The 54,775-nt window shown below is 68.7% G+C and carries 56 protein-coding genes and 1 pseudogene; 27 read left to right on the top strand and 30 right to left on the bottom strand.

What is annotated here, in order from left to right; translation table 11 throughout:
- Positions 1-90: 90 nt before the first annotated feature.
- The gene (locus tag HSX43_RS11745; protein WP_179380333.1) at positions 91-1,254 is read right to left on the bottom strand and encodes a M20 aminoacylase family protein; all 1,164 of its coding nucleotides are present in this window, start codon (positions 1,252-1,254) and stop codon (positions 91-93) included.
- Between the two features lie 111 nt (positions 1,255-1,365).
- Between HSX43_RS11745 and HSX43_RS11740 the strand changes: the two genes are divergently transcribed.
- Positions 1,366-1,956, top strand: a complete 591-nt coding sequence (locus tag HSX43_RS11740) for a TetR/AcrR family transcriptional regulator (protein WP_179380332.1) — start codon at positions 1,366-1,368, stop codon at positions 1,954-1,956.
- A 30-nt stretch (positions 1,957-1,986) separates the two neighbouring features.
- Entirely contained in the window at positions 1,987-2,913 is a 927-nt protein-coding gene (locus tag HSX43_RS11735) for a hypothetical protein (protein ID WP_179380331.1), read from the top strand.
- Positions 2,914-2,929: 16 nt separating this feature from the next.
- Here HSX43_RS11735 and HSX43_RS11730 read toward each other — a convergent pair whose 3' ends face one another.
- Positions 2,930-3,802 carry a mechanosensitive ion channel family protein gene (locus HSX43_RS11730; RefSeq protein WP_179380330.1) on the bottom strand — a complete coding sequence of 291 codons (873 nt, stop codon included), beginning with the start codon at positions 3,800-3,802 and terminating at the stop codon, positions 2,930-2,932.
- A 129-nt stretch (positions 3,803-3,931) separates the two neighbouring features.
- On the opposite strand from HSX43_RS11730, the gene HSX43_RS11725 reads away from it, so the two are divergent.
- Positions 3,932-5,200, top strand: a complete 1,269-nt coding sequence (locus HSX43_RS11725) for an NAD(P)/FAD-dependent oxidoreductase (protein WP_208454584.1) — start codon at positions 3,932-3,934, stop codon at positions 5,198-5,200.
- Between the two features lie 18 nt (positions 5,201-5,218).
- Here the strand turns inward: HSX43_RS11725 and argE are convergent, their stop codons facing one another.
- Complete coding sequence (gene argE / locus HSX43_RS11720; protein ID WP_179380329.1) at positions 5,219-6,385, bottom strand: acetylornithine deacetylase; 1,167 nt, start codon at positions 6,383-6,385, stop codon at positions 5,219-5,221.
- Between the two features lie 204 nt (positions 6,386-6,589).
- Between argE and HSX43_RS11715 the strand changes: the two genes are divergently transcribed.
- From HSX43_RS11715 to HSX43_RS11695, 5 genes are all read left to right on the top strand, one after another.
- The gene (locus HSX43_RS11715; protein WP_179380328.1) at positions 6,590-7,600 is read left to right on the top strand and encodes an ABC transporter ATP-binding protein; all 1,011 of its coding nucleotides are present in this window, start codon (positions 6,590-6,592) and stop codon (positions 7,598-7,600) included.
- A complete protein-coding gene (locus HSX43_RS11710) occupies positions 7,597-8,580 on the top strand; it encodes an ABC transporter ATP-binding protein (protein ID WP_179380327.1) in 984 nt (327 codons plus the stop codon). The genes HSX43_RS11715 and HSX43_RS11710 overlap by 4 nt, the downstream gene beginning before the upstream one ends.
- 56 nt (positions 8,581-8,636) lie before the next feature.
- Positions 8,637-10,352, top strand: a complete 1,716-nt coding sequence (locus HSX43_RS11705; RefSeq protein ID WP_179380326.1) for a peptide ABC transporter substrate-binding protein — start codon at positions 8,637-8,639, stop codon at positions 10,350-10,352.
- Positions 10,353-10,498: 146 nt separating this feature from the next.
- Entirely contained in the window at positions 10,499-11,506 is a 1,008-nt protein-coding gene (locus HSX43_RS11700; RefSeq protein WP_179380325.1) for an ABC transporter permease, read from the top strand.
- Entirely contained in the window at positions 11,499-12,479 is a 981-nt protein-coding gene (locus HSX43_RS11695; protein ID WP_179380324.1) for an ABC transporter permease, read from the top strand. Before HSX43_RS11700 ends, HSX43_RS11695 begins: the two co-directional genes overlap by 8 nt.
- Positions 12,480-12,531: 52 nt before the next feature.
- Here HSX43_RS11695 and HSX43_RS11690 read toward each other — a convergent pair whose 3' ends face one another.
- Genes HSX43_RS11690 through HSX43_RS11670 form a run of 5 tightly spaced genes read right to left on the bottom strand, consistent with a single transcriptional unit; the run spans position 12,532 to position 14,614 of the window.
- Positions 12,532-12,942: a VOC family protein gene (locus HSX43_RS11690; RefSeq protein WP_179380323.1), complete on the bottom strand. Its 411-nt coding sequence runs from the start codon at positions 12,940-12,942 to the stop codon at positions 12,532-12,534.
- Entirely contained in the window at positions 12,939-13,580 is a 642-nt protein-coding gene (nthA, locus tag HSX43_RS11685; RefSeq protein WP_179380322.1) for a nitrile hydratase subunit alpha, read from the bottom strand. Before nthA ends, HSX43_RS11690 begins: the two co-directional genes overlap by 4 nt.
- Positions 13,580-13,813 carry an SH3-like domain-containing protein gene (locus HSX43_RS19825; protein WP_268884065.1) on the bottom strand — a complete coding sequence of 78 codons (234 nt, stop codon included), beginning with the start codon at positions 13,811-13,813 and terminating at the stop codon, positions 13,580-13,582. Before HSX43_RS19825 ends, nthA begins: the two co-directional genes overlap by 1 nt.
- A gap of 28 nt (positions 13,814-13,841) precedes the next feature.
- The gene (locus HSX43_RS19820; protein ID WP_268884064.1) at positions 13,842-14,189 is read right to left on the bottom strand and encodes an SH3-like domain-containing protein; all 348 of its coding nucleotides are present in this window, start codon (positions 14,187-14,189) and stop codon (positions 13,842-13,844) included.
- Entirely contained in the window at positions 14,186-14,614 is a 429-nt protein-coding gene (locus HSX43_RS11670; RefSeq protein ID WP_179380320.1) for a TIGR01244 family sulfur transferase, read from the bottom strand. The genes HSX43_RS19820 and HSX43_RS11670 overlap by 4 nt, the downstream gene beginning before the upstream one ends.
- 149 nt (positions 14,615-14,763) lie before the next feature.
- On the opposite strand from HSX43_RS11670, the gene HSX43_RS11665 reads away from it, so the two are divergent.
- The 4 genes and pseudogenes from HSX43_RS11665 (at position 14,764) to HSX43_RS11650 (ending at position 19,240) form a co-directional block, all read left to right on the top strand.
- Complete coding sequence (locus HSX43_RS11665; protein ID WP_179380319.1) at positions 14,764-14,967, top strand: ParD-like family protein; 204 nt, start codon at positions 14,764-14,766, stop codon at positions 14,965-14,967.
- Position 14,968: 1 nt separating this feature from the next.
- Positions 14,969-15,777, top strand: a pseudogene (gene map / locus HSX43_RS20020) (type I methionyl aminopeptidase).
- 98 nt (positions 15,778-15,875) lie between these two features.
- Positions 15,876-17,762: an AMP-binding protein gene (locus HSX43_RS11655; RefSeq protein WP_179380318.1), complete on the top strand. Its 1,887-nt coding sequence runs from the start codon at positions 15,876-15,878 to the stop codon at positions 17,760-17,762.
- Positions 17,759-19,240, top strand: a complete 1,482-nt coding sequence (locus HSX43_RS11650) for a response regulator (protein WP_179380317.1) — start codon at positions 17,759-17,761, stop codon at positions 19,238-19,240. The genes HSX43_RS11655 and HSX43_RS11650 overlap by 4 nt, the downstream gene beginning before the upstream one ends.
- 9 nt (positions 19,241-19,249) lie before the next feature.
- Here HSX43_RS11650 and HSX43_RS11645 read toward each other — a convergent pair whose 3' ends face one another.
- Together HSX43_RS11645 and gltX are read right to left on the bottom strand one after the other, a co-directional pair.
- Positions 19,250-20,509, bottom strand: a complete 1,260-nt coding sequence (locus HSX43_RS11645) for a bifunctional alpha/beta hydrolase/OsmC family protein (protein WP_179380316.1) — start codon at positions 20,507-20,509, stop codon at positions 19,250-19,252.
- A 198-nt stretch (positions 20,510-20,707) separates the two neighbouring features.
- Complete coding sequence (gltX, locus tag HSX43_RS11640; protein WP_179380315.1) at positions 20,708-22,039, bottom strand: glutamate--tRNA ligase; 1,332 nt, start codon at positions 22,037-22,039, stop codon at positions 20,708-20,710.
- Positions 22,040-22,205: 166 nt separating this feature from the next.
- Here gltX and HSX43_RS11635 point away from each other — a divergent pair, with 166 nt between their 5' ends.
- Positions 22,206-23,120, top strand: coding sequence for an MBL fold metallo-hydrolase (locus tag HSX43_RS11635; protein ID WP_179380314.1), 915 nt, complete (start codon positions 22,206-22,208; stop codon positions 23,118-23,120).
- Positions 23,121-23,187: 67 nt separating this feature from the next.
- On the opposite strand, the gene HSX43_RS11630 is transcribed toward HSX43_RS11635, so the two are convergent.
- Positions 23,188-23,661: a YHS domain-containing (seleno)protein gene (locus HSX43_RS11630; protein ID WP_179380313.1), complete on the bottom strand. Its 474-nt coding sequence runs from the start codon at positions 23,659-23,661 to the stop codon at positions 23,188-23,190.
- A gap of 172 nt (positions 23,662-23,833) precedes the next feature.
- Here HSX43_RS11630 and HSX43_RS11625 point away from each other — a divergent pair, with 172 nt between their 5' ends.
- The 6 genes from HSX43_RS11625 to HSX43_RS11600 all read left to right on the top strand — a co-directional run bounded on the left by HSX43_RS11625 (position 23,834) and on the right by HSX43_RS11600 (position 29,553).
- Positions 23,834-24,223: a cytidine deaminase gene (locus HSX43_RS11625; protein WP_179380312.1), complete on the top strand. Its 390-nt coding sequence runs from the start codon at positions 23,834-23,836 to the stop codon at positions 24,221-24,223.
- Positions 24,220-25,536 carry a thymidine phosphorylase gene (locus HSX43_RS11620; RefSeq protein WP_179380311.1) on the top strand — a complete coding sequence of 439 codons (1,317 nt, stop codon included), beginning with the start codon at positions 24,220-24,222 and terminating at the stop codon, positions 25,534-25,536. Before HSX43_RS11625 ends, HSX43_RS11620 begins: the two co-directional genes overlap by 4 nt.
- The gene (locus tag HSX43_RS11615; RefSeq protein WP_179380310.1) at positions 25,533-26,708 is read left to right on the top strand and encodes a phosphopentomutase; all 1,176 of its coding nucleotides are present in this window, start codon (positions 25,533-25,535) and stop codon (positions 26,706-26,708) included. Before HSX43_RS11620 ends, HSX43_RS11615 begins: the two co-directional genes overlap by 4 nt.
- Complete coding sequence (locus tag HSX43_RS11610) at positions 26,705-27,673, top strand: adenosine deaminase (protein WP_179380309.1); 969 nt, start codon at positions 26,705-26,707, stop codon at positions 27,671-27,673. Before HSX43_RS11615 ends, HSX43_RS11610 begins: the two co-directional genes overlap by 4 nt.
- 1 nt (position 27,674) lies before the next feature.
- Positions 27,675-28,304 carry a uracil phosphoribosyltransferase gene (gene upp / locus HSX43_RS11605; protein WP_179380308.1) on the top strand — a complete coding sequence of 210 codons (630 nt, stop codon included), beginning with the start codon at positions 27,675-27,677 and terminating at the stop codon, positions 28,302-28,304.
- 79 nt (positions 28,305-28,383) lie between these two features.
- A complete protein-coding gene (locus HSX43_RS11600; RefSeq protein ID WP_179380307.1) occupies positions 28,384-29,553 on the top strand; it encodes a hypothetical protein in 1,170 nt (389 codons plus the stop codon).
- 65 nt (positions 29,554-29,618) lie between these two features.
- On the opposite strand, the gene HSX43_RS11595 is transcribed toward HSX43_RS11600, so the two are convergent.
- The 3 genes from HSX43_RS11595 to HSX43_RS11585 form a co-directional block, all read right to left on the bottom strand.
- Positions 29,619-29,954: a TfoX/Sxy family protein gene (locus tag HSX43_RS11595; protein WP_179380306.1), complete on the bottom strand. Its 336-nt coding sequence runs from the start codon at positions 29,952-29,954 to the stop codon at positions 29,619-29,621.
- A 526-nt stretch (positions 29,955-30,480) separates the two neighbouring features.
- Complete coding sequence (locus tag HSX43_RS11590) at positions 30,481-34,227, bottom strand: efflux RND transporter permease subunit (RefSeq protein WP_179380305.1); 3,747 nt, start codon at positions 34,225-34,227, stop codon at positions 30,481-30,483.
- Positions 34,224-35,549, bottom strand: a complete 1,326-nt coding sequence (locus HSX43_RS11585) for an efflux RND transporter periplasmic adaptor subunit (RefSeq protein ID WP_179380304.1) — start codon at positions 35,547-35,549, stop codon at positions 34,224-34,226. Before HSX43_RS11585 ends, HSX43_RS11590 begins: the two co-directional genes overlap by 4 nt.
- Positions 35,550-35,770: 221 nt before the next feature.
- On the opposite strand from HSX43_RS11585, the gene HSX43_RS11580 reads away from it, so the two are divergent.
- The 3 genes from HSX43_RS11580 (at position 35,771) to der (ending at position 39,310) form a co-directional block, all read left to right on the top strand.
- Positions 35,771-36,430, top strand: coding sequence for a tetratricopeptide repeat protein (locus HSX43_RS11580; RefSeq protein WP_179380303.1), 660 nt, complete (start codon positions 35,771-35,773; stop codon positions 36,428-36,430).
- Between the two features lie 39 nt (positions 36,431-36,469).
- A complete protein-coding gene (locus HSX43_RS11575) occupies positions 36,470-37,783 on the top strand; it encodes an outer membrane protein assembly factor BamB family protein (protein ID WP_179380302.1) in 1,314 nt (437 codons plus the stop codon).
- 72 nt (positions 37,784-37,855) lie between these two features.
- Positions 37,856-39,310, top strand: coding sequence for a ribosome biogenesis GTPase Der (gene der, locus HSX43_RS11570; protein WP_179380301.1), 1,455 nt, complete (start codon positions 37,856-37,858; stop codon positions 39,308-39,310).
- Between the two features lie 58 nt (positions 39,311-39,368).
- On the opposite strand, the gene grxD is transcribed toward der, so the two are convergent.
- The 12 genes from grxD to HSX43_RS11510 all read right to left on the bottom strand — a co-directional run bounded on the left by grxD (position 39,369) and on the right by HSX43_RS11510 (position 46,801).
- Positions 39,369-39,731 carry a Grx4 family monothiol glutaredoxin gene (gene grxD / locus HSX43_RS11565; RefSeq protein ID WP_179380300.1) on the bottom strand — a complete coding sequence of 121 codons (363 nt, stop codon included), beginning with the start codon at positions 39,729-39,731 and terminating at the stop codon, positions 39,369-39,371.
- A gap of 4 nt (positions 39,732-39,735) precedes the next feature.
- Positions 39,736-39,999 carry a hypothetical protein gene (locus tag HSX43_RS11560; protein WP_179380299.1) on the bottom strand — a complete coding sequence of 88 codons (264 nt, stop codon included), beginning with the start codon at positions 39,997-39,999 and terminating at the stop codon, positions 39,736-39,738.
- A 4-nt stretch (positions 40,000-40,003) separates the two neighbouring features.
- Complete coding sequence (locus HSX43_RS11555; protein WP_179380298.1) at positions 40,004-40,246, bottom strand: BolA family protein; 243 nt, start codon at positions 40,244-40,246, stop codon at positions 40,004-40,006.
- A gap of 30 nt (positions 40,247-40,276) precedes the next feature.
- Positions 40,277-40,690 (bottom strand): hypothetical protein, encoded by a 414-nt coding sequence (locus tag HSX43_RS11550; RefSeq protein WP_179380297.1) that lies wholly within the window; start codon positions 40,688-40,690, stop codon positions 40,277-40,279.
- Entirely contained in the window at positions 40,687-41,124 is a 438-nt protein-coding gene (locus HSX43_RS11545; RefSeq protein ID WP_179380296.1) for a hypothetical protein, read from the bottom strand. Before HSX43_RS11545 ends, HSX43_RS11550 begins: the two co-directional genes overlap by 4 nt.
- 76 nt (positions 41,125-41,200) lie before the next feature.
- Complete coding sequence (locus HSX43_RS11540) at positions 41,201-41,653, bottom strand: hypothetical protein (protein WP_179380295.1); 453 nt, start codon at positions 41,651-41,653, stop codon at positions 41,201-41,203.
- A gap of 5 nt (positions 41,654-41,658) precedes the next feature.
- Positions 41,659-43,818 (bottom strand): phosphoribosylformylglycinamidine synthase subunit PurL, encoded by a 2,160-nt coding sequence (gene purL, locus HSX43_RS11535; protein ID WP_179380294.1) that lies wholly within the window; start codon positions 43,816-43,818, stop codon positions 41,659-41,661.
- A 310-nt stretch (positions 43,819-44,128) separates the two neighbouring features.
- A complete protein-coding gene (locus HSX43_RS11530) occupies positions 44,129-44,752 on the bottom strand; it encodes a DUF1638 domain-containing protein (protein ID WP_179380293.1) in 624 nt (207 codons plus the stop codon).
- Positions 44,749-45,063: a YbjQ family protein gene (locus HSX43_RS11525; protein WP_179380292.1), complete on the bottom strand. Its 315-nt coding sequence runs from the start codon at positions 45,061-45,063 to the stop codon at positions 44,749-44,751. The genes HSX43_RS11530 and HSX43_RS11525 overlap by 4 nt, the downstream gene beginning before the upstream one ends.
- Positions 45,064-45,079: 16 nt before the next feature.
- A complete protein-coding gene (locus HSX43_RS11520; protein ID WP_179380291.1) occupies positions 45,080-45,292 on the bottom strand; it encodes a hypothetical protein in 213 nt (70 codons plus the stop codon).
- A 59-nt stretch (positions 45,293-45,351) separates the two neighbouring features.
- Positions 45,352-45,969, bottom strand: a complete 618-nt coding sequence (locus HSX43_RS11515) for a glutathione S-transferase family protein (protein ID WP_179380290.1) — start codon at positions 45,967-45,969, stop codon at positions 45,352-45,354.
- Positions 45,970-46,102: 133 nt separating this feature from the next.
- A complete protein-coding gene (locus HSX43_RS11510; protein WP_179380289.1) occupies positions 46,103-46,801 on the bottom strand; it encodes a corrinoid protein in 699 nt (232 codons plus the stop codon).
- Positions 46,802-46,955: 154 nt separating this feature from the next.
- Here HSX43_RS11510 and HSX43_RS11505 point away from each other — a divergent pair, with 154 nt between their 5' ends.
- On the top strand, positions 46,956-47,999 hold the full coding sequence (locus tag HSX43_RS11505; protein ID WP_235962637.1) for a PA0069 family radical SAM protein: 1,044 nt from the start codon (positions 46,956-46,958) through the stop codon (positions 47,997-47,999).
- A gap of 44 nt (positions 48,000-48,043) precedes the next feature.
- Here the strand turns inward: HSX43_RS11505 and HSX43_RS11500 are convergent, their stop codons facing one another.
- The 3 genes from HSX43_RS11500 to HSX43_RS11490 all read right to left on the bottom strand — a co-directional run bounded on the left by HSX43_RS11500 (position 48,044) and on the right by HSX43_RS11490 (position 50,382).
- The gene (locus tag HSX43_RS11500; protein ID WP_179380287.1) at positions 48,044-48,910 is read right to left on the bottom strand and encodes an endonuclease/exonuclease/phosphatase family protein; all 867 of its coding nucleotides are present in this window, start codon (positions 48,908-48,910) and stop codon (positions 48,044-48,046) included.
- A gap of 10 nt (positions 48,911-48,920) precedes the next feature.
- Positions 48,921-49,937, bottom strand: coding sequence for a betaine--homocysteine S-methyltransferase (gene bmt / locus HSX43_RS11495; RefSeq protein WP_179380286.1), 1,017 nt, complete (start codon positions 49,935-49,937; stop codon positions 48,921-48,923).
- Positions 49,938-50,061: 124 nt separating this feature from the next.
- A complete protein-coding gene (locus HSX43_RS11490) occupies positions 50,062-50,382 on the bottom strand; it encodes a DUF1476 domain-containing protein (protein ID WP_179380285.1) in 321 nt (106 codons plus the stop codon).
- 124 nt (positions 50,383-50,506) lie between these two features.
- Here HSX43_RS11490 and purC point away from each other — a divergent pair, with 124 nt between their 5' ends.
- Both purC and purS read left to right on the top strand, forming a co-directional pair.
- A complete protein-coding gene (gene purC / locus HSX43_RS11485) occupies positions 50,507-51,268 on the top strand; it encodes a phosphoribosylaminoimidazolesuccinocarboxamide synthase (RefSeq protein ID WP_179380284.1) in 762 nt (253 codons plus the stop codon).
- Positions 51,269-51,290: 22 nt separating this feature from the next.
- Positions 51,291-51,518: a phosphoribosylformylglycinamidine synthase subunit PurS gene (gene purS, locus HSX43_RS11480; protein WP_179380283.1), complete on the top strand. Its 228-nt coding sequence runs from the start codon at positions 51,291-51,293 to the stop codon at positions 51,516-51,518.
- Between the two features lie 15 nt (positions 51,519-51,533).
- Here purS and HSX43_RS11475 read toward each other — a convergent pair whose 3' ends face one another.
- Complete coding sequence (locus HSX43_RS11475; RefSeq protein WP_179380282.1) at positions 51,534-52,769, bottom strand: pentapeptide repeat-containing protein; 1,236 nt, start codon at positions 52,767-52,769, stop codon at positions 51,534-51,536.
- 114 nt (positions 52,770-52,883) lie between these two features.
- On the opposite strand from HSX43_RS11475, the gene HSX43_RS11470 reads away from it, so the two are divergent.
- Together HSX43_RS11470 and HSX43_RS11465 are read left to right on the top strand one after the other, a co-directional pair.
- Positions 52,884-53,081 (top strand): CsbD family protein, encoded by a 198-nt coding sequence (locus HSX43_RS11470; RefSeq protein ID WP_179380281.1) that lies wholly within the window; start codon positions 52,884-52,886, stop codon positions 53,079-53,081.
- A 131-nt stretch (positions 53,082-53,212) separates the two neighbouring features.
- Positions 53,213-54,583, top strand: coding sequence for a DUF3179 domain-containing protein (locus HSX43_RS11465; RefSeq protein ID WP_179380280.1), 1,371 nt, complete (start codon positions 53,213-53,215; stop codon positions 54,581-54,583).
- Positions 54,584-54,775: the final 192 nt, after the last annotated feature.

Below are 54,775 nucleotides of genomic sequence, written 5' to 3'. Positions count from 1 at the left end.
CCTTGCAGGTGGTCGGTCTTTCCATTCTGAACGGCCAATGCGCGGCATTCAAACCGAATATCCCGAAGGCTGCCCTCGTGGCCCGCGGCGTCAGGCCGCCGGCATCCGCCGCTCCACCACTTCCGCCCACCACGAACAGCCGGCCGGGATGGTCTCGTCGGTGAAGTCGTACTCGGGGTGGTGGACCGGGGCGCTCTCGCCGTTGCCGACGAGGATGTAGGCCCCCGGCCGTTCCTCGAGCATGAAGGCGAAATCCTCGCCGCCCATGACGAGCGGGGCCTCCTCGCACTCGCCCGAGACGGCGCGGGCGACCTCGGCGGCGAAGTCGGTCTGCTCGGCGTGGTTGCGCATGACGGGATAGCTGCGGTGATAGGTGATGTCGGCGGTGCCGCCGAAGGTCGTGCAGATGCCGGCGACGATCTCGCGGATGCGCGTTTCGGCCAGGTCGCGCGTCGCGTCGGTCATCGTGCGCACCGTGCCCTTCACCTGCACCCGCTGGGGAATGACGTTGAACGCCTTTGACGAGCTTTCCATCGACGTGACCGAGACGACGATATTCTGGATTGGGTCGGCATTGCGCGACACGATCGTCTGGAGCGCGGTGATCGCGTGGGCCGTCATGACCCCGGTGTCGATGACCTCGTGTGGCTTCGCGGCGTGGCCGCCCTTGCCCTCGAAGGTGATGTCGAACTGATCGGTCGCGGCAAAGAAGGCCCCGGGCCGGATCGCGAAGCTGCCGACGGGTTTGCCGGGCCAGTTGTGCATCCCGTAGACCTCCTCGATGTTCCAACGGTCCATCATCCCGTCGTCGCACATCTCCTTTCCGCCACCGCCGCCTTCCTCGGCGGGCTGGAAGATGAGGATGACCGTGCCGTCGAAATTGCGCGTCTCCGAGAGGTATTTCGCCGCGCCGAGCAGCATCGCCGTATGTCCGTCGTGGCCGCAGGCATGCATCGCGCCGTCGGTCTTGGAGGCATGTGGCACGCCCGTCTGCTCGTGGATCGGAAGGGCGTCCATGTCGGCGCGCAGGCCGATCACCTTGCCGGAGCCGGTCGCGCGTCCCTTGATGACGCCGACGACGCCGGTGCGCCCGATGCCCTCGACCACCTCGTCGCAGCCGAAGCCGCGCAGTTTCTCGGCCACGACCGCGCTCGTGCGATGCGTCTCGAAGAGGATTTCGGGGTTTTCATGGAGGTCACGGCGCCATTCCGTGATTTCGGGCAGCAGTTCGGCGAAGCGGTTCTTGACGGGCATGGGAGGTCTCCTTTCGGTTGAGCGAAGCCTGTCGCGCCCGAGCTGGAGTTGCAACCTGCGCCCGTGCGAAGGCGGTCGCGCATTCCCGCGCGGCTCGCCAGGTCCGCCGCCATGGCAAGACGCAGAAGCGGGGACAAGCCTGGTGCGATCCGCCGGGCGACGGTCGCGGAGGTCGTGGCGCGCGGCTCCGCGGCCGCTTCGGTGAATGCGATCGCGACGCGCGCGGGTCTCGCCGTCGGCACGCTCTATCGCTACCATGCGACGAAGGCCGACCTGCTGCGGGCGGTGCACCTCGAAATCAAGACGGAGTTGCATGACCGGGTGATGGCAGCCGCCCAGGAGGCCACCGACTCGCCGGCGCGGATCCGGGCGATGTGGTTCACCCTGATGGCCTTCGCGCGCGACGAGCCGGAGGCGTTTCTCTACACGGAGACGATCATGGGAGCCGCGCTCCTGACGCCGTCGGAGCTTGCGCGGCTCGACGGGATGCGGCGTGAGGGCACCGCCCTGATCGAGGCTGCGGTGGCCGATGGCACGCTGCGGCCGACTGATCCGCGCGCGATCGTCACGGTGCTGAGCGCCCCCGCGCTTCAGCTTGGTCGTTCGCTCGCCAGGGGCGGGACCGCGCTGGATCCCGCGCGTGTCGATGCAACCTTCGAATTGTGCTGGCGCGCGGTGGCGGCCCGGGACATAAATGAGTAAATGCTCATTTATGTCTCTCGGAGATGGCCCATGCGCACAAACCCCATCTGTCTGTCCGTCGCGCTCATCGCCTTCGCCGCCACGCAGGCAGACGCGCGGATGACCGACGCGGAGATCCGGCAGGGGTTCGAGGAACACGCCGCGCTGGCGCAGTACCACCGTTGGTATCAGGTCTACGAGCGGCCCGAGGGTCGTCTCGCGAACGCGCTCGACATCCTGACCGGCGACGTCGTCGTGACCTCTGGCCTCGGCAACGCGACGGGGCGCGACGAATATGCCGCGCGAGTCAAGCAGCTGCCCGAGACATGGCGCAATGCCCATCACGTCCGCTCGACCGAGATCACGCATCATGCCGACGGGACGATGACCCTCGCGGCCGAGATCCTTTACCAGAACGAGGGGATGCTGCCCGACGGCACGGTAAGGCAGGCCGAGCTGAGCTACGACGTATCGCTCGTGCCGGGCCAGAGCGTGCTGCCGCTTCTGTCGGAGGTGCGCATCGAGCAGGCGGGCGAACCCGAGGAGGGCGGCACCTTCGAGGACGCCTATGCCGAGAACCGGATGCGCAGTCTCGTGCACTACTGGCTCGCGCTGATCGAGGATCCGGCGCGTGACCCCGATCCGGTGCGCGAGATCCTGGCCGAGGACGTGCGTCTCGACTTCTCGAGCGGGGCGATCACCGATTTCGAGGGCTTCGCCGACTGGCTCGCCGGTCCCGGATCGCAGGTCGCGGCCAGTACACACGAGATCGGCAATTTCTCGGTCGAGGAGGCCGGCGAGGGTGTCTACCGCGTCGGCATGGATTTCGACTGGAACGGCCTCCTGCCCGACGGGACGCGGATGGTCGCGAAGACGCGCCACGACTGGACGGTGGAGAACGATGTGAGCGAGCGTTTCGCCCGCATCCGCACGATCGACGTGGAGGTGCTGGAGCCCCTCCGGCCGGTGGCCGACTGACGCGGATCTGCGTTTGTCAGCCCGTCTCCTTCGTTTCGTCGTGAAAGAGGACCGTCTGGGTCGGGAAGGGGATGTCGATGCCGTTCCGGGCAAAGGCGTCTTCGACGGCGAGCATCACCTCCGATCCGGTCCGGACCACGTCCAATTGTTCGGGGCGCGTCCACCACCAGAGCTTCACGACCTTGGCGAAATCCCCCAGATCGGTCGAGAAGGCCTGTGGCGCGGGATCGGACAGAACCCCCTCCACGCTTTCCGCGGCCTCGATGGCGACGGCGATGGCACGGGCCGTGTCGCTGCCGTAGGTGATGCCGAAGCCGTACTCCGAGCGCCGCTTCTCGAAGGCCGTGTTGACCGTAATCGCGTTGGTGTAGACGTCGGAGTTCGGGATGACGACGCGCTTGCCGTCGTAGGTGCGGATGAGGGTGGCCCGGGTCTCGATGTGCTCGACCGTGCCCTCGTAGTCGCCCGCGACGATCTGGTCGCCGACCTCGAAGGGCTGCCGGATCAGGATCAGGATGCCCGCCAGCAGGTTTTGCAGGATGTCCTTGAAGGCGAACCCTATGGCGACCGAGCCGATGCCGAGCCCGGCGATCAGATCGCCCGGCCGGATCGAGGGCATGACGATGGTCAGGGCGAAGAGCCCGCCCGCGATCCAGACGATCCACTTGAACACGCTGCCGATCACCGCGCCGAGGTCCGCGCGTCCGCGTGACCGGGTCATCCGCCGGACCGCCCAGGCGCAGAGAAGCCCGAGGCCCACGAAGAGAAGGAGCACGACGATCGCCACGGCGATGTTGGGGATCAGCCGGAAAAAGCCGTCGACCCAGCTGTCGACCTTGTCGAGGATGAGTTCGGGGTCGGCCTCGACCGCGCCGTCTTCGGGGTTCATGGCGTCTCCTGCGGTTGCAGGACAACGGCGGGGGGCGAGGCGTGGTTCCCGCGGCGCGGGCACGCGCTTGCGGCCGGGGCAGGAGGCGTATGTCTCGGCCCCGGACGGTATCCGGAACGGAGCGATACGATGGCCGAAACCGAGATCCGGGACAGACATCGCCTCGTCGTCGTGGGCGGGGGGTTCGGCGGGCTGCAATGCGTGAAGTCGCTGCGTGGCGCGGGGCTCGACATCACGCTGATCGACCGGCGCAACCATCACCTGTTCCAGCCGCTGCTCTATCAGGCCGCGACGACGATCCTCTCGCCGGCGGAGATCGCCTGGCCCCTGCGTCAGATGCTGCGCGGGCGCGAGGACGTCACGACGCTGATGGCCGAGGTCTCGGACGTCGATGTCACCGTGCGGGAGATCGTTCTGACGGACGGCGCGCGCCTCGGCTACGACAGCCTCGTCCTCGCGACGGGCGCGCGTCATTCCTACTTCGGAAACGATACCTGGGCCGATCATGCGCCGGGGCTGAAGACGCTGGAGGACGCGACGCGCATCCGGCGCATGATCCTGACCGCCTTCGAGCGGGCCGAGCGTCTGCCCGAGGGGGAGGCGCGGCGCGCCGCGCTGACCTTCGCGGTGATCGGTGCGGGGCCCACGGGCGCGGAACTCGTCGGGATCATCGCCGAACTCGCACACCGGATCCTGCCGCGCGATTTCCGCCGGATCGACACGCGCGACGCCCGCGTGATGCTGATCGAGGCGGGCGACCGCGTCCTCTCGGCCTTTCCCGACACGCTGTCGGACTACGCGGCCGGGGCATTGGCCGCGCAGGGCGTCGAGCTGCGGACGGGGATGGCGGTGACGGCGATCGACGAAACCGGTATCACGATCGGGGCCGAGCGCATCGCCTGCGACACCGTGCTCTGGGCCGCGGGGGTGCAGGCCTCGCGGGCGGGGGGGTGGCTCGGGGCGGAGGTCGATCGCGCGGGCCGGGTCCACGTCGCGCCGGATCTGAGCGTGCCGGGGCATCCGGAGGTCTTCGTCATCGGCGATACCGCGGCCGTCTCGGACGCCGCGGGCACGCCCGTGCCGGGGATCGCGCCGGCGGCCAAGCAGATGGGTGCCCATGTGGCGAAGATCCTGCAGGCGCGGCTGCGGGGCAATGACGCGCCCGATCCCTTCCGGTACGCCCACGCCGGCAGCCTCGCCACCCTCGGTCGCAGCGCCGCGATCGCGGATTTCGGCCGGCTGCATCTCAGGGGGGCGCTCGCCTGGTGGGTCTGGGGCATCGCCCACATCTTCTTCCTGATCGGCAACCGCAGCCGCATCTCCGTCGCGCTGAGCTGGCTCTGGTCCTACGCGATCCGCAAGAATGCCGCGCGCCTCATCACGCGGCCCGACCGGTAGGGGTAGGGGCGGCGGCTCTCAGACCAGCGTGTCGACCACCCGGCGCAGCAGGGCCTCTCCCGCGTGGAATTGGTCCTTGGCGATCCACTCGTCGGGCTGGTGCGCCTGGGCGATGTCTCCCGGCCCGCAGACCACGGCCGAGTAGCCCCGCTCCTGAAACTGGCCGGCCTCGGTGCCATAGGTGACGACATGGGGCGCGTTGTCGCCGGTGAGCTGCCGGATGAGGGTCTCGGCCACGCCGTCGGTCTCGGGCCGGAGCGCGGGGACGCCGAGGTTCTGCTCCCAGGTCACGCCCGCCTCAGGATGCTTGCCCCTCAGGTCCGCGTCGAGTTCCTTCAGGAAGGCAAAGAGCGCCGTCTCGTGGCGCGCCACGTCGTCGCCGGCCGGACAGCGGAAGCCCAGTTTGAAGGTGCAATCCTTTGCCGTGATGTTGTGCGCGGTCCCGCCCTGGATCATGCCGACATGCGCGGTCGTATGCGGCGGGTCGAAGGCGGCGGAAATCGGGTCCGGCGTCTCGGCCATGAGTTTAGCGTTCCAGTCGTTCACCCAGTTGAGGATGCGGCCCGCCTCGTGGATGGCGCTCACCCCCTGGGGCAGCTTGGAGGAATGGACCTCGAAGCCATGGACGGTTACGTCGATGATCGTCGAGGCGTTGTGTCCGGTCACCGGGCGCAGCATCGACGGCTCGCCGATGATGGCGGCGGCGGCGCGGGGCAGGTGGGTGACCATGTCGTCGATCATCGGCGGCGCGCCGATGCAACCGACCTCCTCGTCGTAGGAGAGCGCGATCTGGAGCGGGCGGGACACCCCGCGTTCAAGCGCATAGGGCACCATGGCGAGGGCCAGCGCGTCGAACCCCTTCATGTCGCAGGTGCCGCGCCCGTAGTACCGTCCGTCCTTCTCGGTCACGGCGAAGGGCTCGACCGTCCAGTCCTGGCCGTCGACGGGCACGACGTCGGTATGCCCCGACAGGACGACGCCGCCCTCGACCTCCGGCCCGACGTTGGCATAAAGCGCCGCCTTCTTGCCGGTCGCGTCGTACACCCGCCGCGCGGAGACACCATGGGAGGCGAGATACGCCTCGACCCAGTCGACGAGGGCGAGGTTCGAGTCGCGACTCACCGTCGGGAAACCGACCAGCGTTTCCATGATTTCGAGGGCACTCGGCATCATTGGCTTGGCCATGGGGCACCTTTCGCTCGGTTCGGAAATTGCGCCATGGGTGCGGCGCGCTTGCGCATCCGTCAAGTCGAATGCCCGAAATTCGGGCGAATGCGACGACATGCCCGCGAAACGGGCAAATGCCTTGCGGGGGTCGGGGCATCTGCTACCGTTGCGCGAAATGACGGGCGTCAGACCCGGGGAACGACAACAGACGGGGAGTGGTGGATGCCGGACGGCGACACCCGAAACGTGTTGGAGGTGAAGAACCTCCAGACAGTCTTTGGAACACGCAGCGGCGAGGTGCACGCCGTCAACTCGGTCAGCTTCGAGGTGAAGCCGGGCGAGCTTCTGGGCGTCGTCGGCGAGAGCGGATCGGGCAAGTCTGTCACGATGATGTCTCTCATCGGCCTCCTGCCCAGCCCGCCGGCCGAGGTGCGGCAGGGCGAGGTGCTGCTCGAGGGGGAGGATCTGCTGAAGGTCACGCCGGCCAGGCTGCGCGACGTGCGCGGCGGCGAAGTGGGCTTCATCTTCCAGGATCCGATGACGTCGCTCAACCCGGTGTTTACCGTGGGCTACCAGATCATGGAGCCGCTGCGCCGGCACATGGGGCTGGGCAAGAAGCAGGCGCGGGCGCGGGCTGTCGAGCTGCTGGAGCTCGTCGGCATTCCCGGTGCGGCGGGGCGGCTCGGCGACTTCCCGCACCAGTTTTCCGGGGGCATGCGCCAGCGGGTGATGATCGCCATCGCGCTCGCCTGCGATCCGAAGGTGCTGATCGCGGACGAGCCGACGACGGCGCTCGACGTCACGATCCAGGCCCAGATCCTCGAGATCGTGGAGCGCCTGCGGCGGGAGCTCGGCATGGCGATAATCTGGATCACGCACGATCTCGGCGTGATCGCCGGCATCGCCGACCGCGTCCTCGTGATGTACGGCGGCCAGGTCGTGGAGCAGGCCCCTGTGCATCCGCTCTTCAACGACCCGCGTCATCCCTATACGCGCGCGCTTCTCAAGACGATCCCGTCGGTCTCGGGCGAGCGGGCCGCGAAGCTGCAGGTGATCGAGGGGCAGCCGCCGATCCTGGGCGCGGCCCCGACAGCCTGCCCGTTCCGTTCGCGCTGTCCGCTGGCCTTCGAACGCTGCCACGCCGAGAACCCGAAACGGGAGGACGTGGGGCCGGGCCACGACGTCGCCTGCTTCCATCCCCTGGCGCAGACCGCAGCGGAGGAGACCGCATGACCCCGCCGCTGGTGGAGGTCCGCGACCTCAAGATGCACTTTCCGATCTACGCCGGGATCCTGCGCAAGCAGGTGGGGGCGGTGAAGGCGGTCGACGGCGTTTCCTTCGACATTCTGGAAGGCGAGACGCTGGGCCTCGTGGGCGAATCCGGTTGCGGCAAGTCGACCTGCGGCCGTGCGGTGCTGCGTCTCTACGACATCACCGACGGTGAGATCGTCGTCGACGGCCGCGCCATCGGCGGAGAGGATCAGCGGAGCCTGCGTCGGATGCGGCCCACGATGCAGATGGTCTTCCAGGATCCGCAGGCCTGTCTCAACCCCCGCATGACCGTGGGTGCCATCATCGGCGAGCCGCTGGTGGAGCACTCGGGCATGTCCCGGGCCGAACGCACCGCGCGGGTCGAGGAGCTGATGGACAAGGTCGGGCTCAACCGCGCCTTCATCAACCGCTATCCCCACGAGTTCTCGGGCGGCCAGCGCCAGCGGATCGGCATCGCCCGCGCGCTGGCGCTCAATCCGAAGTTCATCGTCTGCGACGAACCCATCGCCGCGCTCGACGTCTCGATCCAGGCGCAGGTCGTGAACCTGCTGGAAGAGCTGCAGGACAGTCTGGGGCTGACCTATCTCTTCATCTCCCACGACCTTTCCATGGTGCGCCACATCGCCGACCGGGTCGCCGTGATGTACCTCGGCAAGGTGGTGGAGCTCGCGCCCCGCGACGCGCTCTACGATGCGCCGCTCCATCCCTACACCGAGGCGCTCCTCTCGGCGGTGCCCGAGCCCGATCCGGCAAAGGCGGGGCAGAGAAAGGATCGCATCGTCCTTCAGGGCGACGTGCCGAGCCCGGCCAATCCGCCCGAGGGCTGCAACTTCTGCACGCGCTGCCCGAAGGTCATGGACGTCTGCCGCGAGATCGACCCCGAATTCCGCGAGGTGCAGCCGGGCCACTGGGCCGCCTGCCACCTGCACGACACCGAATAACCAGACGGGGCAACCCGCGCCCGAGGCATCGAGCCCACAACAAGGAGAGTGAAAACATGACAACGAAAGCAGCCCTGCTGAGTGCAGCCGCGAGCTTCGTCCTGGCCCCGTTGGCCCATGCCGACGGCCATGAAGGCGAGCGCGGGCGTGACGGCCAGGTCAACATCATCTACTGGCAGGCTCCGTCCACGATGAACCCCTTCCTCTCGGGGGGCACGAAGGACGTCGAGGCCGGTTCGCTGGTCGTTGAGCCTCTCGCGCGTTTCGACGAGACCGGCACCATCCAGCCCTGGCTCGTCGACGAGATCCCGACGGTCGAGAACGGCGGCGTGAGCGAGGATCTGACCCAGATCACCTGGAAGATCTCGGAGGGCATCACCTGGTCGGACGGCACGCCCTTCACCTCCGCCGACGTCCAGTTCACCTATGAATACTGCACGCACCCCGAGGGCGGCTGCGCGCAGGCGACGAAATTCGAGGGCATCGAGAGCGTCGAGACACCGGACGATCTGACCGTCGTGGTCACCTTCGCCGATCCGAAGCCCTACCCCTACACCGCTTTCGTCGGCGGCGAGAGCCCGATCCTCCAGAAGGCCCAGTTCGAGAGCTGCGTCGGTGCGGCGGCGTCCTCCTGCACCGAACAGAACTTCAACCCGATCGGCACCGGTCCCTTCGTGGTCGACGAGTTCAGAACGAACGACGTGATCTCGCTCTCGGCCAACCCCAACTTCCGCTTCGAGGGCAAGCCCGCCTTCGCCACGGTCAACTTCAAGGGCGGCGGCGACGCCGAGGCCGCGGGCCGCGCGGTCATGCAGACGGGCGAATTCGACTACGCCTGGAACCTGCAGCTCGCCCCCGAGGTGATCGCGCAGATGGAGGCCGGCGGCCTCGGCACGCCGGTCGCGGGCTTCGGTCCGCTGGTCGAGCGTCTGATGCTCAACAACACCAACCCCGACCCGGCGCTCGGCCCGGACGAGCGGTCGGTCGTGCGCCCGCACCCCTTCCTGAGCGACCCGGCTGTCTACGAGGCGATGTCGATGGCGATCGACCGCCCGCTTCTGGTCGAGATCGGCTACGGCCAGGCCGGCAAGGTCACCTGCAACTGGGTGCCCGCGCCCGAGGTCTATTCCTCGACCTCGATGACCTGCGACGTGCAGGACCTGGAGGGTGCCAAGGCCAAGCTCGAAGAGGCCGGCTGGGTCGACGAGAACGGCGACGGCGTGCGCGAGAAGGACGGGGTCGAGCTGCGGATGCTCTACCAGACCTCGACCAACGCCGTGCGTCAGGACTTCCAGCAGCTCATCAAGGAATGGTGGGAGGAGATCGGCTTCGCCGTCGAGCTCCGCAACGTGTCCGGTTCGGTCTTCTTCGGCGGTGACGCGGGTTCGCCCGACACCTTCCAGAAGTTCTATGCCGACGTGGAGATGTACGCCAACACCTTCAACGGCACCGACCCGCAGGCCTATCTCGGCAACGGCCTCTGCGACAAGGCTCCGCGCCCCGAGACGCAGTGGCAGGGCGAGAACATCTCGCGCTTCTGCGACGAGGAATACGACGCGCTCTGGGCCGAATTGGCCAAGACCTCCGGCACGGACGCCCGCGCCGAGATCGCAAAGCAGCTCAACGACATGATCGTGCAGCGCGGCGGTATGATCCCGCTCGTCCATCGCGGTCGTCTGTCGGCCCATGCCAACACGCTCGGTGGCGTGGAGCTCAATGTCTGGGACAGCGAGCTGTGGAACATCGCCGATTGGTACCGCATCGCCGAATGATGTGATCCGCGGGGCGGCCTCCGGGTCGCCCCGCGCCCCACCGCGACCCGCGCGGTGGGTTTTCGCCCGCCCTATGCCCGTGGCGCTCGACGCACCGCAGGGCATGCGAAAGCCCACCATTCCCGCCCCCGCTTGCAGGACGGACCATGTTGACCTTCACCATCCGACGATTGCTCTTCGCGATCCCGACGCTTCTCTTCATCTCGCTGGCGATCTTCCTCCTGCTGGAACTCGCCCCCGGTGACCCGATGGCCAATGTGCCCCTCACGGTGCCGGCGGAGGTGAAGGAGCAGATGCGTCAGGCCCTCGGCCTCGGCGAGCCGGTGCCGGTGCGCTTCTGGAAGTGGCTCGTGCAGTTCTTCTGGGTCGAGCCGCTCAACATCTTCGACCACATGTTCGGCACGAATTTCGCCGAAGGAAAGCTGCGCATCATTTCCTGGCAGAACCGCGCGCCCGTCTTCATCACCATCGCCGAGCGCATCCCCCAGACGCTCTGGGTCGTCGGCACCTCCTATGTCGTCGCCATCCTCATCGCGATCCCCGTCGGCATCTATTCCGCCTACAAGCAGTATTCGGTCTTCGACCAGGCGGGCACCTTCGTGACGATGATCGGCTTCTCGGTGCCGCCCTTCTTCTCGGGCGTCCTCGTCATCATCATCTTCGCGGTCCAGCTGAAGTGGTTCCCCTCGATCTACGACACGCGCCATGTCGTCAGCGATTGGGACAGCTTCCTCGTGCAGGTGCGGCAGATGTTCCTGCCGGTCATGGTGCTCGCGCTGCAGATCACCTCGCAACTGAGCCGCTTCATGCGCGCCTCGATGCTCGACAATCTCAACCAGGACTATGTGCGCACCGCCCGCGCCAAGGGCCTGCGCGAGAAGTCGGTCGTCCTGATCCACGTATTGCGCAACTCGATGATCCCGGTCGTGACCGTCATCGCGCTCGGCGTGCCGGCGATCTTCGGCGGGGCGATCATCACCGAGCAGGTCTTCAAGGTGAACGGGATCGGGCAACTCCTGATCACCGCGATCCAGGCAAACGACCTGCCCATGGTCCAGACGCTCACCTTCATCTTCGCGGTGCTCATCGTGCTCTTCAACCTGATTGCGGATGTCCTCTACGGCATCCTGGACCCGAGGATCCGCTATGACTGACGCCCGCGATGCAGACACGCCCGTCGGGGCCGAGATCGAAACCGTCGCCGGCAGCGCCGCCGTCATGGGGGGCGAGCCGGTGCTCGCGACCCGCGCGCGCAGCCAGTGGTGGGACGTGTGGGACCAGTTCCGCACCCATAAGGGCGCGATGGTCGGCGCGGGCATCTTCCTCGCCATCCTCGCGCTCGTCGTGCTCGGCCCGCTCTTCGTGGAGATGGAGAACGGCATCAAGTCGAACATGCGCGCGCGCAACCAGCCGATGAGCCTCGAATACCCGCTCGGCACCGACCGCCTCGGGCGCGACCTCTTCGCGCGGATGATCGCGGGCGGGCGCGTGAGCCTTGCCGTGGGGCTCGCCGCGATGGCGCTCTCGCTCCTCCTCGGCACGCTCATCGGCGTGCTCGCCGGCTACTTCAAGCGCCTCGACGGGCCACTGATGCGCCTGACGGATCTCTTCCTCGCGCTGCCGCTCCTGCCGCTTCTGCTCGTCATGGTCCTCCTTTTCCGGGAGCCGCTGACGGCCGCCTTCGGGATCGAGGTCGGCATCTTCATCCTGATCGTCTCGGCCATCGGGATCACGTCCTGGATGCAGACCGCCCGGATCGTGCGGGGAGATGTGCTCGCCCTGAAGGAGCGGGAGTTCGTCCTTGCCGCGCGCTCCATCGGCACGCCGGCGCGGCGCATCGTGACGCGGCATGTCCTGCCGAACGTGCTGTCGCCGATCATGGTTTCGGCCACGCTGGGCATCGCGACGGCGATCATCACCGAAAGCGCGCTCTCGTTCCTCGGCCTCGGCTTCCCGCCCGACTTCCCGACCTGGGGCCGTTTGCTGAACGACGGGGTGCCCTTCCTCGAACTCTACCCGGGCCGCGCCTTCTGGCCCGGACTGGCGATCTCGCTGGTCGTCCTGTCGATCAACTACGTCGGCGACGGCCTGCGCGACGCGCTCGATCCCCGCATCCGGGGCCGGTGACAAGAGTTTTCGGCGAAAACTCTGTCGAAACTCTTCGTCGAAGAGTTTTGGCCTAGCGGAAGGCCTGCAGCGCGTCGCGGTGGACCGCGTGAAGCTTGTTGCCGTCAGGATCGCGGAAATAGGCCCCGTAGTAGTCGGGCTCGTAGTGCGGGCGCGGACCGGGCGGGCCTTCGCAGCTTCCGCCGTGGGCGAGGGCGGCGGCGTGGGCCGCGTCAACCGCGGCGCGGGAGGGCGCGATGAGGGCCACCATCGTGCCATTGCCCGCGGTGGCGGCCCCTTCGTCGAAGGGCGTCGAGATGTAGAGGCGCGGAACATGCCGGCCCGCGACAAGGAAGCAGAGCATCTCCGGTCCGCCATCGGGCTCCGGCTTGCGCTCGTGGAGCTCGAGCGCGGCGGCGACGGCGCGATAGAAGGGCGCCGCCCGGGTAAGGTCGCGCACGCCGAGGGTCGCGTGGGAGATCACGGAGCCTTCGCCACGCCGACGCCGATCATGCTGTCGCGCGTCACGAGGGCGGCGAGCGCGGCCTCGTCCATCCCCTCGGTGCCCGCGGGCCGCGCGGGGACGACGATGTAGCGCATGTCCGCCGTGCTGTCGTGGACGCGGACCGTCGTGGCCTCGGGCAATTCCAGGCCGAACTCGCGCAGCACTTTACGCGGCTCGCGCACCGTGCGGGAGCGGTAGGCGCGGGACTTGTACCAATCGGGCGGCAGGCCGAGCAGGTTGCGCGGGTAGCAGGAACAGAGCGTGCAGACGACGACGTTGTGAACGTCCTCGGTGTTCTCGACCGCGATCAGCCGCATCGGACCCACGTCGAAACCCATCTCCGCGCTGGCCGCCGAGCCGTCGGCGAGCAGCCGGTCGCGGAAGGCGGGGTCGACCCAGGCACGCGCGACCACCGCGGCACCCTGCGCGGGGCTTCGCGCGTCCATGGCGTCGATCTGCGCGGCGACCTCGGCTTCGGTGACGATGCCCTTCTCGACCATCAGCTCCCGCACGGCGATCTCCATCGCCTGCCAGTAGCTGAGGCCCGTGTCCTGATCGGCGCGGTAGGGGTGGCCCGAGGGGGACAGGCCGTCGTGGTCGTGGTGATCGTGGGGCATCAGAGCGGCTCCAGCCAATGGGCGTAGATCTCGGCGTCGAGCGTATCCTCGGGCGTCTCGGCATCGGGCCAGACGTCGCCCAGGCGGAAGCGCACGCGGTAGAGGGGCAGGGGGTCGGCGGCGTGGCCGTAGGCCAGCTGCTCGGGGTTGCTGAAGGGGCCCAGCACGCGTTCCACCGCGCCCGACTTGCCGCGCAGGTAGGCGGGCGTGCGCACGTGGCCCGGCGGCCTCATGCATTTCACGCGCACCGGGGTACCGGGTTCAAGCACCTGCATCGGTCGCCTCGCCGTAGGTGGTGCCGCGTGCCTGCACGGCCTCGATCCGCGCACCGAGTTCGGCCACGGTATAGACGCCCTGTTCGAGCATGTTCTGGTTGAGCGAGGCGACCCAGCGTTCGTAGTAGGTCATGGTCTCGAAGGCGTCCTCGCCCATGTCCTCCAGCACCCGGCGCAGTCCGTCGACGGTAAAGACGCCCTTGAGACCCGAGAGGATGACCAGCGCGTCGACCCGCTTTTCCCAGAGCGCGAAATCGTGGTCGTCGCCCGGCACCGGTCCGGCGAGGTCACCGCCCATGTCGTGCCAGCGCTTGCCGGTCGGATCGGGGATCATCGGCGGTCCTCCAGTTGGGCGATCTGCGGGCGCAGCGCGTCGAGCGGATAGCCCGCCGCGGCGGTTGCGGCGAGGATGTCGTCGGCGCTCTGCCGTCCGGCCTGCGCCAGTGCCCAGAGGATGGCCGACCGCGTGCCCGAGGCGCAATAGGCGACGACCCGGCCCTCGGCTCCGTCGATGGCGTCGGCCTGTTCCTCGATCGCGTCGAGGGTCAGCGCCATGCCGGCGACCGGATTGTAGACGTATGTGAGCCCCGCCGCCTCTGCCGCCGCCTGCATCGCCGCCGCCTGATGCGTGGGCGGTACCTCGGTGTCGGGTCGGTTGCAGATCACGGTGGTGACCCCGCCTTCGGCCAGGGCAGCCATGTCTTCCGGCTCGATCATCGGCGCGGCGGCGGTGGTCTCGTCGAGGGGGCGCAGGTCCATCGGGTCGCTTTCCTGGAGGTATGACGGGGAAACCATGCCCGCCGTCCGGGCGGAGGTAAAGGTTGCGGTTGCCGCGTCGATCGGTGGCTCGACCTTACCTGGCATGATATACGAATCATATATGTTTCGAATATCAACGGGAGGACGGGATGGGCATCGTGAAGATCGCGGACGACCTGCATGCCGACGTGCGCCGGGCGAGTTCCGTCATGTGCCGCTCGATCAACGCGCAGGCGGAGTTCTGGATGAAGATCGGGATGCTGGCCGAGGCCAACCCGACCCTCTCGTTCAGCGAAATCGTCAAGATGCAGCTCGAGGCGGTACAGGTGCCCCCGGTCGCGCCGGTCTCCTGAGATGGTCAAGACGCCCGCTGAACTGGCGGCGATGCGTCGCTCGGGCGGGCTGCTGGCGCAGGTCTTCGAGCGGCTCGACGGGATGGACCTGCGGGGTCTCTCGACGCTCGAGGTCAATGACCGGGTCGAGCGCCACATCATCGAAGACCTCAAGGCGCGGCCGGCGAGCAAGGGGCAATACGGCTTCGACTTCGTACTTAACGCGTCCGTCAACGAGGAGGTCTGCCACGGCATCCCGGACGCGCGCAGAGTGCTCTGCGACGGCGACATCGTGAACCTTGATATCACGCTCGAAAAGACGGCTTCATCGCGGATGCAAGCAAGACCTATACCGTCGGCAGCGCGGGCCCCGCCGCCCGCCGGATCGTGCGTATCGCCGAGGAGACGCTCTGGCAGGGGATCCGTCAGGTGCGGCCGGGTGCCCATCTGGGCGACGTCGGCCACGCGATCGAGCGGCACGCGAAGCGCCGGGGTTGCAGCGTCGTGCGGGAGTATTGCGGCCACGGCATTGGGCGGCGGATGCACGAGCCGCCCAACGTGCTCAACTTCGGCAAACCGGGCACGGGGGAGCGGCTGCGGCCCGGGATGACCTTCACGATCGAGCCGATGGTCAACCTCGGCACGCGGCGGGTGCGGACCCTGCCCGACGGCTGGACGGTCGTGACCGGGGACGGGCGGCTGTCGGCCCAGTTCGAGCATACCGTGGCCGTGACCGAACGTGGCGTCGAGGTGCTGACCCTCGGTGGACGCCAGGCGGGCCAGGGCCCTCGCACGAGCCGAGATCCTGCGCCGACGAAAGAATGCCCCTAGGTTAACGCTAAACCTTTGGTTTCGGGCCGGGGGCATCTTGCACGCCGTCCCGCCACGCCCCTAGAAATCCTCCGAGGAACCAAAGGAGGGGGAACGGCATGGGCTGGAAAGAGGAATGGGAGCGGTCGGTTGCGGACCCCGACGGCTTCTGGATGGAGCAGGCGACCACGATCGACTGGGCTACTAAGCCCTCCAAGGCGCTGCACGACAAGGGCGGGCCGGTTCCCGAATGGTTCAGCGACGGCATGGTCAACACCTGCTGGAACGCGATCGACCGGCATGTCGCGGCCGGCCACGGCGCGCGCACGGCGATCATCTACGACAGCCCCGTCACCGACACGGTCGAGCATATCTCCTACGCCGAGCTGCAGGACCGGGTGGCGCGCCTTGCCGGCGGACTCGCGGAGCGGGGCGTGGGCAAGGGCGACCGCGTCATCATCTACATGCCGATGGTGCCTCAGGCGCTCGAGGCGATGCTGGCCTGCGCGCGCATCGGCGCGATCCACTCGGTCGTCTTCGGAGGGTTCGCCGCCGCCGAACTGGCGGTGCGGATCGACGACGCGAAGCCGAAGGCCGTACTCGCCGGCTCCTGCGGGATCGAACCGGGCCGGGTCGTCCCCTACAAGCCGCTCCTCGACGAGGCGATCGGGATCGCGACCCATACCCCCGATTTCTGCGTCGTCCTGCAGCGACCCGAGGGTCTCGCCGACATGACCGCGCGTGACGTCGACTGGGAGGATTTCACCGAAGCCGAGCCGGTCGACTGCATTCCCGTCGAGGGAACCCACCCGGCCTACATCCTCTATACCTCCGGCACGACCGGGGCTCCGAAGGGGGTCGTCCGCGCGACGGGCGGCCATCTCGTCGCACTCGACTGGACGATGACCAACATCTACGGCGTGAAGCCGGGAGAGGTCTATTGGGCGGCGTCGGACGTGGGCTGGGTCGTCGGGCACAGCTACATCTGCTACGCGCCGCTCGTCCACGGCTGCACCACCGTCGTCTTCGAAGGCAAACCGGTCGGCACGCCCGACCCCTCGACCTTCTGGCGCGTCATCTCCGACCACAAGGTCGCGGCCTTCTTTACCGCGCCCACCGCCTTCCGCGCCGTCCGGCGGGAGGATCCGGAGGCGAAATTCATGGAGGGCCACGACATCTCGAGCCTGCGCGCCGTCTTCCTCGCGGGGGAACGCGCCGATCCCGATACCGTCGAGTGGATCGGCAAGGTCACGGGTCGTCCGGTCGTCGACCATTGGTGGCAGACGGAGACCGGCTGGACCATCGCCGGCAACCCGCTCGGCCTGGAGGCGCTGCCGATCAAGACCGGTTCGCCCTCGGTGCCGATGCCGGGCTACGACGTGCGCGTCCTCGACGAGGAGGGGCATCCGGTCGAGGCGAACACCCTCGGCGCGATCGCGATCAAGCTGCCGATGCCGCCCGGTACCCTGCCGACGCTCTGGAACGCGGAGGCGCGCTTCCGCACGTCCTATCTCGAGACCTTCCCCGGCTACTACGAGACCGGCGACGCGGGTATGATCGACGAAGACGGCTACCTCTGGATCATGGCGCGCACTGATGACGTCATCAACGTCGCGGGTCACCGTCTCTCGACGGGAGCGATGGAGGAGGTGCTGGCCGGGCACCCGGATGTCGCGGAATGTGCCGTGATCGGCGTGGCCGATGCGCTCAAGGGCCAGATGCCCGTCGGGCTCCTCTGTCTGACCTCCGGTGTCGACCGTCCGGAGGCGGAGGTCGTCGGTGAATGTGTGGCGCGGATGCGTGAGGTGATCGGGCCCGTCGCCGCCTTCAAGCAGGCGGTGGTGGTCGATCGGCTGCCCAAGACGCGATCGGGAAAGATCCTGCGGGCGAGCATGGTCAAGGTCGCCGAAGGCCGGCTCGACAAGGTGCCGGCCACGATCGACGACCCGGCGATCCTCGACGAGATCGGAGCCGCGCTCGGACGGATCGGATACCCGGCCGCATGAGCGGTCCGGACGACGATCCGGATCCCCCGCCCGCCGCGGCGCAGCTTCTGGCGCACGACATCCGCTCCGCCGTGTCCGACGTGATCGGCGGCGTGCGCCTGATGGACCGCGACGCGCTCGAGCCCGACCTTCGTCGGCAGCTCGACCGCGTCCAGACGGCGGCCGAACTGCTCGCGCGGCTGGTCGAGGAACTGCTCCACGGCACGCCGCGCGACACGGTCGGGCCGATCGGCAACCTCAACCTCCACCGCTTCTGCGCGGACGAGCTGCGCCGCTGGCACGGGGCTGCCGAGGGCACCGGCATCGTCGTGAACCTCGACCGGACGGCCGATGTGCCGAAGATCGTCCAACTGCCCCTCCTGCCGCTGCGGCGGGTGGTGGCGAACATGATGTCGAACGCGCTGCGCCACTCGGGGGGCACCCGGGTCACGCTGGGCAGTGCCCTGCAGCCCGACGGGACGCTTCGGATCAGCGTCCAAGACGACGGTCGCGGCCTGCCCGGACGGATCCTGCGCGACGGGCCGCCCGGTCCGGCCGAGGACGAGACCAGCCCGGCTCCGCGCAATGGCATGGGTCTTCAGATCGTTGCGGCCCATGCGCGCGGCATGGGCGCGCGGTGCGAGTTCGGGACGAGCCCGATGGGTGGCGCCGAGGTTGTGCTCGCGATCCCGCGCGCCGTCTGGTCCCGGCTGGAGGAGCCGGAGGCGGATGCGGCGCTGCCGGATTTGAGCGGCCACCGCATCCTCGTGGCCGACGACAGTGCGACCAACCGGCTCTTGGTGCAGGGGATGCTGACGCAGATGGGCGCGGAATGCGAACTGGCCGCCGACGGGATCGAGGCGCTCAACTGGCTTGCGCGGGAGCGGTTCGACCTCGCCCTCGTCGACATCGAGATGCCCGCGCTCGGCGGGCTCGACGTGCTGCGCTCGGAGCGCCTGCGGCAGGCCCGCGGCGTCGCGCCGCCGACGTCAATGGTTGCGATGACGGCCTATGTTCTGCGGGACAACCGTGACGCCATCGTCGAGGCGGGGGCCGACGGGATCCTGGCCAAGCCGCTCGGCCGGATCGAGGCCTTCGGCGCGGCGATCCGCCACTTCCTCGCCGATGCGCCCGATGCCTCCAGCTGGGTGCCCGAGGCCGCGCCGCCGCTTTCTGCGGCCACGCTCGTCGAGTTGATGCAGGCGGCGGGATCGGAATACGAGGCCGATCTTCTGGCCCGGCTGTCCGAGGATCTAGCGGACGTCGAGGCGGCCATGACCGCTGCGCTGGCCGTCGACGACCGCGACACCCTGCGTGCGCAAACCCATGTCCTTCTGTCTTTGAGCAGTGCCGTCGGTGCCCTGCCGACGCAGCAGGCCGCACGTCATCTCAATCAGTTGGCGGCGGAGGGGGCGGCGGACCTGACGGAGGCGGCGGAACTCTGTCTCGCGCGGCTGGCCGAGATGCGTGTGGAACTTGCGAAGGTCGAACTGCCCTGACCGGGGACGTCAGGCCGCCGTTTCGCCGGCGTCGCGAGGCTCTTCCTCCACCGTTTCCTCCAGCACCGTCTCCACCGTGGCTCCGGTCTCGAGCGTGCGGTGAACGGGGCAGCGGTCGGCGATCTCCAGGAGGCGCGCGCGTTGTTCGGCGTCGAGCGGACCGCAGAGGCGGATGATCCGTCGGAACCGGTCGATCCGCTCGCCCGAGGCCGAGGGCGCGTCCTGCGCGTGCATCCGGTCGTGGGTCACATCGACGGTCACGCCCTCGAGCGGCCATTTCTTGCGCCGGGCATACATCCGCAGCGTCATCGAGGTACAGGCCCCGAGGCTCGCGGCCATCAGCTGATAGGGCGAGAGGCCCCGGTCCGTGCCGCCATAGGCGACGGGCTCGTCGGCCTTGATGTGATGCTTGCCGCCCGAGGCGACGATGTCCTGGGCGAAGCCGTCGGGGGCGATCTCGCTCACTCGGGTCACGCCCTCGGGCGCGCCGATGGGCGGTGCCGGGCGGCGCAGGTCGAGGTATTTCGTCGCCCAGGCGGCGATCACGTCGGCGGCGTATTCGGCATCGGCCGGATTGGTGACGAGGTGGTCGGCTTCGTCGAGCGTCACGAAGCTCTTGGGGTGCTTCGCGGCAAGGAAGATGCGCGTCGCGCTGTCGATGCCGACGGTCTCGTCGCGGGGCGCGTGTAGGACGAGGAGCGCGGGCTTCAGTGCGCCGATCGCGCTCTCGAGGTTCTGGCCCGAGATATCCTCCACGAAACCCTTCCCGATCCGCAGCTTGCGCCCGCCGAGCCGCACCTCGCCCACGCCGTCGCGTGCGATGGTCTCGAGCGCGCCCTCGAAGTGATGGGTCACATGGCCCAGGTCGTAGGGCGCGCCGATCGTCGCGACGGCACGGGTCGAGGGGATCTCGGCCGCCGCGCGCAGGACGGCGGCCCCGCCGAGCGAATGGCCGATCAGGAGGTCGACATCCATGCCGCGCGCGTCGAGCGCGTTTGCCGCCGCCACCAGATCGGAGACATTGGTCGAGAAGGAGGTGTTCTCGAACTCCCCCTTCGAATGCCCGAGGCCGGTGAAGTCGAACCGTAGCACCGCGATCCCGAGCCCGGCGAGCCGCGCGGCGATCCGGCGGGCGGCCGGGATGTCCTTGCCGCAGGTGAAACAATGCGCCATCAGCGCAGTGGCGACGGGGGCCTCGTCGGGCAGATCGAGGCGCGCGCTCAGGTCGCTGCCGTCGTGTCCCTCGAATGTGAATCGTTCGGTGCGCATGGGCGGAATCCTTCGGTGTTGACCCGAAGATGGGGCCCGAACGCCCTCTCTGGCAACCGAAGCGACCCTGTGGTCACGCGCCTGTTACCCTTTGATACAAGGCTATCGCGTCCCCGTGAGGGGCACGCAACGTCATTGAAACAATCGGGGCCGGGGCCGCCGGCACAGCGGCCGATTGTTACGGGCCGGCCATTCGCCTCAAACGCGGGGCCCCTTTTGCAACAGCGGCATCAGATCGCCCATGCCGGGGCCCGTCGTGCGCCCCGTGAGCGCGAGGCGCAGCGGCTTGAAGAGGGCGGCCCCCTTCCGGCCCGTGGCCGCCTTGACGGCCGCCGTCCACTCGCCCCAGGTTTCTTCCGTCCAGGGCTGCGGCGGCAGGAGCGCGAGCGCCTCGGCCACGAACGCACGGTCGTCCTCGGGGATTTCGGGGCTCGCGCCGTTCTGCATCAGCTCCCACCAGCCGGCGATGTCGGCCCGGGTGGCGATGTTCTCGCGCACGACCGTCCAGAAGGCATCGCGGCTCTCTTCCGGGACGCCGAGCGCGGCGATCTCCGCCTCGGCCCCGGCGCGGGGCAGGGCGGCAAGATAGCTCGCGGTGAGCGGTTTCAGGTCGTCGACGTTGAACTTGGTCGGGGCCACGCCGAAGGCGTCGAGGTCGAAATGCGCCACGATCTCCTCCATGGAGCCGCGCAGCTCGATCGGCTGCGACGAGCCGAGCCGCGCCATCATCGACACGAGCGCCATCGGCTCGATCCCCGCGACGCGCAGGTCGCGGATGGACAGCGTGCCGAGCCGTTTCGAGAGCGCCTCGCCCTGCGGCCCGGTCAGGAGGGAATGGTGCGCGAAGGCGGGCGCGGTGCCGCCGAGCGCGTCGATGATCTGGATCTGCGTCGCGGTGTTCGTGACGTGATCCGAGCCGCGCACCACATGGGTCACGCCCATCTCGGTGTCGTCCACGACGCTCGCGATCGTGTAGAGAACCTGCCCGTCGCCCCGGATCAGCACCGGGTCCGAGACCGAGGCCGCGTCGATCGAGAGCGGCCCGAGGATGCCGTCGGTCCATTCGATGCGCGCGTGGTCGAGCTTGAAGCGCCAGTGGCCGCCCCGCTCTGCCCGCAAGCGGTCCTTCTCCTGCTCCGACAGCGCGAGCGCCGCGCGGTCGTAGACCGGCGGCTTGCCCATGTTCAGCTGTTTCTTGCGCTTCAGGTCCAGTTCCGTCGGCGTCTCGAACGCCTCGTAGAGCCGCTCGCTCGCCCGCATGGCATCCGCGGCGGCGGCATAGCGGTCGAGCCGGGTCGACTGCCGCTCTTCCCGGTCCCAGGTGAGGCCCAGCCATTCGAGGTCTTCGCGGATGGCATCGGCGTATTCGTCCTTCGACCGCTCGGGGTCGGTATCGTCGAGCCGCAGGATGAAGGTGCCGCCGGCCTTGCGCGCGATGGCCCAGTTCAGGACGGCCGTGCGCAGGTTGCCGACGTGGATGTGGCCGGTGGGCGAGGGGGCGAAACGGGTGACGGTCTTCGTGTCGGGCATGGGCGGCTCCTTTGAGCGCGCATGTGCCACCGACGCGGGGGCGCTGTCCAGTGGCGCACAGGCGCGGGCCCCGACGCGCATCGTGGTGACGCAGCCGTGATGTGGCACCTCACCCGGCCCGGGCTACCTTGCGGCATATCATCGCGATCAACTGGGAGATCCCGCCATGACCAAGCTGACCCGTCGCGCCGCCCTCGGGGCAGGTGCCGCGCTGCCCTTCGCCGCCGCGCTGCCCGCCGCCGCCGCCGCGCCGAAGCAGGAGCCGATGCAGCAGAACGTGCGCCGCTTCAACTTGGGCGACCTTGAGGTGACGACGCTCCTCGCGAACACGGTTACGAACCCGAACGATCCCCAGACGATCTTCGGCATGAACGTCGATGCCGAGACCTTCAAGGAGGTGTCGGATGCCGCCTTCATCCCCACCGACGTCAACCAGTTCTTCTTCACGCCGACGCTCGTGAACACGGGCGAAAGCCTCGTCCTCTTCGATACGGGCCAGTCGCCCGAGGACATCACCGCCGCGGTCGAGGCCGCGGGCTATGCCGCCGGCGACGTCGACACGGTGATCCTGACGCATATGCACGGCGACCACATCGGCGGTCTCATGTCGGGCGGCGCGCCGACCTTCGCCAATGCCGCCTACGTGACCGCGCAGGCCGAGTTCGACGCCTGGGCCGCGCAGGAAAACGAGGGGTTCGAAGCCAACGTGCGCCCGCTCGCCGAGAAGATGACCTTCCTCGCCGATGGCGCGGACGCGGCCCCGGGCATCACCGCCGTCGCGGCCTTCGGGCATACGCCGGGGCACATGACCTACCGCCTCTCGTCCGGGGAGAAGTCGCTCCTCGTGGCGGCCGATCTGGCCAATCACTACGTCTGGTCGCTCGCGCACCCCGACTGGGAGGTCCGCTTCGACATGGACAAGGCGGCGGCGGCGGCCTCGCGCCGCAACATCCTCGGGATGCTCGCCGCCGAGCGGATGCCGATGATCGGCTATCACATGCCGTTCCCCGCCGTCGGCTACGTCGAGACCCGGGGCGACGGCTTCCACTGGGTGCCCGAGAGCTACCAGATGATGCTCTGACGCGGAGCGGGCGGGGGCGCTGCCCCCGCACCCCCGGCGTATTTGAGGCCAAGGGAAGGGCCGCGGATCAGGCTTCGGCGAGGATGCGCGGCCATTTCATGTCGGCCGTGCGGATGAAGCCGGCGCGATCCGCGTCCCACATGGCCTGAACGTCGTCGTTGAAGTTCAGGTAGAGCTTGCCGTCCACGATCGCCCAGTTCTCGGGCTGCGTGCTGTAGAGTTCGCCCTTCTCGGCTACCGCCCAGGCACAGAAGCCGCCGTATTGCGGGGCGAAGGCCTCGGGATCCTCGACGAAGGCCGCGCGGCTCTCCTCGCTGATGAAACGCCAGGTCGCATCGGCCCACTCGTGCGTCAGTGCCGGGTCGCCGCCCATGGGCCGCGCGTGGGTGAAATAGGCGACCGGGTCGGTGCCGCCGAGCGCGAGCCCGTCGCGCGTGAAGGTGAGCGCGGGCGCGAGCTGCCGAGGCAGGAGCAGGCTTGCCGCGGCGGCCGTGGTGGTCAGGGCGGCCGCGCCGCCGATGAGCAGGGTTCTGCGGTTCATGTCGGATCCTCCGAATGTCGGTGTTGGACCGCATATGGCGGCGCGGCCGGACACATGCCAATCAAGCCCGCTCACGGCTGCGCTAGGCGTGGTGCCCGCGCATCCGGTCTTGCATCCCCCCGGCGCGGGGGCCAATCAGGGGAACCGTCTTCTGCCACCGGGAGGTCTGCCCATGTCCGAGCTGCGCGACGCCGCCCTTGCCGTGCGCGAGAACGCCCATGCGCCCTATTCCGGCTTCAAGGTGGGGGCCGCGGTGCGCGGGGCGTCGGGGCGCGTCTACGCCGGCTGCAACGTCGAGAACGTGGCCTACCCCGAGGGCACCTGCGCCGAGGCCGGGGCCATCGCGGCCATGGTCGCCGCCGGCGAGACGGCGCTGACGGATGTCTATGTCGTGGCCGATGCGCCCGCTCCGGTGCCCTGCTGCGGCGGGTGCCGACAGAAGCTCGCGGAGTTCGGCGGCGGCGAGGTGCCGGTGACGCTCGCCACGGTCGCGGGGGCGGAGCAGGCGACGACGATCGCCGCCCTTTTGCCCGGCAAATTCGACGCGGGATTCATGGCGTGAGCCATCCGCGCGACACCCTCGCCGCGCTCCGGCGGGGCGAACGGCCGAAGCCGGCCGCGCTCGTGGCCTTCGCCGAGGGGCTGGCTTCGGGCGAGGTGTCGGACGCGCAGGCGGGGGCCTTCGCCATGGGGGTCTGCCATACGCCTCTGGGCGCGCAGGGTCGCGCCGCGCTCACCCGGGCCATGCGCGACGGGGGAGATGTGCTGCAATGGGACCTGCCGGGTCCCGTGCTCGACAAGCATTCCACCGGGGGCGTCGGCGATTGCGTGTCGCTCGTCCTCGCGCCCGCGCTCGCCGCCTGCGGGGCCTATGTCCCGATGATCTCGGGCCGGGGGCTCGGCCACACCGGCGGCACGCTCGACAAGCTCTCGGCGATCCCCGGGCTGCGTGTCGAGATGCAGGCCGACGAGTTGCAGAGCATCGTCTCCCGCGTCGGCTGCGCCATCGTCGGTGCCACGGGCGACATCGCTCCGGCCGACCGCCGCCTCTATGCCGTGCGCGACGTGACCGGCACCGTCGAGAGCCTCGATCTCATCGTCGCCTCGATCCTGTCGAAGAAGCTGGCCGAAGCGCCCGAGGCCCTCGTCCTCGACGTCAAGACCGGCTCCGGGGCCTTCATGCCCGACGTCGAGGCCGCCCATGCGCTGGCCCGCGCGCTCGTCGAGACGGGTCAGGCGAACGGGGTGATGACCTCGGCGCTCCTGACCGACATGTCGCAGCCGGCGGCGACGAGCGCGGGTAACGCGCTCGAGGTGATCGCCGCGATGGAAGCGCTGACCGAGCCCGCGACGCGGCGCTCGGGCCGGCTCGTTTCGCTCACGAAGGCACTCGGCGGCGAAGCCCTCGCGCTCGGCGGATTGGCGGCCGACGCCATGGAGGGAGCGGCGAAGATCGCCGAGGCGCTGACCTCGGGGGCCGCAGCCGAGGTCTTCGGGCGCATGGTCCGCGCGCAGGGCGGGCCGGGCGATTTCCCCGAACGCTGGCGCGACCGGCTGCCGGCGGCCCCGGTGGTGGCTGAATTGCGCGCCGATCAGCCGGGCGTGGTCGGCCGCATCGACACCCGCGCCCTGGGCGAGATCGTCGTGGACCTCGGCGGCGGACGGCGGCGGGAGGACGACCGCATCGACCCGACCGTCGGCATCAGCCATCTGGCGCAGCTCGGGGCCGTCGTGACCGAGGGGCAGGCGCTTGCCCGTGTCCATGCCGCCGACGGGGATGCCGCCGCCGAAGCCGCCGAGCGCGTGGCCCGCGCGATCGAGATGGAGAGCAGCGCCGTCACGCCACCGCCCCTCGTGCAGGAGACGATCCGATGAGCCGCGCCTTCCTCGTCGTGCTCGATTCCTTGGGCTGCGGTGGCGCGCCGGACGCGGCCGACTTCGGGGATGCCGGGGCGAACACGCTGGCCCATATCGCGCAGTGGTGTGCCGAAAACCGTGCGGATCGGCCTCTGAGGATCCCTCATCTCGATACCCTCGGGTTCGGGACCGCCACGCGGCTCGCGTCAGGGGATGCCACGCCCGGCCTCGACGCCGAACCGCAGGGCCTCTGGGGCGCGGCCACCGAGGTTTCGAACGGCAAGGACACGCCCTCGGGCCATTGGGAGCTGGCGGGCCTGCCGGTGCCCTTCGACTGGCATTACTTTCCCGACACCGACTCCTGCTTTCCCCCGGATCTGGTGGAGGAGGTACTGCGTCACGCCGGCACCGACGGCATCCTCGGCAATCGTCACGCCAGCGGCACGCTCATCATCGAGGCGGAGGCCGAGGCCCACATCCGAACCGGCTGGCCGATCTGCTATACCTCGGTCGACAGCGTTTTCCAGATCGCGGCGCATGAGGTGCACTTCGGTCTCGACCGGCTCCTGGCGCTCTGTGAAGGTCTCGCGCCGACGCTCCACGCCATGAAGGTGGGGCGTGTCATCGCGCGGCCCTTCGCGGGGGACGGCCCCTGGGAGCGGACGGCGAACCGCCGCGATTTCGCGATCCTGCCGCCGTCGGACACGCTTTGCGACGTGGTGCAGCGGGCCGGCCGCAGGGTTCATGCGATCGGCAAGATCGGCGACATCTTCTCGATGCGGGGCATCGACAGCGTCGTGAAGGGCAAGGATACCGCGCTGATGGAGCATCTGGCGGATGCGGTGCGGGACATGCCCGACGGCAGCCTGACCTTCGCCAACTTCGTCGAATTCGATAGCGTCTACGGCCATCGCCGCGACCCGGCGGGCTATGCCGCGCATCTCGAATGGTTCGACGCCTGCCTGCCGCCGATCCTCGCCGCGATGCGGCCGGACGACATCATGATCTTCACCGCAGACCACGGCAACGACCCGACCTGGACCGGCTCCGACCACACGCGGGAGCGCGTGCCGGTCGCCGTCGCCGGGCGGCAGGGGGAGGCGGGGCTTCTCGCCTTCGCCGACGTGGCGGCCAGCATCTGTGCCCATCTGGGCGTCCCGGGCGTCGGCCCCGGACGGAGCTTCCTATGACTTTCGAGCCGAAACTCGAACTGCACCTTCACCTCGAAGGGGCGGCCCCGCCGGCCTTCATCCGACAGCTCGCTGCCGAAAAGGGGATCGTCCTCGATGGTGTCTTCGATGCTGCCGGGTCTTACGTTTACAATGACTTCGAGGGCTTTCTTAAAGTCTACGAAGCCGCCACGCAGGTTCTTCGATCGCCCGAAGACTTCGCCCGGCTGACCACCGCCGTCCTGGAGCAGTCGCGGGCGCAGGGGGTGATCTACACGGAGGCCTTCCTCAGCCCCGACTTCTGCGGCGGGCGCGACCTTTCGGCCTGGCGCGACTATCTCGCGGCGATCTTCGAGGCGGCGGCGGCCGTCGACGGGATCGAGATGCGTGGTATCGTCACCTGCATACGGCATTTCGGCCCGGAGGCAGCGCGGGAGACGGCCCGCTGCGCGGCGGAGACCGCGGGTGACGTCGTCACGGGTTTCGGAATGGGCGGAAACGAAGGGCTCTATCGCGCTGCCGACTTCGCGCCTGCCTTCGCCGCCGCGGGTGAGGCGGGGTTGGGCCTCACGTCTCATGCAGGCGAGTTCGGTGGCCCGGAGTCGGTGCGCGAGACGCTCGATCATCTGAAGGTTACGCGCGTCGGGCACGGCGTTCGCGCAAGCGAAGATCCGGCCCTCCTGAGGCGCATCGTCGACGAGGGGATCCATCTCGAAGTCTGTCCCGGCTCGAATGTCGTGCTTGGCGTTTACCCGAAGATCGATGCGCATCCGGTTGATATGCTTCGACGCGAAGGTGTCCCTCTATCGATTTCGACCGACGATCCGCCCTTCTTCCACACAACGCTGCCGCAGGAATACGATACGCTCGCCGCCACCTTCGGCTGGGGCACGGATGACTTCCGCGCTGTCAATCGCATGGCCGCCGAAGCCGCCTTCTGCGACGAGGCCACCCGCGCCGCCCTCCTTGCCCGACTGGAGCCCTGATATGGACCATCTCACGCACGTCAAACACCCGCTGGTGCAGCACAAGCTGACGCTGATGCGCGACAAGGCGACCTCCACGGCCGTCTTCCGTCAACTCCTGCGCGAGATCAGCCAGCTTCTGGCCTATGAGATCACGCGGGAGTTGCCGATGACGACCCGCGCGATCGAGACGCCGTTGCAACCGATGGATGCGCCGGTCCTCTCGGGCCGCAAACTCGCGCTCGTGTCGATCCTGCGGGCGGGGAACGGGCTGCTCGACGGGATCCTGGAACTCGTGCCCTCGGCGCGCGTCGGCTTCGTCGGCCTCTACCGAGACGAGGAGACGCTCCAGCCTGTGCAATACTATTTCAAGGCCCCCGACCACCTCGACGAGCGGCTGGTGATCGCGGTCGACCCGATGTTGGCGACCGGCAATTCCTCGGTCGCGGCGATCGACCTGCTAAAGGAGAAGGGCGCGAAGGACATCCGCTTCCTCTGCCTCCTCGCCGCACCCGAGGGGATCGCCCGGATGAAAGACGCCCACCCGGATGTGCCCATCGTGACCGCTGCCGTCGACGAGCGGCTGAACGAGAAGGGATACATCACACCAGGACTGGGGGATGCGGGTGACCGCATGTTCGGGACGAAATAGCGGATTCTCCAGCCCTGCGCTTTACTTGGGGGCAGGGCGGGGTAAGGTTTCGCAGGTTTTCATTCGCGGGAGGGGTGACATGGTGCGCAGGCTGGACGGGACCATCCGAAATCTGATGCTGGGGCTGGCGGGCACGGCGCTCGTGGCGCTGGCCGGCACGGCGGAGGCGCAGCGGACGGTCCGCAACACGCCCGGGCCGGCCGAGACGCCGCCTGCGAGCTATGCCGCCGATACCTATGTGGACAGCCGGGGCTGCGTCTTCCTGCGGGCGGGCGTCGGCGGGACGACCCGCTGGGTGCCGCGGGTGAACCGGGATCGCACGGTCGTCTGCGGCCGGTCGCCGACCGCGCGTCCGGCCACGACGACAGCCGCGGCGACGACGCCCGCGCCGCGTCCCGCTCCGGCCGCGACTTCGGCGACGGTGCAGACGGCCGAGCCCGTCATCCGCCGTGAGCCCGCCCCGGCCGCCCCGCGGGAGATCGCCGTCCCCGCACCGCGCCGCACCGCCCCGGCGGTCAGCGCCAGCGCACCGGGACGACCCGTCGCGGCGGCCCCGCGTCCGGCCCGCGCCGCGGCCCCGCGCCCGATGCGTCAGACGGTCACGACTACGCCACGCCGCACCGCGATCGCCGTGCCGGCGGGGTGCGGTGCGTCGGATCTGTCGGCCCGCTACCTTCGCAACACGCCCGCCTGTGCAGCCGCCCTGCGCGGGCAGGCGGCCAGCGCCCCGGCCGCGACGGCGACTGCCGCGCCGCGCATGGCGACGACGCCGGCCACGCCACGTCGGTCCACCCGGGCGCAGGCCACGCCGCGCGTCGTGCGCGTCACGCCGCCCGCGACGGCGGTGCGCGTGAACCCGAACGCGCCCAGCCCGAACCGCGCCACAGGGGCGGCGCAGGTGACGCGCGGATGTGCGGGGGCGTCGGAGCTGTCGTCGCGCTATCTGCGCGGGGCGACGCGCTGCGGCGGCGATCCGAACTGGTCGCTGGAGCGGCGCTCCTCGGTCGAGACGACGGGCACCGTCACGACGGCCTCCACCCGCAACGCGCGCCGCACGGTCCTCGTGCCCGCGGCACGCACGACGTTCAGCGTGCAGCATCCGCCGGCCGGCTACCGCGCGGCCTTCGACGATGGCCGGCTGAACCCGCATCGCGGCCCGCGCACGCTGCAGGGGGACTACCAGTCGCAGGCGATCTGGACGAACGAGACGCCACGCCGTCTGCGCCGGGTGATCTACGTCAGCCGATAGATCGGGACACATCGCTGGAACAGGATATCGCCGGGCATCGACCCGGCGATTTTCGTCTCAGGGGATCAGGGGCGTTCGATGACGCCGATCGCGTCCATCATCGCCTCGAAGGCGTCGCGATCGGTGTCCTGGTTTTGCGCTTTCACCGCGTCGAAGCGCTTGCGCAGCGCTTTCTTCTCGTCGCCCTTGCAGTCGTTCCAGGGGCGGCCCTGAAGCGCCATCTCGATCACGTAGAAGGGGATGAAATGGGGCCGTGAGCCGTTGCGCACGAGCCGCGCATAGGCAGCATCGGTGCCAAGGTCGCGCAATTCGCCGACCGTGGTGATGCCGACCTTCGCGAAGGCGGCCTCCATGGCGGGACCCATGTTGCGCAGGGTCGAGATCGGGGCGTCGTCGCTCATGGACGCAGGATCGGCACTCAAAGGCCGCGCGTCCAGTCGGGATCGCTCAGATCGAGGCCCAATCCGTGAACCGCACCGGAACCGGGCGCGGCTTGCGCTTGACCGGGGGCTGGGCGGTGGCGGGGCTCTGGGGCGTGGGTTGGTGCATCATCGGATGTCTCCGAAACGGAAAGGGGAGAATTATACCCTGCCTGGAAACGATGATCTGGATTTGGCGAGATTGGGGCAGAAATGCGGCCTCGCTCAGGGAGGAGGAAGAACGAGGCCGCTTTCAGGTCACTCGGTCTGCAGAGCCAGGGAGGAGGAAGACCCTGCGTTCCGATAAGTTGAGATTTAAGCTGCGCCGCAGCAAGGTCAATAATGCAACCGCAGAAAGAGCGACGAATGCGTCGTATTTTGCCGGTGACCCGGAGAACCGCTCAAAAAGCAACCTGGGCGCGATCCTTTGCCCGTCGATTGGGCAGCCTGCAAACCTGCAGTCCCGCTTTTGAGAGGTCCGGCGGCCACTTAGGACCGCCGGTTTCGATCACTCGGCGGCGCGCAACGGCGGGTGCGGCCGATCCTCGCGCGGCTCGTTCGCTTCGTGCGGCGCGTCCTCGGGCGCGGGCAGGGGCAGTTCCGGCTCGTCCGATTCGGCGCGATCGTCCTCGTCTTCGGCCCAGAGGAGCACGGGCATCCGCACGCGCTTCGCCTCGCGGCGCAGCGCCCAATCCTCCGCGGCCCGGCTGCCGCGGCCCATTCCGAGCCGTCCGAGAAGCCGCGCCAGACCCAGGGCATAGACACCGACCCAGACGCGCCCGGCCAGCATCGCGGGTGTGAAGAGCAACGTCAGAACGGTCGCGATGCCGAGGCCCCAGACCACCGCGGTCGCCAGCTGGATCCACCAGAGCGCGGTGGGAGAGCCGATGGAATAGCCGCCGGCGATGAAGTCGACGCTCAGTCCGAACATCATGGGCGCGAGACCGGCCATCGTCGTCAGCGTCGTCAGGAGCACCGGGCGGATCCGGTCCTCGGCGGTGCGGGTGATCGCCTCCAGCCGCGGCATGTAGCGGGCGTAGTCCTGATAGGTGTCGATCAGCACGATGTTGTTGTTCACCACGATCCCCGCAAGCGCGACGATGCCCGTGCCCGTCATGATGATCGAGAAGGCCTGGTCCATGACCAGCATTCCGATGAGCACGCCCGTCGTGGAAAGCACAACCGCAAGGAGAACCAGCACCGAATTGTAGATCGAGTTGAACTGCGCCAGCAGGATGATGAACATCAGCCCGAGCGCGCCGACAAAGGCCTGCATGAGGAAGGCCTGGCTCTCGGCCTGCTCCTCCTGATCGCCGGTCCACTCCCAGGCGACCGAGGCAGGCAGCAGCTCGGCGTTCTCGTTCAGAAGGCCGGTGAAATAGGCGATCCGCTCGTTGGGGTTCACCGGGACCACCGTTAGGTCGGTGCCCTCCGCCTCCTCGGCGGGCACGATCCGTTGCGTCTCGCCCTCGGCATCGACCAGTTTCACGAGGTTCGGTGCGACGTCGGCCTTCACGTCGAAGAACCGTTCCCCGTCGACGCGGTCGATCTGGGCAAGCTGGGGGACGGCACGCCGCTCGATGAAGTTGGCCAACGGGACGAGTCCCTCGTTCGTGCGCACCTTCAGCGTGTCGAGGGTGGAGAGGATCCGGTCCTCCTCGGGAAGGCGGATGCGGATCTCGATCTCGTCGTCGGAGGTGTCGACGCGCATCGTGTCGAGCAGGATGCCGCGGGTGATCATCTGCACCATGGACCCGACGGTCGCGACATCGGCCCCGAAGCGGCCGGCCTTCTCGACGTCGACGTCGATTTCCCAGTCGATGCCGGGCAGGGGCAGCGTGTCCTCGATGTCGATCATGCCGGGGGTGTCCGCGAAGGTCTGCGCCATGGTGGCGGTCGCCGCCTGCAGATCTTCCCAGTTGTCCCCCATCAGGCGCAGGTGGACGGGCTTTCCCTGCGCCGGGCCACGATCTTGCGCCGAGAGGTCGACCTTCACGCCCGGCAGCGTGCGAAGGCGTTCGAGCAGCGTATCGGCGATGGCGTCGCCGTCGAAGGCCGGGTCCACGAAGGAGGTGTCGAAGGTTAGGCCGAAGATCTCGAAGAGCGGTTCTGAAACGGTCGGGCGGTCGTCCCACGGCACCATTTCGATCTGGATCTGACCGATGGTGTCGCTCGGGCCGCCGGCGGCTCCGGGGCCGCCGGAGTTGAGCCCGCCGTCACCGGCGAAGGCGAAGGCCGACTGGATGCCCGGTGTGTCGAGCACGATCTGCTCAGCCCGCCGCAGGAGCGCGTCCTTCTCGTCGAGCGAGAGATTGCCACGGGCGCGCACGAAGACGTTGGCCTGTTCGAGCTCGCTCTCGACGAAGAACTCCACCCCCTTGTTGTTGGCCCCGAAGTAGGTGAACACCGAGACGACGGTGAAGCCCACGACGATGACGGCCGCGATGGGGCCGATCGGGTTGCCCACGATCAGGTTGACGAAATGCCCGAAGGGCGAACGGCGATACCCCGCGCGCACGCGGCGGTTTTCTCGGTGCCAACGGATCGACCCGAGGGTCGTGGACAGGGCGAAACAGGCCAGCAGGAACCCGACCGCGCCCGGCAGGATATGCAGCAGGCCGGCCCGGCTCGGGTCGATGGGCAGCAGGTAGGACGGGTTCAGCGTCTGCAGGATCGCGACGACCATCGCATAGGCCGAAACGAGCGTGAGGACGACGCGCAGGGCCCAGGGCACATGCGCGCGCAGCCAGTTGGCCCCGCGCTCGAACATGCGGCTGATGCGGCCGAAGACGCCGCCCAGAACCGGCAGGTAGACGAGCGCCACCACAAGCGAGGCCGACAGCACGAAGATCAGCGTGACCGGCAGATTGCCCATGAACTCGCCCGGGATGCCGGGCCAGAAGAGCATCGGGAGGAAGGCGCAGAGCGTGGTCGCCGTCGAGGAAACGACGGGCCAGAACATCCGCTTGGCGGCCTCGGTATAGGCCTGCATCGGCCCCGTCCCCTCGGAGATCCGCTTGTCGGCGTATTCCACGACGACGATCGCCCCGTCGACCAGCATCCCCACGGCGAGGATCAATCCGAACATCACGATGTTCGAGATGGTGATGCCCACCGCAGCCATGATCGCGAAGCTGAGCAGGAAGGACGTCGGGATCGCGAAGCCCACGAGGAGCGCCGAGCGGGTGCCGAGCGCAGCCAGCACCACGATCATCACGAGCGCGATGGCCGTCAGGACCGAGCCCTCGAGCTGGGTGACCATGGATTTCACCGTCCGCGACTGGTCGAGCGTCACCGTCACGTCCACCGCCTGACGCAGCTCGGGCGACCACGTCGCCGTCTCGGCGTCGAGTTCCTCGCGCACCTGCTGCGCCGTCTCGATGATGTTGAAGCCCTTGCGCTTCACCACCTGCAACGCGACCGTCGTCTCCCCGTTGTAGCGCGCGGTGCCCTCGCGGTCCTCGAAGGTCAGGTTGATTTCGGCCAGGTCGCCCAGGGTTATGACCCGGTCCCCATCGGTCTTGACCGGCAGTTCGTAGACGTCCCGCGGCTCCTCGAAGGAGCCGGGGATCTTCACCGGAAAGGCCCCGCTCGCCGTCTCGACCGCCCCGGTCGCGACCAGAAGGTTGTTTTGCGTGACGACGTTGATGAGCTCGGACGCGGTGACGTTGTAGCTTTCGAGCGCGAGCGGGTCGATCAGCACCTCGAGCATCTCGTCCCGGTGCCCGGCGAGCCCCGCCTCGAGGATCGGCGGCATCGCCTCGAGCCGGTCCTGCAGGTCGGAGGCGAGGCGCAGGAGCGTGCGTTCGGGGGCCGAGCCCGAGAGCGAGACGATCAGGATCGGGAACTCGGAGAAATTGATCTCGTCGATCGTGTATTGCTCCGCCCCGTCGGGGAACTCTGCCTCGGCCTGGCCCATCTTGTCGCGCACGTCGGCGATGGTGGCGGATTTGTCCCAGCCGAATTCGAACTCCATGAAGAGGCCGGCGTAACCCTCGGCCGCGGTCGCCGTCATCTCCTTGAGGCCGTCGATCTCCTTCAGGCGCGTCTCCATCGGCTTGACGAGCAGCTTCTCGGCGTCCGATGCGCTGATGCCGGGGAAGGGCACCGAGACGAAGAGGCCCGGGATGTCGATGTCGGGCTCGCCCTCCTTCGGGAGCGAGACATAGGCGACGGTCCCCGCCACGATCGACAGGACGACGAAAGCGAGGACCATTCGGGCCCGTTCGGCGGCCCAGTCGATGAGGCCGGTCATTGGCCGATCTCCGGAGCTTCGACCTCATCGGCGTAGGAGGCGCGCACGGACACGCCGTCGGTCACGTACTCTTGGCCGACGACGATGACGTCCGCCCTGTCCGGAAGGCCCGAGACATAGATGCCGTCGGTCGAGTCGCGGATCAGCTCGACAGCGGCGAAGCCGGCCTTGCCGTCCTCGACCAGCCGCAGGCCGAGCTGGCCCTCGTCGTTGAGCGTGAGTGCAGAACCGGGGATCAGATGCGCCCGCGTCGCATCCGTCTCCACGGCGATCTCGACGGTCTGGCCGTCACGGATCGTCAGGTCGGGATTGGGCACGTCGACCTCGATGCGGAAGGTGCGGGTCGTCTCGTCGGCGGAGCGGCTGAGGAAGGTCACGGCCCCCGCGACTTCCTGACCGGAAGCCAGACGCGCCTGCGCGGCACTGCCGACAACCACGCGGTCGACCTGCGCCTCGGGCAGGAAACCCACGAGCTTGATCGGGTCGAGTTGCACGATCGTGGCGCAGACCCCGCCGTTCGCCTGCAGAAGCGAACCGAGTTCCGCAGTGTCGGTCTCCAGAAGTCCCGAGAAGGGGGCTTTCACGCTCAGCTTGTTGATGTCGAGCTCGGCGCGCTGAACGCTTGCCTCGGCCGCCTCGATCCCGGCTTCGGCCGATTCGATCCCGGCCGAAACGGTCTCGAGGCCGACCTGCGCCGCCGTCAGCGTGGCCTGCGCCGAACTCAGGGCGGCATCGGCATTGGCGACACGGGTCTCGGCGGCGAAGCCGCTTTCCGAGAGACGGCTCGCCGCGGTCTGGTTCAGTCGCGCCTCGGCCAGTCGGGCCTCCGCCTCGGCGACGCGGGCCTCTGCCTCGGGGATGCGCGCCTCCGCCTCGGGCAGGCGCGCACGGGCCTCGGCCAGCCGGGCCTCCGCCTCGGCCAGGGTCGCGGCGCGCGTGCCGGGGTCGAGCTCGCAGAGGAGTTGCCCCCGTTCGACGAAGGCCCCCTTGCGGATCGGGTCAGAGACCACGGTGCCCGTGGTTTCCGCCACGACCGAGACCTGCCGCGCGGCCTCCGACTCGCCGCGCACGCGCACCGCGTCGGGCACCTCGACGGCTTCGGAGGCGAGGACGATCACGTTCACGGCCTGCGGCGCGGCGGCGTTCGTCGCGCTGATGGCGACGGGTTCCGCGGGCGGAGCGGCCTCATTCTCGATGATCGGCTGCGGCTCGCCCTCCGTCGTCAGGTCGTTGGCGAAACGGAACAGGGCCTCGCGCTCCAGCACGACGAAGAAGAGTGCGACACAGACCAGAACGGCGGTCACGATCGGGAAAAAGCGCATGGCGGCCTCTCGGGCTGTGGCAGACGGTTCCTCCCTCCTACGGGTGAGTGAACCGATTGGTTCAGTTTTTAGTGCGGCGCCGCGGCATCGGCAAGCGATTATATGCAGAGCCGCCCTGCGTGAGCGCACGTCGGCGCAGCGGCGGACGCGTGGCCGCCGGATTGCGGGTTGGCCGCCCCGCGGACCTGCGCTAGAACGCGCGAAACCCGCGGGAGGGGACCATGTCCAACACAGATAGCTTCATCGACGAGGTAAGCGAGGAAGTCCGTCGCGACCGGCTCTACGCGCTCCTGCGCCGCTGGGGCTGGCTGCCGGCCCTGGCCATCGTCGTGATCGTCGGCGGAGCCGGCTGGAGCGAGTGGACGAAGGCGCGCGAGGCCGAGAAGGCCCGTGCCTTCGGCGACAGTCTTCTGACCGCGCTCGGGCGCGAGGATATGGAGGCCCGCCGCGGCGCGCTCGCCGAACTCGAGGCCACCGATCCGCAGGAGGCGGCGCTTCTGTCGCTTCTGCTTGCCACCGCCGCGCTCAACGGCGAGGGGGGCGACCCCGCCGCCGCCCGCGAGGAGTTGCTTGGCCTGGCCGACGCGACCGACGTCGACGCCACCTATCGGCATCTCGCGCTGCTGAAGGCCATGTTGGCCGGCGGCACCGGCGATGCCGCGCGCGACGGCCTCCTTCTCGAGGAACTGTCCGCGCCGGGTGCCCCCTTCCGGACGCTCGCCGTGGAGCAGCAGGCGCTGCGCGCACTCGCCGCCGGCGACAAGGGCACGGCCGTCACCCTTCTTCGGGCCCTCCTCGACGATGCGGAAACCACGCAGGACTTGCGCCGACGGGCCCGGCAGTTGATTGTCGCCCTGGGCGCAGAGGTCGAACCGGCCTGACAGGTCGGCACAGGACGAGACGAACTTGAGGGCAGGGCCATGAAAGCAATCTCCGGCATCTTGATCAGTGCCGCGCTGGTCCTGACGGCCTGCGGGGACGATGAAGTCTTCCTGCCCGGCGAACGGCTTCCGGTGCGCGACAGCGGCGGCGTCGGCGTGATCGCAAGCGCGACGCCCCCGGTGGAGGCCCCCGCGCTCTCCGTGCCCGGGACGCGCCGCCTTGCCGACTGGCCGATGCGCGTGGGTAACGTGCAGAACGATCCGGGTCATGCCACGCTCTCGCCGGCACCGCAGCTTCTGTGGTCGGCCGACATCGGGGCCGGCGACTCACGCCGTCAGCGCATCACCGCCGACCCGGTCTCCGACGGCAGCCGCCTCTTCACGCTTGACGCGCAGTCCGGCGTCACCGCGACCGGCCTCAACGGGGCACAGCTCTGGTCGAGGAGCCTCGTGCCCGGCCACGAGCGCGCCTCCGATGCCTCCGGTGGCGGGCTCGCCGTCGCGGGCGGCACGCTCTTCGTCACGACGGGCTACGGCGAGTTGCACGCGCTCGACGCGGCGACCGGCGGGGAACGCTGGGTGCAGCGGCTCGACGCACCGATCACCACGCCCAAGGTCTCGGGTGGGCTCGTCTACCTCGTGAGCCGCGACAACCGGGCCTGGGCCATCGACGCGGGCAACGGCCGCATCCAGTGGGAGCTGCCCGCCGCACCCGCACCAAGTGTCATGGCCACCGCGCCGGCCCCCGCCGTGACGGACCGCGCGGTCATCTTCCCCTTCGGCTCCGGCGAGATCCTGGCAAGCCTGCGGCAGTCGGGCATCCGCGTCTGGGGCAGTTCGGTCTCGGGCGAGCGCCGCGGCGTCGCCTACAACAACGTGGGCGACATCACCGGCGACCCGGTCGTCTCGGGTGGCACGATCTATGCGGGCACCTCTGCGGGCCGCATGGTCGCGCTCTCCGCCACCTCCGGCTCGCGCCAGTGGACGGCGAACGAGGGGGCCGTCTCGCCGCTCGCCGTCTTCGGCGGCTCCGTCTTCGCCGTGAGCGACCGGGCGCAGCTTCTGCGGATGGACGCGGCGACCGGCGACGTGCTCTGGCGGACGGACCTGCCCTTCTATCGCAACCAGCGGCTGCGGCGTCGCGAGGGGATCTATGCCCATTTCGGCCCGGTCCTGGCCGGCGGCCGGCTCTGGGTCGCGTCCTCCGACGGCGTGCTGCGCGGCTTCAACCCGCAGAACGGCGCGCTGGCGGCCACCGTCGAGATCCCGGGCGGCGCGGCCTCCCGCCCGATCGCCTTCGGCGACGCGCTCTACGTCGTCGGGCGCAAGGGCCGGCTCCACGCCTTCCGCTGAGGGCGGACGCCGCCCTCTGGCCAAGGCGGGCCGCCTGCGTTAGGGCGCGCGTCTGAGATTTCGGAGACAGCGATGTTCACCCTCGCCATCGTCGGACGCCCCAACGTCGGCAAGTCCACCCTCTTCAACCGCCTCGTCGGCAAGAAGCTCGCGCTTGTCGACGACCAACCCGGCGTGACCCGCGACCTGCGGGAGGGTGCGGCGCGGCTCGGCGACCTGAAGTTCACCGTCCTCGACACGGCGGGTCTCGAAGATGCCACCGACGACAGCCTGCAGGGCCGCATGCGCCGCCTGACCGAGCGCGCGGTCGACATGGCCGACGCCGCGCTCTTCGTGATCGACGCGCGCACGGGCGTGACGCCCACCGATCAGGTCTTCGCCGACATCCTGCGCCGCAAGGGGCATCCCGTTCTTCTGGCCGCCAACAAGGCCGAGGGTCGTGCCGGTGAAGCGGGGATGTTCGATGCCTATTCTCTTGGCCTCGGCGAGGTCATCGGCCTCTCGGCGGAACACGGCGAGGGGATGGCCGATCTTGCCGCCGCCCTGCGTCCGCTGATCGAGGCCAAGATGGAGGAGCCGGCGGAGGAGGCCGAGGCCGACGTCGAGATCGATGATCCCGACGACGGAGAGGAGGCCGAATGGGCCCCGACCGCGCGCCACCCGCTCAAGATCGCCGTCGTCGGCCGCCCGAACGCCGGCAAGTCCACCCTCATCAACCAGATCATCCGCGAGGATCGCCTTCTCACCGGACCGGAAGCGGGCATCACCCGCGACTCGATTTCCGTCAACTTCGACTGGGAGGGGGTGCCGACGCGGCTCTTCGACACCGCCGGGATGCGCAAGCGCGCCAAGGTCACCGAGAAACTCGAGAAGCTCTCGGTCTCCGACGGTCTTCGAGCTGTGAAATTCGCCGAGGTGGTCGTCGTATTGCTCGACGCCGACATCCCCTTCGAGACGCAGGACCTGCGTATCGCCGACCTTGCCGAGCGCGAGGGTCGCGCGGTCGTGGTCGCGGTCAACAAGTGGGACCTGGAAGAGAACCGGCAGGAGAAGCTCGCCCAGCTGAAAGAGGCGTTCGAACGTCTCCTGCCGCAGCTGCGCGGCGCGCCGCTCGTCACCGTCTCGGCCAAGACGGGGCGGGGCATGGACCGCCTCCGCCAGGCGATCCTGCGCGCCCACGGCACCTGGAACCGTCGGGTGCCCACGGCCGCGCTCAACCGCTGGCTGTCGGGCATGCTGGAGCAGCATCCACCCCCCGCGCCGCAGGGCAAGCGCATCCGCCTGCGCTACGCCACGCAGGTCAAGACGCGGCCGCCGGGCTTCGTCGTCATGTGCTCGCATCCCGAGCTCATGCCGGACAGCTACACGCGCTATCTCGTGAACGGGCTGCGGGTCGATTTCGACATGCCCGGTACGCCGATCCGCCTGCACATGCGCAGCCAGAACGAGGCCAACCCCTACAAGGGCCGCAAGCGCCCCGAAGCCTCGCGGTTGCGCAAGCACACCCACGGCCGTCGCAAGGACTGAATGTGAAACGGCGCGCGTCCGCCGGGACACGCGCCGTTTATCTCGGACAAGGCGGCCGTCAGGCGTTCGCTTCGCGGATCTTGTCGGCGGCGTCCTTGTCGAAGGCCACGCCATTCTGCTCCAGCATCGTGTCGAGCTCGCCCGAGAGCGTCATCTCGGTGATGATGTCGCAGCCGCCGACGAACTCGCCCTTCACGTAGAGCTGTGGGATCGTGGGCCAGTCGGAGTAGTCCTTGATGCCCTGCCGGATCGCGTCGTCGGCCAGCACGTTCACGTCGGTATAGTCGACGCCCATGTAGTTGAGTACGCCCGCCACCTTCGACGAGAATCCGCACTGGGGCATTGTCTTCGTGCCCTTCATGAACAGGACCACGTCCTGCGCCTTCACCATGTCGTCGATCTGGGTCTTCGCGTCGCTCATCGGGTCATTCCTCGTGTTTGCCGCGCCGCTTCGGAACGAAGGCACGCGCGTATTCCTGCGGATCCTTCGGGACGCGGGTCGTCAGCTGGTTGCCGCCGCCCACGCCCGAGGAATAGTCACTCTCGATTTCCGTATACCCGGTCCCCGGCGGGATGCCACGGGGCCGGCCGCCATCGTCACTCTGCGCCTCCGCACGCAGGATCCACACCGCCCGCGCCACCAGCACGATGGCGATGAACCCGGCCAGGATCGCGGAGAAGCCGGTCACCGGGTCAGGCCGGCGCGCGCGTGGTCAGCGCGAGCGCATGCAACTCGCCGTTCGCGCCGTCCATCTTGCCCTTCAGGGCGGCATAGACCGCGCGCTGCTGCGCGACGCGCGATTTGCCCGCGAAGGAAGCGTCGATGACCTCGGCCGCGTAGTGGTTTCCGTCGCCGGCGAGGTCCGTGATGGTGATCTGCGCGTCGGGGAAGCCCTCGCGGATCAGGGCCTCGATCTCATGGGCTTGCATGGCCATGGCATGTGTCTCCTCTGCTCGCCCGACAAGCTAGGCATCGCCGGCGGGAGGAGCAAGCCAGAGAAGATACAACCCGCGGAGATAGACGCCCGTCGACAGGAGAAGGAACACCCCGGCCAACCGGAAGAGCCAGCCCAGCGTGTCCTGCGCGAGGCCGCCCGGCAGGGCCTGGGTAATCGACAGAAGCATCAGGGCCGCCACCGTCGCGATGACCGGGATCGCGGCGAGGCGCGGGTTCGCGGTGGCCCGGGTTCCGAGCCAGAGAAGCAGAAGGGCCCCCAAGGTTCCGCCCAGCGCGGTCACGAGGGGCAGGGCGGCGTGGGCGACACGGCGTTGCACCGCAGCCTCCCAGGTGACCTCGATCGCCACGTAGACGCTCAGGAGCGCCAAGACCGGATAGATGACGGCGAAGGCCGCGATACGCGCGGCGCGAGCCGCGTTCATGCCCCGCTCCGGCGAGCGGGCCGCGTGAGCCGCCACGTTCCCATGACGAAGACGGCCAGCGTCGCGCCTCCAAAGACGAGCGTCGCGAGCGCGAAATGGTCCACCGGCGCTGGTCGCCACCCGTCACCGGCAATGCACCCAGCCCCATTGAGCGCCGCGCCGAACCAGAACAGCGCCAGAAGCGCCCAGACCGGCGCGCCGCCCCGGACCACATCACCAAGCGCGCGACGGCCGAGGTGCACCATGGGCAGGCCCGAGACCATGAGGGCGAGGCTCACGCCCGCCGCCGCCGTCACGCCGTCGGCACAGGGTGTCGCGCTGTCCCCGAGGGTCAGTGCGGCGATGGTCGATGCGACGAGGGTGGTCCCCCCGGCCAACATGGCCGCGGGAAGATAGGTCAGCGAGAAAAGCGGGAGGGAGGCACGGTGTTCCATGCCCTCGGGTGTGCCACCCCTTGGGTGCATCCGCGGTGCATCGCCCGTGCAGGCCCCGTGCAGGCCGCGGCGGCGGTCAGCCCGCGGCGCGCGCCAGCGCCCGGACCCCCCGGATCGCCACGATCACATGTGCGGCCAAGGCCGCGAGCATCAGGAGCGCGCCAAGGCCCGACAGCTGCGCGAAGCCCGCCGCCGCCGCGCCGGTGCAGACCGGTTCGCTCAGCATCGGGGCCGTTGCGATGCGGATCGTCTCGGCGACGCAGCCGGCCACGGCCAGAGCCGCGGGGGCGAGCGCGGGCCAGAACAGGGCCGGCACGACGCGATGCACGACGAAGAGCGGCCCGAAGGAGAAGACGGCCAGCACGATGAAGACCCGGGCCTGCGTGGCGAGCACCGTTCCCGTCTCGACCCCGTCGACGCAGGCGGCATTCACCAGCGCGAAGGCCCCCGTCATCTGCAGCATCACCGCCGCCCCGAGCGCCACGAGGGCCAGAAGCAGATATCCGAAGGTGAAGGCCGCGCGCCGCATGCCGGTCAGCCGAAGGCCGTTTCGAAAGCCGAGCGATAGAGCGCGGAGAGCTCGCTCATCTGGGCTTCGGCACCACCGAGGTTGAGTGTGTCGCCGCCGAACTGCCCGACCATGGTGAGCGGCACGCTCGCCTGGCCCGCCGCCACCATCAGCGCCTCGGCACAATCGAAGGTGCAGGCCAGAAGGTAGCGGCCCTGGTCCTCCCCGAAAAGCTGCGCGGTGCCGGTCACGTCGAGCGTGACGCCGAGGCCCGCCGCCTCGGCCAGGGTGAAGGCCGCGAGCGCGAGCCCGCCGTCCGACAGGTCGGTGCAGGATGTGATGTAGGCGCGATTGTCGAGCACGAACTCCCCGTGCCGCCGTTCCACCTCCAGATCGACGGTCGGGGCGTCGCCCGCGCGCCGGTCCATGTGCTCCGCCAGAAGCGCCGACTGGCCGAGATGCGTGCCTTCGCCGCCGATGAGGAGCGCGAGCATCCCGTCCTGCGCGCGGCCGTCGATGCGCTTCGAAATCTCCTCGATCAGGCCCACGGCCCCGATCGTGGGCGTCGGGTCGATGCCGGTGCCGTCGGTCTCGTTGTAGAGGCTGACGTTGCCCGACACGATCGGCATGTCGAGCGCGGCGCAGGCCTGCCCGATCCCGTCGAGCGCGCCGACGAACTGCCCCATGATCACGGGCTTCTCGGGGTTGCCGAAGTTGAGGTTGTCGGTCGTCGCCAGCGGCCGCGCACCGCGCGCGACGAGGTTGCGATAGGCCTCCGCCACCGCCTGCTTGCCGCCCTCGACCGGGTTCGCCTTGACGTAGCGCGGCGTGACATCGGCGGTGAAGGCCAGGCCCTTCGTCGTGCCGTGCACGCGGATGACGCCCGCGTCGAGGCCCGGCAGGACGGCCGTGTCGCCCATGACCTGCGTGTCGTATTGCGCGACGATCCAGCCACGCGCGCAATGGTTCACCCCGCCGATCAGGCTGCGCAGGCCGTCGATCGCATCCACCTCCTCGACCTCTCCCAGTGGTTCGGCCGGGGGCGTCGGCTCCCACGGTCGGTCGTATTCGGGTGCCGAGGAGGCGAGGGTCGAGAGCGGCAGGTCGGCGCGTGTTTCGCCATTGTGCACGATCAGGAAACGATCTTCGGCGATCGTTTCGCCGACGATGGCGAAATCGAGATCCCATTTCTCGAAGACGGCGCGGGCCACGTCCTCCTTCTCGGCGTCGAGGACCATGAGCATCCGCTCCTGGCTCTCGGAGAGCATCATCTCGTAGGCCGTCATGTTCTCTTCGCGCACGGGCACCGCATCGAGGTCGAGTCGGATGCCGAGGCCGCCCTTGTCGCCCATCTCGACGGCGGAACACGTGAGTCCGGCGGCCCCCATGTCCTGGATCGAGACGACCGCGCCCGTCGCCATCAGCTCCAGCGTCGCTTCCATGAGGCGCTTCTCGGTGAAGGGGTCGCCCACCTGCACGGTCGGGCGCTTCTCCTCGATGGTGTCGTCGAATTCCGCGCTGGCCATCGTGGCCCCGCCCACGCCGTCGCGTCCCGTCTTGGCGCCCAGATAGACCACGGGCCGCCCCACGCCCGAGGCGGCGGAATAGAAGATCTTGTCCGCATCCGCGATCCCGGCCGCGAAGGCGTTAACGAGGCAGTTGCCGTTGTAGCTCGCGTCGAAACGCACCTCGCCCCCGACCGTCGGCACGCCGAAGCAGTTGCCGTAGCCCCCGATCCCCTCGACGACCCCGTGGACGAGCTGGCGCGTCTTCGGATGCGACGGCTCCCCGAACGACAGCGCATTCATCGACGCCACGGGCCGCGCACCCATGGTGAAGACGTCGCGCAGGATGCCCCCGACGCCGGTCGCCGCGCCCTGGTAGGGCTCGATGTAGGAGGGGTGGTTGTGGCTCTCCATCTTGAAGACCACGGCCTGCCCGTCGCCGATGTCCACGACGCCCGCGTTTTCGCCCGGCCCGCAGATGACTTGCGGTCCCGTCGTCGGGAGCTTCTTGAGGTGGATCTTCGAGGACTTGTAGGAGCAGTGCTCGTTCCACATGGCCGAGAAGATGCCGAGTTCCGTGAAGGTCGGCTCCCGCCCCATGATCTCGAGGATGCGGGCGTATTCGTCGTCCTTCAGGCCGTGGCCCGCGATCAGGTCCGGGGTGATGGCGGGATCGGTCATTTGGGCCTCCGGCGGTGGTTCGCAGGCGTCTTACGGCACCGGATGGGCGGGGTGAAGGGCCGACGCGCGTGCGTCGGCTCGCGCTGACCTGCATCCGTCGAATGGAAAGAGGCGTGGCGTCCGGCCACCCGGCAGGTGGGTGCACATGCGGGGACGTCTGTGCAGAAGCACGAGCGGCCGGACTTAAAAACATCCCGGCGCCGGGGGGCGCGCGGGATGCACTCGGCACCCAAGACATTAGTAACGTGAAATCAATAACACGGCTTTGCAGAAACGAAAAGGTAAAGCCGCCAGAAAAAACGCCTCAAATTCAGGCGGAGGTCAGCGCATCCGTCAGCTCTCCGTAGCCCACGAACCGCCGCTCGAAAGCGAGGCCGAGCGCCGCCGCCGCGGCGCGGGCTCGTTCGGTCAGCGCCGCGTCCTCGGTCTGCGCCAGATAGACGAGCGTGCGGTAGTTGCCGAAATAGGCCTCGCGCAGCTCCGGATGCCGGTCTAGGCCCAGGGGCCGGGTCACGAAGGCGTCGAATTGCCGGGCCAGGAAATCGGTGAGGTAGAAGGCGTCGATCTCGTCGCGGGCGGCGAAGCGGTCCAGCCCATCGAAGAAGGCATAGCAATGCGGGCCGGCAATCATCTCGACCCCGAGTCGCGCGCATGTCGTCGCCAGCGCGCCGCCGGTGCCGCAATCGGCATAGGCCACGAAGACGCGCTCATAGGCGTCGCGGCGCTCCGTGACCGCGGACTCCACCGCGGGGGCAATACGGTCGGGGTGGTTGTGCAGGATCGCAGGCAGGCATTGCAGATCGAGGTGGTCGAGTCCGTTCGTCGCCTTGATGGCCAGGATTTCGTGGGCAAGGGCCCCGCAGGCGACGACAAGAACGCGGCCGCCGCCCGTAGCGGCGAACCCTTCGTCGCGCAGCGCGGCGTCGTCGATCACCGCAGGGTCACCGCCGTTCCGTAGGCCATGACCTCCGAGGCGGCCTGCGTGATGGTCGAAGTCTCGAGCCGCAGGCCCACGATCGCATCCGCGCCCAGATCCCGCGCCTCGGCGATCATCCGGTCGATCGCCTGTTCCCGCGCCCCGGTCAGGAGCGAGGCATATTCCTTCACCTCGCCGCCCACCACGTTGCGCAGGCTCGCCACGATGTCCGAACCGATATGCTTGGCGCGCACGGTCGAGCCCTTCACGAGCCCCAGGCAGGTCACGATGTCGCGACCGGGCACGTCGTTCGTCGTCGTCAGGATCATGCTGCGGCTCCCTTCGTCACTTCATGTCGTCGTAGTGGTCGTCCTCGGCATTGCCCAGCCGGTCCGCCACCACACGAAAGACCACGTAGCCGACCAGCGCCGCCGGCAGCAGCGCCACGGCACCGAACGGCAGGGCGAAACTCGCCGCGACGATCGCGCCAAGCCAGATCGTCGCGCCGGCGGCGACGACCACGATGAACAGGATCAGGACGAAACGGTCGAGCGGCATGGCATCCTCCGGGTCTCTTTCCAATATCGGGTCCGCCGCGGCGCTTCGCAATGGGCGGCTCAGGCGGCCGCTTCATGCAGGGCGATGACGCGCGCAACTGCTGGGCGGGCGGCCACCCGGTCGTGATGCGCGCGCAGGGCAGGGACCGCGTCCATGTCGACGCCGTCGCCGGGCATCCAGCGCGTGATGTTCCAGAGGTGCAGGTCCGCGACCGAAAAATCGGGCCCGACCCAGTCGCCCCGGAGCCGTGCGTCGAGGAACCGCGCCGAGGCCGTCATGGTGCCCGGCACGCCCGCACGCATCGCGGCCTGCGCGGCAGGGTCGTCCGTCCAGCGGTGGCCCCGCATCTTGTGGGCATGGTTCACGTGCACGGTCGAGGCGAGGTAGCTCATCATCTCGCGCACATGGGCCGCCTCGAGCGGATCGCGCGGCATCAGTGCGCCGCCCCCTGCCTCGGCCACCCATTCGAGGAGCGCCGGGGCTTCCGTCAGGACAGCGCCGTCGATCTCGAGGGCGGGGACGCGGCCCTTCGGGTTGACCTTCAGATAGTTCGGCTGCCCCTGCGCCCCGGTGCCGAAATCGACCCAGGCCAGATCATGCGGCAGCCCGGCCTCCTCGAGCGCCGCGTGGACGCACATCGAAATCGTCCCAGCCGCCAGATGCAGTGTCAGCGTCATGTGGCCCCCGAACCGGTTGCCCGAGCACGCAGCCCGCGTCTTCCTCTGGCCGGAAATACGCCGGGGGTGCGGGGGCTGGCCCCCGCGAAAAGCCGTGTGCGGGGGCTGGCTCCCGCTTGCGTGCCGGTCCGGATCACGCCGACATCTGGTTGTGCTTGCGCGCCATCCATTCCTTCGCCGTCTCCACCGCGACGGCGGCGTCGCGGCAATAGGCGTCGGCCCCGATCGCCTTGCCGAATTCCTCGTTCAGGGGGGCTCCGCCGACGAGCACGATGTAGTCGTCGCGGATACCCTCGGCGACGAGGCCGTCGATCACGACCTTCATGTAGGGCATCGTCGTCGTCAGCAGCGCCGACATTCCGATGATGTCCGCGCCTTCGGTCCGCGCGGTCTCGATGTAGTTCTCGACCGGGTTGTTGATGCCTATGTCGACGACCTCGAAACCGGCCCCCTCCATCATCATGCCGACGAGGTTCTTGCCGATGTCGTGGATGTCGCCCTTCACGGTGCCGATGACCATCTTGCCCACGCGCGGCGCGCCGGTTTCCGCGAGGAGCGGCTTCAGGATCGCCATCCCGCCCTTCATCGCATTCGCAGCAAGCAGGACCTCGGGCACGAAGAGGATGCCGTCCCGGAAGTCGTGGCCGACGATCGTCATGCCGCCCACGAGCGCCTCGGTCAGGATGCGATAGGGCTCCCAGCCGCGCTCCAGAAGGATGTTCACGCCCTCCTCGATCTCTTCCTTCAGACCGTCGTAGAGGTCGTCGAACATCTGCTGGACGAGCTCTTCGTCGTTCAGCTCGCTCAGAATGATGTCATCTTCGTCGGACATGGAACCTCCGGGGGCGTGTTTTCCAAGATGTGCGGCCCGGCAAGCCCCGGGGTCCGCATGAAAAGCGACATCGGGAGGGTGCGGCGCGACCGATCTTGCCGCCAGATCCCAAATGTTCTATTTTTGTTCCATTCTGCCGAGCGAGGGCCGGACCATGGATCACAGACCGAACGACCTTGCGAACCTGCCCGCGCGTGGCGCGCTCTCGAACGAGACGGGTCGGTTCGAGCCCTATCGCTACGAGGTCCCGCTGCCCGAGCGGCTCGATACGGAGGTGCGCGAGGAGGTGATCGGTCGCGCGATCATCCGCAATCGCTCGCCCGACGTGCCGTTCGATCGCTCGATCAACCCCTATCGCGGGTGCGAGCACGGCTGCATCTATTGCTTCGCGCGCCCGACCCACGCCTATCTCGGCCTCTCCCCCGGACTCGACTTCGAGGCCCGGCTCGTCGCCCGCCCGAACGTGGCCGAGGCGCTCCGGCGCGAACTCGCGGCCCCGTCCTACCGGCCGGCCCTCATCGCGCTGGGCACCAACACCGATCCCTATCAGCCGATCGAGCGGGGCCGTCGGCTGATGCGGTCCATCCTCGAAGTGCTGCGCGATCATGCCCACCCGGTCGGCATCGCCACCAAGGGCACCATGGTCGAACGCGACATCGACATCCTGACCGAGATGGGCCCTGATCTCGTGCGCGTGGGCCTCTCGGTCACGACGCTCGACGCCGACCTCGCGCGCCGCATGGAGCCGCGGGTGCCGGTGCCCGCGCGGCGGCTCAAGGCCATCGAGCGGCTCGCGCGGGCCGGGGTGCAGGTGCGCGTCATGGTCTCGCCCATCATTCCGGGCCTGACCGATCACGAGGTCGAGGCGGTGGTCCGTGCCGCCGCCGATGTCGGGGCCGTGGCGGCAAGCATGATCCCCCTGCGCCTGCCACTCGAAGTCGCGCCGCTCTTCGAGGAATGGCTGCGCACCCATGTGCCGGGGCAGGCGCGCAAGGTGCTCAATCGCATCCGGCAATTCCACGACGGCAAGCTCTACGACGCGGGCTACGGCCACCGGATGCGCGGCGCGGGCGTCCATGCGGATCTGCTCCAGAGCCGCTTTCGCCGCGCCTGCCGTGCCGCAGGCTTCCTGCGCCGGCTGCCGCCCGTGCGCACGGATCTCTTCACGGTGCCGGGCTCGCAGATGTCGCTCTTCTAGGCGCGGGGCAGGGCAATTGCCCCGCGTGATGGGTGGCAACGGTGTCATCGGGCGATCTCCGCACCGATTTCGGCCGCCAGGGCACGGTGGTCGGAGCCGTGGAACCCCGTCGTCTCCGCGCGGCCGCTCCAGCCCTCGGGCACCAGAACGTGGTCGATGGGCAATCGCAGCCAACCATCGAACTGCCGCAGGGTGATCCGCAGACCGGGCAGGGGGGCGGTGCCCGTCGCCGCTCCGACGCGCGCGACGCTCGCCGACCAGGGGGTCTGGTTGAAGTCGCCCCCGACGACCACGGGCGCGGCCAGGGCACTCAACCCGGGCAGCAGATCGGCGACCTGCGCCGCCTGCCCCTTGGGCCAGGGCCAGCGCAGGTGGAGAGACACGAAGGTGACCGCTCCCGCCGGCGTCTCCGCGCGCAGCCAGCTTCCGCCGTCCATGCAGCCCGCCTCCAGGATGGGCCAGCGTGTCGCGACCGCGGTGTCACCGACGGCCGTATAGGCGCAGACCTGGGCCCGCCACGGGGCGGGCAGGGCCGCGACGGCGGGCCGCGCCGCGTTCACTTCCTGCAAGGTGGCGACGTCCGCCCCTTCGAGCCGATCGGCCAGATCGCCCGCATCGTTATTGAATAGAAGATTGTGCTGTATCAGACGGATCGGCTCCGACGGCGCGTCCTGTCCTCCGAGCGGGAGGAGGGCAGCCCCCGCCAGCGCCATGCCGGCCGCGAGCGATGCCAGGCGGCGACGCCTCGCCGCGACGCCGGCAACCGCCGACAGGGTCAGGACCGCAAGCGCCGCGGGCAATCCGACGCCGAGCGAATCGAGTATCGGATGCAGCCGTGCCGCCCAGGCCGCAGCAACGATCGTTCCGCCGCCGGCCAGCAGCAGCCACAGCGCCGCCGTCATGCCACGCATGGAGGTCGTCTCAGGCGGGCGCGCGCCGGCGGCGGCCGCCGGTGCGGGTGCGCACGGGACCGGCCCCGTCGGTACCGTCGCTCTCGGACGAGAAGCCGCCCAGCCGCGCCGCGATCTCGTCGAGTGTCGGGGCCGGACCTCTCGACCGCGTCTCGAGCGCGGCCCGCATCGCGCGCAGGTGATCGGGCGTCGTGCCGCAGCAGCCGCCGATGATCTGCGCGCCCGCATCCCGCGCCAGCACCGCGTAGTCGGCCATCAGCTCCGGTGTGCCGTCGTAGTGGATGTGTCCGTCGTGATACTTCGGGATGCCCGCATTGCCCTTGGCGATGAGCGGCTGCTCGGTCGCGCCGAAGCCCAGCACAGTGCGCAGAAGGTCGGACGCGCCCACGCCGCAGTTCGCCCCGTAGGCGACGGGCTTGTGCGCGAGTTTCCCGATGAGCCGCGTCATCTCGGCGCTCGTGGTGCCCATCATCGTGCGCCCCGCCGTGTCGAAACTCATCGTGATGCACCAGGGCATGTCGGCGCGGTCTGCGGCCTCGGCGGCGGCGCGCAGCTCCTCGGGCGCGGAGATCGTCTCCACCCAGAGCACGTCGGCCCCGCCCGCCTTCAGGCCCTCGGCCTGCTCGTGGAAGATCTCGACCGCGGCGTCGTGCGTGAGCGCGCCCATCGGGGCCATGATCTCGCCCGTCGGCCCCATGGAGCCCGCGACGATCACCGGGCGACCCGCCGCATCTGCCAGCTCCCGCCCGATCTCGGCACCCATGCGCGACAGCTCGTGCGCGCGCGCCTCCGCGCCGTGCAGCTTCAGTCGCGCGGCATTGCCGCCGAAGGTATTCGTCAGGAAGAGGTCCGACCCCGCCTCGATCGCCCCGCTGTAGAGTGCCCGGATCTTGTCGGGGGCCGTCTCGTTCCAGAGTTCGGGCGCATCGCCCGAGGCGAGCCCCATGTTGAAGAGCGTCGTCCCCGTCGCACCGTCGGCGAGCAGCCAGTCGCGGCCTTTCAGGAGGGCGGTGAGGGCATCGGGCATGGGAGGCCTCCGGAAGCGGTCGATCGGTCGCGCCTTGTCACCCGCTTCGGTGGTTTAGGCAAACTCATATTCCGCATGACAGAGATGAGCTGCGCGCATGTCGACGCCCGCCGCCTAAGCGGGCTTAACTCAGCTCCGACATAATCTGGCTCTTGGCCTCGACCATGAGGGCGTCCATCTTGGCCCGGATCTCCGCCGAGGGAACCTTCTCGCCCAGATCGCCCGCGACCTTGCGCAGCACGTCGTCGTCGCCCGCTTCCTCGAAGTCGGACTTGACCACCTCGGTCGCATAGGCCTTGAGCGCATCGCCCTCCTTGCCCAGCAGGCCGCCGGCCCATTCGCCCAGCAGGCGATTGCGCCGTGCCTCGACCTTGAACTGCAACTCCGCGTCATGGGCGAACTTGTTCTCGAAGCTCTTCTCGCGGTCGCTGAAGCTGTTGGACATCGGGTCTCTCCTCTTGGGCTGTGTCCCCGATATGTGCCGCGCGGCGCGGGCGCGCAAGGGACCTCGCTTGGCAAAGGCCGCGGAAGCGCCTATGAGGCGGCACCAACAATTCCCGAGGGGCATGATGGCCAGACGCAAGAAGGTCTACGAGGGCAAGGCCAAGATCCTGTACGAGGGCCCCGAGCCGGGCACGCTCGTCCAGTATTTCAAGGACGATGCCACCGCCTTCAACGCCGAGAAGAAGGATGTGATCGACGGCAAGGGCGTCCTGAATAACCGCCTGTCGGAGTTCTTCATGCAAGGCCTCGGCCAGGTCGGCGTGCCGACCCACTTCATCAAGCGCCTCAACATGCGCGAGCAGTTGATCCGCGCCTGCGAGATCGTCCCGCTCGAGGTGATCGTGCGCAACGTCGCCGCCGGCTCCATGTCCAAGCGCCTCGGCATCGAGGAGGGCACGCCGCTGCCGCGCCCGATCATCGAGTTCTGCCTGAAGGACGACAAGCTGGGCGATCCGCTCGTCGCCGAGGAGCACATCATCGCCTTCGGCTGGGCCAGCCAGCAGGACCTCGACGACATCGTCGCGCTCGCCCTTAGGGTCAACGACTTCCTGTCGGGCTGCATGCTCGCCGTCGGCATCAAGCTCGTGGACTTCAAGATCGAGATCGGCCGCGTCTGGGACGGCGACTTCCAGCGCCTGATCCTCGCCGACGAGATCAGCCCGGATTCGTGCCGCCTCTGGGATATCGAGACCGGCAAGAAGCTCGACAAGGACGTCTTCCGCCGCGACCTCGGTTCGCTCACGGACGCCTACACCGAGGTGGCCCGCCGCCTCGGCGTGCTGCCCGCGAACTCCGGTCCGGTCACGCGGCCGACGCTCATCAACTGACCCCACGACGAAGGCCCGGCCGATGAAAGTCAAAGTCACCGTCATGCTCAAGACCGGCGTGCTCGATCCCCAAGGCGAGGCCGTCCGCCACGCGCTCGGCGCGATGGGCTTCGACGGGGTGGAGGGCGTGCGCCAGGGCAAGCTGATCGAGCTCGACCTCGCCGAGGGCACGACCGAAGCCGATGTGACCGCCATGTGCGAAAAGCTCCTCGCGAACACGGTGATCGAGAGCTACGCGATCGAGATGTGAGGGCGGGCCGGGAGGCTAGTGGCCTTCCCAGTAGGGCCAGCGTTTCATGTCGAGGGCCTCGTAGAAGTCGCTGACTTGGCCACCGAGCATAAGGTCACCATTCTTCACATGGCTCCAATGGCGAAGGCAACTTGCATCTACCTTTCTCAGCGCATCGTCCTCGGAAGCCTTTAGAGGCTGACCCCGTTTTGCTCTTGATCGTGCGCGGCTTGCCAACCTCAGATCGGACTGGCTTGTCTCATTAGACAACAGGTTCTCATTGAGACGCGTATCCGAGGTCCCGAACGTGCATGCGTCATCCCCACCTTCTCCGAGGTAGTCTACAGCTCTCATATCGGCACCGATGAAGGTCGCTCCGATCAAAGTCTCTGCCAACACGAATTCATTCATCCCTCCGGTGGCAGGGATAGGCTTGTTCAGCGTTGCGCGGTCAAACTTGGCACCTTTGAAATTGGCTCCGTGAAAGGCTCCGTAGTTCAGAAGGCAGCCCCAAAGCCGGCAGCCGTCAAAAATAGCACTCTGAAAGACTGCCCCTTCCATCCGTGACCCAGCCAAATCCGCCGCGAAGAAATTCCCGTCGCTGAAGTCCACCCCGTCAAAGTCGCAGGTCCTCAGGTCCAGCCGATAGTCCACCTCGCCCCGCGCGACCAAAACCCCGTGCAGGCGCCCGAGCGCCGACACCGCTGCTTGCAAATCAAGCCGGGGCGCCTTGCGCCGCTCCAACTCTTCCGTCGGCTCCAAGCTCCTCGCAGGAAACGTTCCACGCACGTAGCTCGCCAGCAGCCGCTCGATCCGGCGGGCCTCGTCCGGTCGCTCGCCTGCCAGCGCCTCCAGCGTGTCGATCGCGCGGACCCGCGCGACCACGTCATCCTCCCACCGGTCCCGCTCATCGTCCCCCGAGACCTGCCGCCGGGCCGAGAGCCCCGTCGCGGCATCGCGGATCTTCTCGTTGAGGAGCGCGGCGTCCGCCGTATCGGCCTGCCGCTGTGCCACCATCGTTCTCCAGACCAGGAACGGTGCCCCGAAGAGCGCGACAAGGAGGAGCCCGAGGTTGCGCACGAGCGCAGAGTCCATCGGGCCGCCATCGAGTCCGAGCATCGCCCCGGCCAGTCGCGCGACCGCGGCAACGGCCACCGCTAGACCCAGCAGCACGCAGAGCATCAAGACGAAGCCCAGAAATGCCCCGAGCGGACGGGCGCGCGAAAAGTTTGGAAGGTCTGTCAAGCCCAGCCATTCCAGAAATCGTGTCATCTCCGCCCCTTGCGATCATGACTGCATCTGGCGTCCCCCGATGCGTCGCGTCAATCGGAACATCCCGGTCCGCGCCGCGTTTCGTTCATCCATGAACCTGCAAGGAGAGACAGCATGAACTGGGATCAGATCGAAGGAAACTGGAAGCAATTCACCGGCCAGGCCAAGCAGCAATGGGGCGAGTTGACGGACGACGACATCGCCCAGGCCAACGGCGATCGCGAGGTGCTCGAGGGCAAGATCCAGGAGCGCTACGGCGACGACAAGGAAGAGGCGCGCCGCAAGGTGGATGAGTGGATCGCCAGCCTCTGAGCGCGCGACCGGACTAAAGAGAGACCGCCCCGCCAGCCCTGCCCGCGGGGCGGTTTCGCGTTCACGATCTGTTGGTTTGCAGGTGAGCGCGGCGCACCGCCAGTCTTGTCCCGGACCAGACCGGAGCGCCCATGCACCTGACCCGCCGCCAGTTCGCCGCCATCACCCTCGCCACCGCCCTGCCGCACGCCGCGGGGGCGCAGACGCCCGAGGCCAGCGCCCTGCGCGACGCGCTCAACTACCAGCTCTGGGGCTCCGAGGCCGACCACCGCGCGGGCCTCACACTCATCGCGGAGAGGGGCACCCCGGACATGGCCGCGGCGCTCATCCGCGCGCTCCGCTTCAGCCGCAGTCGCCGCGGAGCCATCGCCGCCACGCTCGAGACGATCACCGGACAGGACCACGGGACCGACTGGTTCGCCTGGATGCTCTGGCAGGAGGTCAATCCGCAGATCGTCCCGCATCCCGTGACGGTGCAGTTCACCCGCGACGTCCTGTTGCAGATCGACCCGGAGTTCGACGTCTTCCTGCGCCCCGAATACCTCGACCCGGCCGAGACGCGCATCCGCTTCGAGGAGGTGACCTGGGGCGGCGTCAGGAAGGACGGCATCCCCTCGCTGGACAATCCCGCGATGATCGACGCCGGCGCGGCGGACTACCTGCGCGACGAGGATCTCGTCTTCGGCGTCTCGATCAACGGCGACACCCGTGCCTATCCCCTGCGCATCATGGGCTGGCACGAGATGTTCAACGACGTGATCGGCGGCGTGCCCGTGGCGCTCGCCTATTGCACGCTCTGCGGTTCGGGCATCCTCTTCGAGACGCAGGTGCCGGGCTTTTCCGAGCCGCTCGTCTTTGGCTCTTCGGGGTTCCTCTACCGCTCCAACAAGCTGATGTTCGACCGCGACTCCCACACGCTCTGGAACCAGTTCACCGGCCGTCCCGTCATCGGCCCCTTCGTCGGGCGCGATATCGCCCTGCGGCAACGCCCCGTCGTCATCACGACCTGGGCCAAGTGGCGCGCGGCCAACCCCGGCACGACCGTCCTGTCGCTCGACACCGGGCATCGGCGCGACTACGGCGCGGGCGTGGTCTACGCTGACTATTTCGCCTCGCCGGACCTGATGTTTCCGGCACGGGTGGACCAGGCGATCCATGCCCAGAAGGACTACGTCTTCGCCGTGCGCACCACCGGCGCGGCGCGGGCCTGGCCGCTCGGGGCCTTCGCGGAGCGTCCGGTCATCAACGATGCGATCGGGGCGACGCCGCTCGTACTCCTCGGCGACCCCGAGAGCCGGAGTGCGCGCGCCTACGAGCGTGGCGACCGCAGGTTCGAGACGCGCGACGGGGCGCTGGTGTCAGGTGGCGAGACCTGGCGGCTGACCGAGGACGCACTCGTCGCAGCGGACGGCACGCGGCTGCCGCGGGTCGCGGGGCACATCGCCTACTGGTTTGCCTGGAACAACTACCTGGGCGATCTGGCGACGGTCTACGAGGGCTGAGAAAAGCCTTCGAAGGCTTTTTCGCAAGTCTTCCGCGAAGACTTGAGGCAGAGCTTTCAGCGAAGGAGGAAGGAGGTGCTCCCCGATCCTTGGACAGGATCTGGCGTTTTCTAAGCTACTCTCTGGGCCTCCTGGTCGGGTTGCATGATCGTCGTGCCGGCGCGGTAGACCACGTCCGGTGGTTGTCCGTCG

Source organism: Jannaschia marina (genome assembly GCF_013404595.1).
GTDB lineage: Bacteria > Pseudomonadota > Alphaproteobacteria > Rhodobacterales > Rhodobacteraceae > Jannaschia > Jannaschia marina.
The sequence above is the reverse complement of the archived record's forward strand: the minus strand, read 5'-3'. Positions and strand labels throughout refer to the sequence as shown.

Coding starts and splice junctions, on each gene's coding strand:
- HSX43_RS11745 (WP_179380333.1), bottom strand. CDS start 1,254: ATGCCCGTCAAGAACCGCTTCGCCGAACTGCTGCCCGAAATCACGGAA.
- HSX43_RS11740 (WP_179380332.1), top strand. CDS start 1,366: ATGGCAAGACGCAGAAGCGGGGACAAGCCTGGTGCGATCCGCCGGGCG.
- HSX43_RS11735 (WP_179380331.1), top strand. CDS start 1,987: ATGCGCACAAACCCCATCTGTCTGTCCGTCGCGCTCATCGCCTTCGCC.
- HSX43_RS11730 (WP_179380330.1), bottom strand. CDS start 3,802: ATGAACCCCGAAGACGGCGCGGTCGAGGCCGACCCCGAACTCATCCTC.
- HSX43_RS11725 (WP_208454584.1), top strand. CDS start 3,932: ATGGCCGAAACCGAGATCCGGGACAGACATCGCCTCGTCGTCGTGGGC.
- argE (WP_179380329.1), bottom strand. CDS start 6,385: ATGGCCAAGCCAATGATGCCGAGTGCCCTCGAAATCATGGAAACGCTG.
- HSX43_RS11715 (WP_179380328.1), top strand. CDS start 6,590: ATGCCGGACGGCGACACCCGAAACGTGTTGGAGGTGAAGAACCTCCAG.
- HSX43_RS11710 (WP_179380327.1), top strand. CDS start 7,597: ATGACCCCGCCGCTGGTGGAGGTCCGCGACCTCAAGATGCACTTTCCG.
- HSX43_RS11705 (WP_179380326.1), top strand. CDS start 8,637: ATGACAACGAAAGCAGCCCTGCTGAGTGCAGCCGCGAGCTTCGTCCTG.
- HSX43_RS11700 (WP_179380325.1), top strand. CDS start 10,499: ATGTTGACCTTCACCATCCGACGATTGCTCTTCGCGATCCCGACGCTT.
- HSX43_RS11695 (WP_179380324.1), top strand. CDS start 11,499: ATGACTGACGCCCGCGATGCAGACACGCCCGTCGGGGCCGAGATCGAA.
- nthA (WP_179380322.1), bottom strand. CDS start 13,580: ATGCCCCACGATCACCACGACCACGACGGCCTGTCCCCCTCGGGCCAC.
- HSX43_RS19825 (WP_268884065.1), bottom strand. CDS start 13,813: ATGAGGCCGCCGGGCCACGTGCGCACGCCCGCCTACCTGCGCGGCAAG.
- HSX43_RS19820 (WP_268884064.1), bottom strand. CDS start 14,189: ATGATCCCCGATCCGACCGGCAAGCGCTGGCACGACATGGGCGGTGAC.
- HSX43_RS11670 (WP_179380320.1), bottom strand. CDS start 14,614: ATGGACCTGCGCCCCCTCGACGAGACCACCGCCGCCGCGCCGATGATC.
- HSX43_RS11665 (WP_179380319.1), top strand. CDS start 14,764: ATGGGCATCGTGAAGATCGCGGACGACCTGCATGCCGACGTGCGCCGG.
- HSX43_RS11655 (WP_179380318.1), top strand. CDS start 15,876: ATGGGCTGGAAAGAGGAATGGGAGCGGTCGGTTGCGGACCCCGACGGC.
- HSX43_RS11650 (WP_179380317.1), top strand. CDS start 17,759: ATGAGCGGTCCGGACGACGATCCGGATCCCCCGCCCGCCGCGGCGCAG.
- HSX43_RS11645 (WP_179380316.1), bottom strand. CDS start 20,509: ATGCGCACCGAACGATTCACATTCGAGGGACACGACGGCAGCGACCTG.
- gltX (WP_179380315.1), bottom strand. CDS start 22,039: ATGCCCGACACGAAGACCGTCACCCGTTTCGCCCCCTCGCCCACCGGC.
- HSX43_RS11635 (WP_179380314.1), top strand. CDS start 22,206: ATGACCAAGCTGACCCGTCGCGCCGCCCTCGGGGCAGGTGCCGCGCTG.
- HSX43_RS11630 (WP_179380313.1), bottom strand. CDS start 23,661: ATGAACCGCAGAACCCTGCTCATCGGCGGCGCGGCCGCCCTGACCACC.
- HSX43_RS11625 (WP_179380312.1), top strand. CDS start 23,834: ATGTCCGAGCTGCGCGACGCCGCCCTTGCCGTGCGCGAGAACGCCCAT.
- HSX43_RS11615 (WP_179380310.1), top strand. CDS start 25,533: ATGAGCCGCGCCTTCCTCGTCGTGCTCGATTCCTTGGGCTGCGGTGGC.
- HSX43_RS11610 (WP_179380309.1), top strand. CDS start 26,705: ATGACTTTCGAGCCGAAACTCGAACTGCACCTTCACCTCGAAGGGGCG.
- upp (WP_179380308.1), top strand. CDS start 27,675: ATGGACCATCTCACGCACGTCAAACACCCGCTGGTGCAGCACAAGCTG.
- HSX43_RS11600 (WP_179380307.1), top strand. CDS start 28,384: ATGGTGCGCAGGCTGGACGGGACCATCCGAAATCTGATGCTGGGGCTG.
- HSX43_RS11595 (WP_179380306.1), bottom strand. CDS start 29,954: ATGAGCGACGACGCCCCGATCTCGACCCTGCGCAACATGGGTCCCGCC.
- HSX43_RS11590 (WP_179380305.1), bottom strand. CDS start 34,227: ATGACCGGCCTCATCGACTGGGCCGCCGAACGGGCCCGAATGGTCCTC.
- HSX43_RS11585 (WP_179380304.1), bottom strand. CDS start 35,549: ATGCGCTTTTTCCCGATCGTGACCGCCGTTCTGGTCTGTGTCGCACTC.
- HSX43_RS11580 (WP_179380303.1), top strand. CDS start 35,771: ATGTCCAACACAGATAGCTTCATCGACGAGGTAAGCGAGGAAGTCCGT.
- HSX43_RS11575 (WP_179380302.1), top strand. CDS start 36,470: ATGAAAGCAATCTCCGGCATCTTGATCAGTGCCGCGCTGGTCCTGACG.
- der (WP_179380301.1), top strand. CDS start 37,856: ATGTTCACCCTCGCCATCGTCGGACGCCCCAACGTCGGCAAGTCCACC.
- grxD (WP_179380300.1), bottom strand. CDS start 39,731: ATGAGCGACGCGAAGACCCAGATCGACGACATGGTGAAGGCGCAGGAC.
- HSX43_RS11555 (WP_179380298.1), bottom strand. CDS start 40,246: ATGGCCATGCAAGCCCATGAGATCGAGGCCCTGATCCGCGAGGGCTTC.
- HSX43_RS11550 (WP_179380297.1), bottom strand. CDS start 40,690: ATGAACGCGGCTCGCGCCGCGCGTATCGCGGCCTTCGCCGTCATCTAT.
- HSX43_RS11545 (WP_179380296.1), bottom strand. CDS start 41,124: ATGGAACACCGTGCCTCCCTCCCGCTTTTCTCGCTGACCTATCTTCCC.
- HSX43_RS11540 (WP_179380295.1), bottom strand. CDS start 41,653: ATGCGGCGCGCGGCCTTCACCTTCGGATATCTGCTTCTGGCCCTCGTG.
- purL (WP_179380294.1), bottom strand. CDS start 43,818: ATGACCGATCCCGCCATCACCCCGGACCTGATCGCGGGCCACGGCCTG.
- HSX43_RS11525 (WP_179380292.1), bottom strand. CDS start 45,063: ATGATCCTGACGACGACGAACGACGTGCCCGGTCGCGACATCGTGACC.
- HSX43_RS11520 (WP_179380291.1), bottom strand. CDS start 45,292: ATGCCGCTCGACCGTTTCGTCCTGATCCTGTTCATCGTGGTCGTCGCC.
- HSX43_RS11515 (WP_179380290.1), bottom strand. CDS start 45,969: ATGACGCTGACACTGCATCTGGCGGCTGGGACGATTTCGATGTGCGTC.
- HSX43_RS11510 (WP_179380289.1), bottom strand. CDS start 46,801: ATGTCCGACGAAGATGACATCATTCTGAGCGAGCTGAACGACGAAGAG.
- HSX43_RS11505 (WP_235962637.1), top strand. CDS start 46,956: ATGGATCACAGACCGAACGACCTTGCGAACCTGCCCGCGCGTGGCGCG.
- HSX43_RS11500 (WP_179380287.1), bottom strand. CDS start 48,910: ATGCGTGGCATGACGGCGGCGCTGTGGCTGCTGCTGGCCGGCGGCGGA.
- bmt (WP_179380286.1), bottom strand. CDS start 49,937: ATGCCCGATGCCCTCACCGCCCTCCTGAAAGGCCGCGACTGGCTGCTC.
- HSX43_RS11490 (WP_179380285.1), bottom strand. CDS start 50,382: ATGTCCAACAGCTTCAGCGACCGCGAGAAGAGCTTCGAGAACAAGTTC.
- purC (WP_179380284.1), top strand. CDS start 50,507: ATGGCCAGACGCAAGAAGGTCTACGAGGGCAAGGCCAAGATCCTGTAC.
- purS (WP_179380283.1), top strand. CDS start 51,291: ATGAAAGTCAAAGTCACCGTCATGCTCAAGACCGGCGTGCTCGATCCC.
- HSX43_RS11475 (WP_179380282.1), bottom strand. CDS start 52,769: ATGACACGATTTCTGGAATGGCTGGGCTTGACAGACCTTCCAAACTTT.
- HSX43_RS11470 (WP_179380281.1), top strand. CDS start 52,884: ATGAACTGGGATCAGATCGAAGGAAACTGGAAGCAATTCACCGGCCAG.
- HSX43_RS11465 (WP_179380280.1), top strand. CDS start 53,213: ATGCACCTGACCCGCCGCCAGTTCGCCGCCATCACCCTCGCCACCGCC.